This window comes from Methylobacterium sp. ap11, assembly GCF_900110515.1.
Lineage (GTDB): Bacteria > Pseudomonadota > Alphaproteobacteria > Rhizobiales > Beijerinckiaceae > Methylobacterium > Methylobacterium ajmalii.
In genome coordinates, this window is sequence record NZ_FOEB01000035.1 from 1 (window position 1) to 46,028 (window position 46,028).

Genomic DNA, 46,028 nt, shown 5'->3' on the forward strand with positions numbered 1-46,028 from the left:
GAAACTGACCCAGTCGCCGACTGAAACCTGACCCAGGCCGTAGGCTGGGCTCCTTCTGCGGGAGGAGGCCCGGATGGTGGGTGAGGAGGCAGCGTTGGAGATCCGGGTGTTGCATCGGCACGGGAAGGGCATCCGCGAGATTGCCCGCGCGACGGGTCTGTCGCGCAACACGGTGAGGCGCTACCTGCGCGACGAGGCGGCGGCGCGCTACAAGGGGCGGCCACCCCGACCGGGCAAGCTCGACCCGTTCAAGGGGTACGTGGTGGAGCGCCTCGCGGCTGCGGCGCCGGAGCGGATCCCGGCCAGCGTGCTGCTCGGCGAGCTGCGCGAGCGGGGCTATGCGGGCGGCTACACGATGCTCAAGGAGTTCGTCGCCGGCCTGGCGCCGGCGCCCGCCCCGCAGCCGGTGGTGCGCTTCGAGACGGCGCCGGGCGAGCAGATGCAGGTCGACTGGGCGGTGATGCGGCGCGGCGCCGACCGGCTCTCGGTGTTCGTGGCGACCATGGGCTGGAGCCGGGCGACCTACCTCGAGTTCGTCACCGACGAGCGCCTCGAGACGCTGATCGCCGCTCACGAGAATGCCTTCCTGGCCTTCGGGGGCGTGCCGCGCGAGGTGCTCTACGACAACATGCGCACCGTGGTGGTGGAGAGGAACGCCTACGGCCGCGGGCGTCATCGCTTCCAGGCTGGCTTCCTGGACTTCGCCCGCCATTGCGGCTTCCGGCCCCGGCTGTGCCAGCCTGGGCGCGCGCAGACGAAGGGCAAGGTCGAGCGCTTCATCCGCTACCTGCGCGGCAGCTTCTACGTGCCGCTGGCCAGCCGGCTCGGCCAGGAGGGGCTGGTGCTCGACCGGGAGGCGGCCAACCTGGCGGCAGGTCGCTGGCTGCGCACGGTCGCCAACCAGCGGGTCCATGCCACGACCGGCGCGGTGCCGGCCGAGCGCCTGGAGGTGGAGCGGACGCAGTTGCAGCCGGTGCCGCCGCCCTACGGCGGACGCTCGGTGCGCCAGATCCAGGCCCCGGCGGTGCCGGCTCCCGCCCACCTGGTGGTCGGGCTGCAGCACCCGCTGGCGCTCTACGACGGGCTCTCGGGCCTGATGACGGGAGAGCCGGCATGAGCGACCTGCAGCATGCCCGCCTCGCCGAACTCTGCGCCGAGTTGCGCCTGCAGGCGGTGCCCGCGGCCTACGGCGCGCTCGCGCAGGCGGCGTCCGAGCGCGACACGCCCTATGCGGTCTTCCTGGAGGAGGTGCTGCGGGCCGAGCGCGAGGCCCGACGCACCCGGGCACGGGAGATGTTCGCCCGGGTGGCAGGCTTCCCGGCGGTGAAGACGCTGGAGGGCTACGACTTCGGCTTCGCCACCGGAGCGCCGCGGGCGCAGATCCAGGAACTGGCCAGCCTGGCCTTCGTGGAGCGGGCGCAGAACGTGGTGTTCCTGGGTCCGTCCGGCGTGGGCAAGACGCATCTGGCGATCGCGCTCGGCTACCTCGCGACGCAGCGTGGGATGAAGGTGCGCTTCACCAGTGCGGCGGACCTGGTTCTGACGCTGGAGACGGCACAGCGCCAGGGGCGCCTGAAGGAGGCGATGCACCGGGCGGTGAACCTCTACCGCCTGCTGATCGTCGACGAGATCGGCTACCTGCCGTTCGCGCGCGATCAGGCGAACCTGTTCTTCCAGGTGGCGGCCAAGCGCTATGAGCGGGGCGCGATGATCCTGACCTCGAACCTGTCGTTCGGGGCGTGGGACCAGGCGTTTGCCGGCGACGCGGTGCTGACGGCGGCGATGCTGGACCGGGTGCTGCACCACGCCAGCGTGGTGACGATCACGGGCGAGAGCTACCGGCTGAAGGACAAGCGGCGCGCCGGGCTGGTTGCGCGGCCAGTGCGGGAACCAACGGTTCCTGCGTGAGGGGTGGGTCAGATTACGATCGGCGACAAAGCCAAAGGTGGGTCAGACTTCAATCGGCGTTGACAGTTTGGTCATATTCTGCTCGATGGCATGCCACAGCCATGGCTCAAGCGTTACGCATCCCGCGGATACATCTATCGCGATGCGACGGTGCGCCGGCTCTTCGTTGATCAGGAGCCTTTCACCTGGTCCTCTGCATTGAAGTGGCATTCTGATGATCCGACGGCCGTGCGGATCATGCACGAGGCGGCCGATCATGGAGCCCGCGAGGGCCTGACGATCCCGCTCCTCACGCTCGACGCCAATCTTGCGGCGTGCAGCCTGTCTGGTCACCGCCTTGAAGTACCGCCCGACAAGATCGGCACGGTGCAGCTCATCACCACCTACGCGGCCGCGCGCCTGCTGCTGCTGCGCGGGACCGAGGCGGCTGAGGTGCATCTGACCGATCGGGAGCGCGAAGTCCTGCAATGGGCGGCCGATGGCAAGACGGCGTGGGAAACGGGTGAAATCCTCGGGATCTCGTCCAAGGGGGTCGAACATCACTTGGGTGTGGCGCGCAAGAAGCTACGCGCCATCAACACAGTTCAGGCTGTCGCCAATGCGCTGCGCCAAGGTCTCATTCACTAGGAAATTCCCTAGTACAAAAGGGGGCCGCAAGCCCAATAATCCTGGAGCAATCTGGGGAAATGCAATGATTCACGTTGTCGATGCTTCGAACATTTCAGAATATGCGAGCGAAATCGAGGCGGTTTGGCGCTTGCGTCATCAAGTGTTTGTCGAGGAAATGGGCTGGCGTGATCTTGATAGGCCTGACGGGCGAGAGATCGATCAATTCGATACGCCCGCTACCGTTCATCTCTTGGCGATCGATAACGGCCAAGTGATCGGGTATAGCCGGCTGGTCCCGACCCTGGGGCCGCACCTGATGTCCGAGGTGTTCCCCTACGCCTGCGAGGGCGAGGTGCCGCGCGGTCCACAAATTTGGGAGTGGACCCGGCAGGCTGTCGCAACGTCGCATCGCGCTCGAGGCACATCCCGCCTCGTCACGGTAAGACTTCTCGCCGGCATCGTGGAATGGGGCATGGCTCACGGCGTCACGAGCGTCACCACGCTCATGCCGATGTCCTACTTGGGGCCGTTCCTCGACGCGCATTTCCGAGTCGTCCCGCTCGGGTTGCCGCTGGAGATCGATGGCAAGCGCACCCTCGCGGGCCAGGCGCATTTCGATGCACGCACCCTGCGTCGGCTCGGCGAGATGAGGGGTGACACGACCCCGGTGCTCGTGAACCGCTCGGCCGCCGCTCGTGTTGCGTGAACTCGGCGATGACCACGTCGAATCACCCCGTCCCTGAGGCTGAGGACGTTGCGACCATCCTGCCGGCCATCGTTCAAGCCCTAGAGAAAGTCGCGGACGCGCTCGACGTGATCGTGGATGTGGCGTGCCGAGCTGCGATCCTGCCCGAGGAGACCGCCGACCTGCTGAACGACGTCGGCCAGACCTTGATCGCGCAATCACGCACCATCATGCACGAAGCGCACGAGCGAGCTCGGGGAGAAGCGGGGTGCGCCCGTCGCCCACCGCCTGGCGGCACCATCGATAGCACGGACGAAGCAAGCTGAGGGGAATCAGCGCCGGACGCGGGCATCTGTCAGCATATCCGGGGTGACGTCCTTCTCGAAGCACAACGGCGTAGCGCCACGGGGTCGATTGTAGGCGCTACGCCGGCCGCACGACCGGCCGGCCCGGTCGTGCTGGTAGGGGCAGGCACACGGCCCGTCATAGCCAGCGATCGACTCGGCGATGAGGCGCTTCGCGATCTCCGCGTCGGACGGGCCAGCCGGCGCCCTACGTGGTCGCTCCGACGCAGGTCGGGGCGGCTGCAGTATCCTGGGATCGAACGGGTTCTGGACTGAGGGTTGCCCGGCTGGCTGCGCCATAACCTGCCCAACACATCGTCCCAGGCCAAACAGGAGAACGGCATAAAATATCGCGGAGACTACAACCGCGATTGTAGCGCCGATGCGAATTTCTCCCTCGCTGGGCAAGGGGTACTTCCACGCGCGAGGTTCGAGCGCATGTCGAGCAGATGAAACCCGCAATCGCTTATCAGCCTCGCTCCGGTCAGTCACGCCGACCCCCTAGGGTTGTACTTCCACGTCGGCTGTTGTCTCAGGCCCCTCGCCCTGCATCAAGGGACGAGCAGAGCCGGATCGGCTACGATCTCCGCCATGTGCAACCTCTACAGCTCCGCCCGCTCCCAGGACGAGATCCGGCGCACCTTTGCGGTTGACCGCGACGAGGCCGGTAACCTGCCGCCGATGCCCGGCATCTTCCCCGACCAGATGGCGCCCGTCATCCACAGCGCCGACGGCGCCCGGGTGCTGACGATGATGCGCTGGGGCTTCCCGCCGCCCCCGAAGGTCGGCACGCAGCCAGTCACCAACGTGCGCAACGTCGCTTCGCCCTACTGGCGTCCCTGGTTGAAGCCGGCGCACCGCTGCCTGGTGCCGGTCACCTCGTTCAGCGAGTACGCCGACACCAAGCCGCGCAAGACGCCGGTGTGGTTCGCCCTCGACGAAAGCCGGCCGCTGTTCGCTTTCGCAGGGATCTGGCGGCCCTGGACCGGCGTGCGCGGGCCGAAGCGGGACGAACCGGTCGAGGAAGAGCACCGGCTGTTCTCGTTCTTGACGACGGAGGCGAACGGTGTCGTCGGCCCCGTGCACCCGAAGGCGATGCCGGTGCTGCTCACGTGTGCGGAGGAGTGGCGTATCTGGCTCGAGGCACCGGCCGAGGACGCGCTGCAGCTCCAGCGGCCGCTCCGAGACGAGATGATGGCCGAGGTGGCACGGGGCGAGCGCCAGGACGGGCAGGTCTGATCAATCCACCGTGCGCCAATTGCCCCCGCGATCCCGAAGGTCGAGCACGGTGCGCCGCTTGAGCCCTGATGCGCTGTGTGCCGTCCATCGATGCGAGGGCGGGAGGACCGGGCCCGCGCCTGTTCGGCCCTTGCGCCCTCACCCCTGATCCGGCTCTGGTGCCTGCTGCGCCTCGAGGATGCGGTTGCGCTCGCGCCGCACCATCGCCAGGAACGACCGCGCCGCCCGTGACAGGGGGCGTTGCGTCGGGTGCAGGACCGCGATCTCGAACGGGATCGCGGGGCGGAACGGGACCTGTACCAGTGACCGACTGTCGAAGGCCGCGGCCGTGAACGGGTCGAGAAGACCGATCCCGAGGCCACGCCCGATGAGGGTTGCGACCAGCGCCGCGTATTGCGCTTCCAGGACTGGGCTGCAGCTCAGGCCGGCTCGGGCGAAGGCCTGGTCGAGGCGCTGGCGGGACAGGCTCGTCTGCGGCAGCGCGATGAGCGGCTCGCCGATCAGGTCCTGCGGCGTCACCTCAGCATGGCGCGCCAGTGGATGATCGCACGGTACGGCGAGCATGAGGGGCGCCCGGCAGAAAGTCTCGACGGCGACGCCTCCGCGCGCCAGCGGCAACTCTGCAAAGCCGAGATCGATCGTCTGTGCGGCCGCGAGTTCCTCGATGCGCGCGGAGGTCTGGACCGCGAGGGTGATGTTCGTGCGAGAATGCTGGGCGCGGTAGGCTTCAAGCACGGCGGGCATCAGGCCGAAGGCCAGGGCCGGCAGGGTGGCGAGGCAGAGCTTGCCGGTGTCGGCGGCTCGGATATCGGCCGCGAGCTCCCGGATCCGGTCGACGGAGCTGAACGTGCGCTCGACGGCCTCGAACAGCAGGATCGCCTCGGGCGTGGGAGTGAGGCGGTTCCGCACGCGCGCGAAGAGCGGGATGTCGATGGCGTGCTCGAAGGCATCGATGAGGCGCGAGATAGCGGGCTGCGAGAGCCCTACGAGCTCGGCGGCGCCCTTGGTCGTGCCGGCCTGCATCATCGCCCGAAAGGCTTCCAGCTGGCGAATGTTCATGGACTGACGAGCCGGAAGGTCTGGGTGATACGGACGATCCGCGACGAGTAGGCTCGAAGGGGACCATAATCCGTGGATTGATCGTCCTGCAAGGGCTCGCTAGCCCTCATGAACGGGCGGACTCTCGTGGGGCGGAATGTGCGGCGTTTGCGGGTGGCCCTCGGGTTGACCCAGGAGGCACTGGCTGTTGATGCAGGCCTCGACCGCAGTTACGTCGGCCGCATCGAACGGGCGACAGAAAACCCGACGGTCGATGTTCTCGATCAGCTGGCAACCGCCCTCAAGGTCGAAAGCTGCGAGCTGCTGCGGCGACCCGAGGACGGAGAGCCGCCCCCTGCAAAGATGAAGGCAGGTCGGCGTCCCAAAGTCGTCTGATGGGACCGAGTCCGACTCCTCCAGACTGGCCTTGGCGAACGCTCGGGATCACCCGATACCGCAGCGGTGCCTTGATCCGCTCCGTCTCGATGCTCATGCCGTCTGCCGGACAGGCAGGCTGCCTGCTTCGATGACCCCGCTCTCCACGAGCGCGAGGCTGTCGTCGTGGACGAGGTCGCCGACCAGGAATGCGAGGAAGCGCTGGAGATCGCCGAACAGGTCGCTCCGCCCGCCGTAGTAGGCGCAGATGGCAGGTTCCTCGCGGCCGGGCGCCCAGATCAGGTACGTGGCTTCGTTCGTGCCGTGGTTAATGCCGAACAGAGCGACTTGCGCCCCGCTGAGCTCTGCCCTGAATGCGCTCGACGCGGTCCTCGCGTGGAAGTCCCGGCTCGCGCGCGTCCGGATGATGGCGGCGTCGATGTCCTCGAGGGCCAGCCAGTTCTGGTCGAGCGCCGCCTTTCGCCACGTACCGGCGAACGCGTAGCGTTCCTTCAGCATCGGGCTCAGACGTGCCGCGCCCGCAAGGGTCGAGATCTCATCGGCCGGATCGGACGGGTCGCTCCGCGATTGCTGGATGCCGTCCTCCTGGTTGAGGCGCCAGAGCCGCCGTAGGAGATCGCTAACGCTGTCCATGGGGTTCCTCGCTGCGAGGCTGGGGCCCGCTGCCACACCGCGGTCGACGCCGCGAGGGGAGGGAGGGGGCGCACGATCGATGTCCGCGAGGAGGAGAACCAGCTTGGAAGGCTTCCTCCGCGCGGCGTGACGGCGGTACCGGAAAGAGGCTCGACGGCCGGCATCCGCGGCCGGTCGGTTCCGGGCGTCGGCGGTCTCATGACCGATACCCGCCTATCCGGAGCCTGCGCCATGCTCGACCGAGGTTTTTTGGCGTCGCGCTCTTCGGGCTGACTGAATCGGCGGTCGGTTCCGGCACCTGGGGCGAACGAGGTCTGGAGACCCCGGGGGATGGACGGGCTGCGGCGCCCAAACACAATCCATCCGGGCGTCCATCGCGGCGGCGCGCCACCGATGCCGGTCATGCCCGGCAGCAAGCTGCGAGCGAAAGCCCGCTTCCTCCCCCGGGTGTCGAGCGGCCGGCGTCACAGTCCGGGGCCAGGCCGCGCGGCGACCGCGCCCTCCAGGACGCTCCGCCCGTTCCAGGGTCGTGGTGCGACTGATCGAGCGATGCATGGATCGCTTCCCCGACAGGCCCGTGTCCGCGGTGCGCCCCCGCAAACGAGCCTCGACCACCCATAGTCGGGGAGTTGGAAAACCGAGCACACCCGGTCCCTACGACCTTTAGCACCGGGGCGCCTGGACATACGTCGCAGGCTCCCCGACCGCATGGTCAAGGAATCCGGTGCCCAAGCCGGCGGGCACCAAGCCGATGTGCTAGGGGTTTCCACGCCCCAGGGTGGCGCGTACCACCCCGCCGTCATCATAGGCGTTCCGCTCCCGCAGATCCACCACCCTGCAGGAGTCTCGTCGAAAATCTGACGCTGGGTTCGGCGAGCGATCGACGCCGTTCCCGGCGCGCGAAAGCGGCTAGTGGAGACCTATCCGATGTCGGCTCAAGGGATCGCTGTGTCGAAGCAGGGAGCGGCCTGCCCATTATGGATCGGCTGAGGCTTCACTTGCGCCAGCCTTCAGGACCTCATTGCATTCTTCGACATGATCCCTGCGCCGGCCGCGGTCTCGGACGGTCCCCTGGTCATCGGCCTCCTCGAGGGTCAATTCGGATTGAACCATGAGGCCAGGATCGCGACAACAAGCCCGGACATCGAGACCCAGGCAGAACGGCGGGGCAAGACGACGATTGCGATCCTTTCACGCTGCGGCATGGATGGGTTAGGTCGAATGTACGCTCAACAGGATCAAGGGCTGCGACGTGATTTTGCGCTGGCTCGCCCGTTTTCATGCTGCCCGCGTCGCCCGGTGCGATCTGGTCGAGCGTGATGCCGGAAATCTCGTCACGCGGTTCGGGAGTTCGGCGTACTTCGTGGCCCGGGACCGTGCCAGGGCTGCGCGCGACGGCAGGACGTTCGACGGGAACAGGCCGAGAGGTCATTGGGCAAAGGTGAAGCGACGCATCGCCGCCATGTCGGGCCGCGCAGGCGGCCTCGACACCGCCACGCGCTGGATTGAGCCGGGCGAGGACGCGCAGCCTCCCCGGTAGGATGACCCCAATGGGCGCTTGCTCGCGTTTCCCCGGAAAGGGCGAGGCCCTACGAGCAGAGATGCTCACCTAGCGGCATCTCTGCATGAGCGAGTGACGCAGGTCGATACCCGAACGTCCGGGCAATCGGGCGTCCCTCGGCCGCCATGAGCAAACCCGTGTCCCGTGCCTAACGCAGGGTCGGGGATTCGCCGGGCTTCAGGTGGGGTTCGCCTCCGTCCGGACCGCTGAGGGCAACATGATCGTTGAGGCGTCCGAGGTGTTCGAAGACATGCTCGAATGCGTTTGTGACCGCCTGCTCGAAGGAGCCATCGCCTCTCCCGGCTGCGTCCCTGAGGGCACTGAGCAAGGCGCGATGCTTTTCGGTATCCTCGGACATGACATCCTCCCGGCCAGCGTGAGTACCACTTCGGAAAGCCAATCTCCCATGACCGACCTCGGTTCCTGTGCCGCACCGATCACGAATGCTCGAAGGCGCCGTAGCGAGATCAGGATCGACCCGCGATGATCCGTCGCCTCCGCCCATCCCGGTCCGTCCTGCTTCCGAAGGCCCGTTGCGTCGCCCGCACGACCCTCATGGGGCGGGACCGCAACCGGTCCTCGGGCGTGCTTCACCACTCGGGGCCTTCCGACGTGGTGACGGTCTGGCCCGCCGTCTGATCCAGGGATCGCTGCCGATGTCGAATCGCGCCCTGTTGGCCTTCCGCGCTGTCGCCGAGCTTGGCGTTGCGCTGCTGGCGGCCTGCAATCGATTGCGTCTTCCGGGTATGCCGAACCCCTTCGTGGTCGGCGTCCACGAACCCATGCGCGAGGAGCTGTCGCTAAAGAGCCCGGTCGTCAGCGGGACGATCCCGCCGGGCCTCGACGGCCTCTACCTCAAGATGGGGGCCAATCCCGTCCGTCAGACGACGCGGGGCCACGACTGGTTCCTCGGCGACGGCATGGTCCACGGCCTCGCGATCGAAGCGGGCCGGGCATTGTGGTACCGCAACCGGTGGATCGGCTCGCGCAAGGCGGCCGCTGCGCTCGGACGGCCGGCCGCACCCGGGCCGCGGCGGGGTGGCAACGATACTGTCAACACCAACGTCGTCGGGATTGGCGGCCGGGTCTTCGCGGTCGTCGAGGCTGGCAGCTTCCCCGTCGAGCTTTCGCGGAGCCTCGAGGAACAGCGCTACAATCCGTTCGACGGGACGCTCGCCGGATCTTTCACCGGGCATCCGCACCTCGATCCGCTGACCGGCGAGACCCACGCGATCGCTTATGACGGCCGGGTCTGGGACAGCGTGCGCCACGTCGTCCTCTCGCCAACCGGGCGGGTCGTGCGGGACGTGCCCGTTGCGGTCGAGCACGGGCCCTGCATCCACGACTGCGCGATCACGGCGCGCTTTGCGATCGTGCTCGACCTGCCGGTCACGTTCTCCTTCAAGGCATTGCTCGCCGGCTACCGCTTCCCGTTCCGCTGGAACCCCGGCCATGGGGCCCGGGTGGGCCTCCTTCCGCGGCAGGGCGGGGAAAGCGACATCCTGTGGTGCGAGGTCGAGCCCTGCTTCGTGTTCCACGTGGCCAACGCCCACGACGACGCCGACGGGCGGGTGATCCTCGACGTCGTCGCCTACGACACGGTGTTCAGCGCGGCCGCGGGCGGGTTCGACGGCCCGGGCAAGCTCGAGCGCTGGACGATCGATCCCGCGACGAGGCGGGTCGCACGGCGGGTGCTCGACGCGACCCCACAGGAATTCCCCCGCATCGACGAGCGGCGTTTCGGGCAGCGCCACCGCATCCTCTACACGGTCGGCGTGCCCGCCGACGGCAACACGCAGCTTGCCGGGGCAACGCAGCTCTACAGGCACGATCTCGAGACGGGCGAGCGCCGGGTGCACGAGTTCGGGCAAGACCGGATCCCAGGGGAGTTCATCTTCGTGCCGGTACGTCCCGGGGCCGGCGAGGATGAAGGCTGGCTCGTCGGGTTCGTCATCGACACCGCGCGCGACACGACGGACTTCGCCATCCTCGACGCACGCTCGTTCGAGGCGCCGCCCGTCGCTACGATTCATCTCGGCCACCGCATCCCGCCTGGCTTCCACGGCAACTGGTTTCCGGCATCGGCGCAGGGGGAGCGCGCCGACGACGCCGCTCTCGGGATCGGTGCCGACCCGGGGTCGTGACGCGCAAGGCCGGCGCCACAGCGATCGGCTACGAAGCGGCCTCTCGTCGGGGTCGATCGTCGTTTCCTCAGGCGATGAGGGTCCGGCCGATCACCGCCGTCATCGGGTCGCCTGGGCCTCCCTCCCGCCTGAGGGCGTAGGCGTCGATGCGGGAAAAGCCCGCCCGCTCGAGATAGAAGCCGACGAGCTGAGCCTGTCGTGCGGCGTCGAGACCATGCCAGATCGCGACGGCCTTGGTGGGAAAGCAGCGGTTCGAGAAGGAGATCACCACCGGAGCGCCGGGGCGCAGCACGCGGGCGACCTCGGAGAGCACGGCGACGGGCCGCTGCAGGTACTGCACCGAGACGCAGATCAGCACGGCGTCGATGCTCGCCGTTTCGAGCGGCAGGTGCGCCTCGGCGTTGAGATCCTGCACGAAGCGCCGGGTCAGGCGTGGGTTGGCCGCGAGTTCCGCGGCGTTCAGCCCGTGACCGACGACGCTGGCGTAGGTGACCTCATCCGGCAGGTGACTGATCCAGCTCGACATCAGGTCGAGGATGTCACCGCCCGTCGGGACAACCTCCCTGTACAAATCGGTGACGGCAGCGATCGCCCCAGCGTCGATATGAGCCACGAAGCGAGGTTGGCTGTAGAACAGCGGATCGGGATTGCGGTCCAACTTCCCGAATGCGTTCGGCGGCAAGTCCGGCAGTTCGTGGTCAAGCGGATCCTGGGCCATCGTCGGACATGCCTCCGGACCGAGCGGCTCGCCGACCGGAATGGCCTGAGCATGAACCGTGGGTCCGCTGGTGAGTCTGGGGAGGGTCCGGCGAACTCCCAGAGCGGGCGTTCAAGTTGCCGCACGCTCGTGATGACGCGGATGCGGGGTCGGATGCATGACGGGTGTAGCCTGCCAGGTATCCGGGGCATGCGGCCAGGGACGCCGTGGCCGACGGAGGTCGCCTCGCCGATCGCTGGATCGTCGTCGAGACGGCCCGGACGCAATCAAGGTCGACACGGATTTCCATGGGCGGTGACGTCCGAGGCGACCGCGGCCGTCACCGTCTCCTCCACGGTCAGGGAGAACCGATAGGCGCGCTCCCGGATCGCCTCCGGGAGGCCGATCGCTCTGCTCCAGGGCTTTTTAAGCTTGCATTGCGCCGTCGAAAAGCCGGTATCGACCTCGTCGGGCCATGCTCTATTGCTTGATCTGGCAATCGCCGTCCTTCATCGAGCGGAACGCTTGATCGCCGGCAATGGTGGTCACGAGTTTGTAGTAGTCGTAGGGCCGCTTGCTTTCCGAGGGAGGCTTGACCTCGTACAGGTACATGTCGTGTACCGCACGTCCGTCCGGGCGGATCGTCACGGTGCCGAAGAGCGGGTCGTCGATTGGGGCCTTGCGCATCGTCCCGACGACCCGGTCGCCCTCGACCGTGCCGGCGTCGCGCACCGCGCGGAGATAGGCGAGCGTCGCCGAGTACACCCCCGCATGGTCCTCCGTCGGCCGACGGCCGTTCATGAGGGCACCGAACCGCTCGCCGAACGCACGTGTGCGCTCGTCACGGTCCCAGTAGAAGGCGGAGACGAGTTGCAGGCCCTGCGCGGTCGCGAGACCCAGGGAATGGGTGTCGGAGAGCTGGATGAAGAGCGCGGCGACCTTCATCTTCGGCGTCAGCCCGAACTCGCCGGCCTGCTTGATGGCGTTGATCATGTCGGCTCCGGTGTTGGCCAGGGCCAGGACCTGTGCGCCCGCGCTCTGAGCGGTGAGCAGCGCCGAGGAGAAGTCGCCGGTGCCGAGGGGAAGCCGCGACCCGCCGGTCGAACGGCCGCCTGCCCCGACAAGCGCCCGCGTGGCATCACGCTCCAGGGCGTGGCCGAGGGCGTAATCGACGGTGAGAAAATACCATTGCTGCGCGCCGCGCTCGGCCAGCGCGCGCGCCGTGGCGGAACCCTGCGCCCAGGTGTCCGACACCCATTGCACGGTCGTAGGCGCGCAGAATTTCCCCGTCAGGTCGGAGGTCATCGCGCTCGAGGCGAGCGCGACGCGATTGCGCTCACGCATCAGGTTGGCGACCGCGAGGGCGACGCCGGAATTCGGCAGGTCGACGATCGCCGCGACGTTCTCCTGGTCGAGCCAGCGCCGGGCGATGCCAAGGCCGATATCGGGCTTGTTCTGGTGGTCGGCGGAGAGAAGCTCGACCTTCAAGCCACCGCTCTCCCGCGCGAAGTCCTCGAGCGCGAGACGGGCGGCGGCCACGGAGCCGGCGCCGACCTGGTCCGAGAAAGGACCGCTCATGTCGCTCAGGACCCCGATACGGACGGGCTGGTCGAGCGCCCGGCCCGGATCTGGCAGGCCGAGGCAGGCCAGGGCGAGGGCAACGACGAACCGGAACGTGCGACCAGGCTTCATCTCTCGTCATCCCCTGCCAGCTTCTACCAGATGATCGGTCGATCAGAAGATCTCGAAATACTCGCGCTGCTCCCATTCGGTGACTTCAGACTGGAAGCGCTCGATCTCCGCGTTCTTGATGTGCGTATAGTAGTCGATGAACGAGTCGCCGAGGGCGCCGCGAAAGAACGGATCCTCATGCAAGGCTTGAACCGCCTCCCGCAGCGACTTCGGCAGCAGCGGCGCCTCGGCCTCGTAGGGCGTATCGGCGCTCGGCCCGGGATCGAGCCCCCGGTCGGCGCCGTCGAGCCCGGCGAGGATCTGCGCCGCCATGTACAGGTAGGGGTTCGCCGCCGGCTCGCCGACCCGGTTCTCCAGCCGCGTGGCCGGATCGCCCGGGCCGCCGAGGACGCGGATCATCACGCCGCGGTTGTCGCAGCCCCAGACGGCGCGGTCGGGTGCGAGCGAGTAGGAGCGGTAGCGCTTGTAGCCGTTGATGGTCGGGGTCGTGAAGACGCTCGAGGCGCGTGCGTGTGTCAGCAGCCCGCCCAAGAACCCTGTGCCGAACGCCGAGAGCGGCCCCGGGCCGTCGGGGGGAACGAAGGCGTTGGCGCCGGTCCGTACGTTGCGCAACGACTGGTGCAGGTGCCAGCCCGACGAGACCACGTTCGGGATGCGCGGCCGGCACATGAAGGTGGCGTGGTATCCCTGCCGGCGGCAGATCTGCTTCACCGCGCTGCGAAACAGCACCATCAGGTCGGCGGGCGCCGCGCCGATCGTCGGCTGAAATGTGAACTCGCACTGACTCGGCCCGTACTCGACCTCGATCGAGCGCAGCGGCAGGCCGAGGGCGACGATATCCTTGCGCAGGATCTCCAGGACCGGCTCGACCTGGTCGTAGCGCTGCTCGGTCAGATACTGGTAGCCGTGCGAGATCAGGCTGACGTCCGGGGGCGTCCCGGGCTGCCCGGCGTCAGCAGGTGCCAGGCGGGCGTCGTCGAGCTTGAAGATGTGGAACTCGACCTCGAGCCCCGCGACGTAGTCGAGTGAGCGCTCGGACAGTGTTTCGAGGACGGAGCGGTAAAGGCCGCGCGTCGCGAAGGGGACGGGGCGGCCGTCGCGGAAATGGAGGTCGCAGAGCAGCCACCCGGTCCGCGGCGCCCAGGGCAGCGTTCGGAACGTCGTGGGGTCGGGCACCATGATGACGTCGGCCGCGCCCTCCATCTCCCGCATGCCGAACCCGCCGCCGGCGCTGAAGACCGGAAAGACGGTACGATGCGCGGTGTCCTTGGCGAGCATCGTCGTGGTGATCGCGCATCCGGCCTCGAGCGCCTTGACGGCCTCGGCGGCGACGAGCGTCTTGCCCCGCAGGATCCCGTGCTGATCGGGGAAGGACAGTCGCACGGTATCGATCCGGTCGGGATCGCAAAGCTCGCGCACCTCGCGGGCCGCATCGGCCTGCGCCGCATTCCACAATCCATGGTCCTGCACGAATGTCACGGCCGTCGTCCTCCGGCTCAGGCGGCGCTCGAGGCGCCGTTCTACTCGGCCGCGTCCCGGCGCGGCGCAGGGGGCGCGACCGGCGGGGCGACGTCCGGGGTCGCGTCGGAGGGGAGGCTCGGCATCCATGGGGCCCCGCGGCGGCGGCGCACGTCCACGTCCATCCAGTAGGTCTCCCAGCCCTTCGACGGGCCGATCCCGTCCATCGTCGCGGGCCCCTGGATGCTTCTCGCGTGCCGCGCGTCGAGCACCATCAGCGGGGCGTCGCCCGAGGCAGCCTTGTCGATCTGTTCGCGCAGGATGCGGCGGTAGAGGATGATGGCCTTGTCCGATTGCCCGAGATGCTCGCGCGTCCGGTCCTGGATCGGCCCCATCGACTCGACGGCCCACTGGTCGTGGACGTTGATGTCGAGTCCCATCCCCGTATAGGTCGAATGTGCCTGCTCGTGCGGGTCGAACCCGTAGTCGTTTGTCTTGTTCTTCCGCGAGCGATACTCGGGCAACTCGTAGAGTTCCAGGCGTTGCTCGCGCATCCTCTGCTTGTCGACCGGCGCGCCGTAGCTCGTGAAGATCGCATACCAGTAGCAATTCTCGTCGTCGACGGGAACATGCCATTGGGTGATCGTCATGTCCGCGGACATCGGAATGACGAAGGCATGCGGGAAGACCTGGTTCGTGACGCGCACATGGGTGCGCTCATCGTCGATTTCGCGGAGCGCGATCAGGCGCATGCCGTATTCCGTGCGCTCGACGTTGATGATCGGCCGGTCGTACTCGCGAAGAATCCTCGTCATCGGCAGGTCGCTGTCGGCCGAAGCGGCACGGAACTGCTTGCCGTAGGAGGCGGAGGTGTCCTCGTCCTCGAAGAAGCGGTGCAGGAACGACGCGTGCGCCGGATCGATCCCGACCTCGAGCGCCTGCAGCCAGTTGCACTCGAACAGGCCCTTGAATGCGAACGTATAGGCGTCGGGTGCCAGGAAGCAGTCGAGCTCGGGGAAGGCCGGCGGCTCGCCCTCGCCGAGATAGGCATACAGGATGCCGCTGTGCGCGATCACCGGGTAGGCACGCTGCCGGACGTTCTGGCAGAGCTTGCTGCCCGCCGGCTCGGCGGGCGTCTCGAGGCATCGCCCCTCGACGTCGAACAGCCAGCCATGGAAGGCGCAGCGCAAGCCCCCGGCCTCGCGTCGGCCGAAGGCGAGGTCGGCGCCGCGATGCGGGCAGTCGCGATCGAGGAGGCCGTAGCGCCCGGCCTCGTCCCGGAACAGCACGAAGTTCTTGCCGAGCAGGCGTACCGGCACCACGGGACGCTCGCCCTCCAACTCGTCCACCAGGGCGGCCGGCTGCCAGTAGCGGCGCATCAGTGCGCCGAGCGGCGTGCCCGGTCCGGTGCGGGTGATGTGGTCGTTCTGCTCACGGCTCATCATGGCGGCGGCCTCCGGCGAGCGTCTGCCCATCTCAGCTGGGCCTGTCGGTTTGTTCGTTGAACGAACATATGTTCGAATAGTATGCCAGTCTGGAGCCGTTGCAAGCTCGAACGGTGTGCAGGGTCCGCCCAACGCGACGGCGCGTACCCGGGAACACGGCCCTTGCCAGGCCACGCAGGGCCACGCACACGGGGCCCGGCCTATCGCTTCGGGTTGCCCACCAGAGACCGGTTCATGCCGCGCGTCAGACGTTCCGAGACAGACCAGCGCCTCGTCGACGAGCATGGACCGGACTTCTCCGAGGCGCTGGCGCGGGGGCTGCGCATCATCTCGGCCTTCGGTGCCGAGCGTCCCATGATGACGCTGGCCGACGTCGCCCGGGCGGTGGACCTCCCTCGGGCCACCGTGCGGCGGGCGCTCCATACCCTGGACCGCCTCGGCTACGTGCGGTCGGATGGGCGGCTGTTTCAGCTGACACCCAAGGTCTTGTCCCTTGCGACCGCCTACCTGGCGTCCAACAGCCTGTCGGCGACGCTGCAGCAGGCGGTCGAGCGGGTCGCAGGCCGGCTCAACGAGGCCTGCTCGGCGGCGATCCTGGACGGGGACGACATCGTGTTCATCGCCCGCGCAGGACCGACGCGCCTGCTCGGCGTGGGCGTCGACGTCGGCTACCGGATCCCGGCCTATTGCAGCTCGATGGGGCGGGTCCTACTCGGCGGTCTCGATGACGGGGACCTTGCCGCGTTCCTGGACCGCATCCAGCCCGAGCCGCTGACGCCGCAGACCCTCGTCGACCGAGCCGCGTTGGGGAACGCCATTCGCCGCGATCGCGAGCAGGGATACTCGCTCGTCGATCAGGAGGCCGAGGTCGGATACCGCTCTCTCGCGGTCCCGGTGAAACGCTACGACGGGCGGATCGTCTGCGCCCTGAATGCCGGGGCGAATGTCGACCGGGTCGCGGTAGACCGGATGCTGGAGACCTTCCTCCCCGTCCTGCGCGACATCGCGGCGATCCTCGAGCCGCAGATGGTGTGACACGGCACGTCGGTTTCGGACCTCGTCCGGACCATTCCCTATGGAGGGGCCGAGGACGCCACGCGCCCGGGCACAGCCGTCGAGGATACGGCGGCCAGGCAGCAGCGGCCCGGACGGTGGCGGTGGTGATCGGCTTTCCCGTGACGATCAAGGCGGCGGCCAGGAGGGGAGGGTGCTGAAGGCCGGCGACCCCTACGGCTCGATCCAGGTGCCCGGTGGCATCGAGCCGACCCGCCGGCTCCCGGAATTCTGCCGCGGCGGCGCAGTGATCCTGAGGTATCTTGAGGCCACCGCGACAGCGTCGGCGATGAACAGGCGGCTCCGGCGGTGACGGTCCTCGCCCAACGTTGCAAGCGCGCGCTCACCGACCGACATATCCGCATCGCTCGGAATCCGGCTTGACATCGTCGACGCAACGTTGGAGCCTGCTTTTGAGGCGCAGGGCAACGATGCCCATTTCCGCGCCACAAGGCCCTTTCCGTCCGGCAATGTAGCCCGCAGCGCTTCGCGCTGGCGGGCTTTTTGCGTTCCGTAGGCACCGATGACTGACAGACATCGCATCGGCATCCTGTTCTCCACCTCCGGGCCTTACGGCCTCGTCGGACGCGCCATGCGAAATGGTGCCGTCCTGGCGGTCGAGGAGGTGAATGCAGGAAACCTCGGGATCACCCTCGAGCCTGACGCCTTCGACCCGAAGGGCGAGATCGCCGGCTATGCCACTGGTGCCGAGCGCTTTCTGCGTGCCGGAATTCGCCATGTCGTCGGCTGCTATACCTCATCGAGTCGCAAGGAAATCATTCCAATATTCGAAAAAATAGATGGAATTCTTTGGTATCCATCGCATTACGAGGGTTTCGAAACCTCCGAGAACGTGATCTACACGGGCGCCTCCCCCAACCAGCACATCGTACCGCTGGTCCAGTATCTGCTCGCCCGCGGTGACAGGACCGCATTTTGCGTCGGCTCGAACTATATCTGGGCGTGGGAGAACAACCGCATCTTGCGCGAAACCCTAGCGCTCTCCGGCGGGCGGGTCGCGGCGGAGCGCTACTTCGCGGTCGGCGAGACCGAGTTCGGTCAAGTGATCGAAGCCATCGTCGCGGCGCGGCCGGATTTCGTGTTCAACACACTGATCGGTGTCTCGGCCTACCGCTTCTTTCAGGAGTTGCGCCGCGCCTGCCGCGGGCGCGGTCTCGATCAGGCTCGGGAGCTTCCGGTGGCGAGCTGCAGCCTCGCCGAGCCGGAGCTCGAAGCGATCGGTCCGGACGCCGTCGACGGCCATATCAGCTCGAGCGTCTATTTCTCTTCGATCGACACCCCGCGCAACCGCGCGTTCACGGACGCCTACGCCGTTCGGTTTCCCGACGGGCCAACGCCCTCGGCCGATACGGAAGCCGCCTACATCGCCGTCCACCTCCTCGCCAGGGCTCTGGCGCGGGCGGGCGTCGGCGAGATCGCGGCGGTTCGGCGAGCAGCCAGCGAGGTCGCCTTCGAGTCGCCCCAGGGAACGGTGCGCCTCGACGAGACGACGCTGCATGCAGCCCTGACGCCGCGCATCGGCCTCTCCACGTTGGGGGCGCGCTTCACGATCCTGGCGGAGGCTCCGGCCCCGGTCGCACCCGATCCCTATCTCGTACGGTCTGCCCCTCGCATCGTCCCGGTGCTCCGGCGCCCGAGCCTGCGCGTGGTGCCATCGTGACAGGGCCGCGTCTCATCCAGAATTTCAGCGGGATGCAGGCCCACCTGATCGTGGCGCCGACGACCGCGAGCGACGCGCTCGTCGCAACGCTGATGAAGCTCGGGCTGACCGTCGCTTCATACTTGCCGGCCGGCGAGGCCTGTCCGGTCGATTGGGCGGCACTCGAAATCGATCGTGCCCTGATGATCGTCGATGGCGATCTGCCGCTGCCCGGGATCGCGGCGAGCACCGTCTCGGACCTGCCGCCGGTCCCGGTGCTCGGTCTTGTCGGCGTCGAGGCGCCAAGCCGCCTCAAGGGCCTGCTCCAGTTCGGCGCGACCGGTCTTCTGCGCAAGCCGATCCACGGCGCGTCGGTCTACGCCGCCCTGTACCTGACGATCAACGAGCACCAGCGGCGCCGTGCGCTCGAGGAGCAGCTGGCGCGCCACGAAGAGCGCCGGCGCGGACGACGCCACGTCGTCAAGGCGATCCTGCGGGTGATGCAGGAACGCAGCCTCGACGACGAGGCCGCCTTCGAGACCCTCCGGCGGGACAGCATGCGCGCCCGCCTGACGCTCGAACACTATTGCGAGGCCCTGGTGCGGGCCCGCCCCGATGTGCCGGCGCCGGCCCGGCGCATCGCCCTCCCCGAGTGAACCGCAGCACGAGGACGCCCCCCATGACGAGACCCCGCCACGGATCCCGCCTGACCGCCTTCGCAGCCGCCCTGGTGCTCGCGGGCACCGCGGCCCAGGCCGCAGAGCCGATCAAGCTCGGCGTGCTCGAGGACCAGTCCGGCGACTTCGCACTCGCTACCATCGGCAAGGTCCACGGCATCCAGCTCGCCACCGACGAGATCAACGCCGCCGGCGGCATCGCCGGGCGCAAGCTGGAACTGGTGATCTACGATACCCAGTCCGACAACACCCGCTACCAGGAATTCATGCGCCGGGTGCTCCAGCGCGACAAGGTCGCCGCCGTCTTCGCCGGCTTCTCGTCCGCCTCACGCGAGGCCTACCGGCCGATCGTCGACCAGCTCGATGGCTTCGCCTTCTACAACAACCAGTACGAGGGCGGCGTCTGCGATGGCCACATGGTGGTGACCGGGGCCGTACCCGAGCAGCAATTCTCGACGCTGATCCCATGGATGATGGAGAAGTTCGGCAAGCGGGTCTACACCATCGCGGCCGACTACAATTTCGGTCAGATCTCGGCCGAGTGGGTGCGCAATATCGTTAAGGAGAACGGCGGCGAGATGGTCGGCGAGGAGTTCATCCCGCTCGGCGTGTCGCAATTCTCGCAGACGATCCAGAACATCCAGAAGGCCAAGCCCGACATCCTCATGACGCTGCTCGTCGGCACCGCCCAGGCCTCGTATTACGAGCAGGCCGCGGCCGCGAACCTGAAAGTGCCGATGGGTTCCTCGGTCAATGTCGGTCAGGGCTACGAGCACAAGCGCTTCAAGCCGCCGAGCCTCGCCAACATGTACGTGACCACCAACTACATCGAGGAGGTCGACACGCCCGAGAGCAAGGCGTTCCTGGCCAAGTGGAAGGCGAAGTTCCCGAACGAGCCTTACGTCAATCAGGAGGCCGAGAACTCCTATCACGCGGTCTACCTCTACAAGCAGATGGTGGAGCGGGCGAACGGTTCGACGAAGCGGGCCGACCTGCGCAAGGTCATCGCGACTGGCGACGTCTGCGTCGACGCCCCCGAGGGCAAGGTCTGCATCGATCCGAAGAGCCAGCACGTCTCGCACACGATCTATCTCGCCAAGGTCGACGAGAAGCACGCCATCTCGTTTCCCAAGACCTGGACCGACATCAAACCGTACTGGCTTGGCCAGGCGGGCTGCGACCTGACCAAGAAGGATCCGATGGCACAGTACACCCCGAGCAACCCGCCCAAGCCCTAAGTATCGCGCCTCGAGTATCGAGCCCTGATCCGCTCTCCGCCGGGGCACTCGCCCCGGTCCATTCACGAGACGGTGCGTAACCCCGCATGGCCCTCCTCGATTCAGCCTTCGCCTTACTCTACCAGCTCGGGGACGCCTTCGCGTTCCTGGTGCTCGCTGCCTGCGGCCTCGCGGTTGTGTTCGGCATGATGGGCGTCATCAACCTCGCCCACGGCGAGTTCATCATGTGCGGCGCGTACGTGACCGTGGCGACGACGCGCGCCGGGCTGCCGCTGCCGCTCGGGATCCTGGTAGGTAGCCTGGTCGCCGGCGCGATCGGCATGGCGCTCGAGCGCCTGGTGATCCGCCATCTCTACGGCCGGCCCCTCGACACGATCGTGGCAACCTGGGGCGTCAGCCTGGCGGCGACGCAAGGGACGCTGATCCTTCTCGGCTCCAGCATGCCGGGCGTCGGCACGCCTCTCGGGAGCTTCTCGCTAGGCAGCTACTCCTACTCGACCTACCGGGTCGTGCTGATGCTCGCGGCGCTCGGCGTGCTCGCCGGGCTCTACCTCGCCTTCAACGCCACACGCTTCGGCACGCTGGCGCGGGCGACGATCCAGGTGCCGCACATGGCCGAGGCGCTCGGCGTCGACACCCGCAAGGTCTACGCGCTGACCTTCGGGATCGGAGCGGCGCTCGCCGGCCTTACCGGCGGGCTGTACGCCCCGACCATGACGATCGTCCCGACCATGGGGACCACCTTCATCATGGAGGCCTTCGTCACCGTGGTGGTGGGCGGAGCCGACATCTTCCTCGGCACCGCGCCGGCCGCCCTCGTGCTCGGCGCGGCGCGGGCGGTACTGACCTCCTGGCAGGGCCAGCTCTACGGGCAGATCGGTCTCCTCGTCGCGGTGATCCTGATGATCCGGGTCCTGCCGCGGGGGATCTCCGGCCTGATCCTGCGTGAGCGGGCATGAGGGATTCCACGATGCGTCGTCTTCTGCGCCGGCTCGAAGGGCCCCAGACCCTCGGCCGCGGTCCCGCTTTCTGGGCTGCCTTCGCGATCGTGCTCGCCCTCGCGATCGCCTATCCGTCCTTCGCCGACGGCTACACGGTCGGCAACACCGCCTACTTCTTCTGTTGGGTCTTCATGGCGCTCGGCCTGTGCCTGATCTGGGGCTATGGCGGCGCGCTGAGCTTCGGCCAGACCGCGTTCTTCGGGCTTTCGGGCTACGCCTATGGTGTGCTGACCCTGAATGTCGGGGCGGCCTACGGCTTCACGATCGCCGCGGTGGTGATGGCGGTGGCGCTTGCGGCCGGATTTGCCGCGCTGCTCGGCTACTTCCTGTTCTTCGGCCGGATCGGCGGCGTGTTCTTAGGCATCATCACCCTGTCGGTGACGCTCGCCTTGGAGCGCTTCATGGCGCAGACCGCCGGACCCGACTGGCGCATCGGCGCGGCCCGCCTCAACGGCTACAACGGCATGAGCGGCATGCCGCCCCTGACCGTGCCGTGGTTCGACGGCGACATCGTGCTGTTTCCCGACGTGGCGCTCTATTACGGGCTGCTCGGCCTCTTGGTGGTCACCTATCTCGGCTTGCGCATCCTGGTGAATGCCCGGTTCGGCAACGTCCTGGTGGCGATCCGCGAGAACCCCGAGCGGGCCGAGATGCTGGGCTACGACGTGCGCCGTTACCAGCTCGGCGCCTTCGTGATCGGCTCAGCGCTCGCGGGCCTGTCGGGCACGCTCTATACGGCCTGGGGCCAATACATCACGCCCTCCAGCATGGGGCTCACCGCGGCGGCGCTGCCCGTCATCTGGGTCGCGGTCGGCGGACGGAGCGACGTGACCGCCACCCTCGTCGGCACGCTCGCGGTGCTCGGCGGGTTTCAGGCACTGACGATCTACGGCAGCCAGTACGCGCTGGTAGTGATGGGCCTGCTCCTCGTCGTGGTGGTGCTCGCCGCCCCCGAGGGCCTGGTCGTCGCCCTGATGCGCGGGATCGCCCGCCTCACCCGAAAGGCAGCGGCGCGATGACCGCCATTCTCGAGACGCGCGGCCTCGACAAGCATTTCGGCGGCCTGCACGTCACCAACGGCGTCGATTTCAGCGTGGGCGACGGCGAGGTCCATTGCCTGATCGGTCCGAACGGCGCCGGCAAGAGCACCTTCTTCCGCCTCTTGATCGGCGAGTACGCGCCGGAGCGTGGCCAGGTGCTCTACCGCGGCGAGGACATCACGGCCTTGAAGCCCTTCGAGCGGGTGCGCCGGGGCCTCAGCGTCAAGTTCCAGGTACCTGGCATCTTCCCCGGCCTGTCGGTCTCCCACAACCTGGAGATCGCGCTCCAGCACCACCTCGAGGGCGCCTCGCTCTCGGCCGAGATCCGGCGGCTGCTTGATTTCCTCAACCTCGAGGAGGCCGCGGGCGAGCGGGCAGGTACCCTCAGCCACGGCCAGAAGCAATGGCTGGAGATCGGCATGGCGATCAGCCTGAAACCCCGCCTGCTGCTCCTCGACGAGCCCACCGCCGGGATGTCGACGGCCGAGACCTTCGCCACCGGCGAGATGGTGCAGGCGCTCAACCGCGATGGTGTCGCGATCCTGGCGATCGAGCACGACATGGCCTTCGTCCGGCAGATCGCCCAGCGGGTCACCGTGCTGCATGTCGGGCGCATCTTCGCGCAAGGGTCCACCGACGAGATCGTGGCGAACGAGGCGGTCGCGGCGATCTATCTTGGCGAGACCGAGGCGCCCAGGAGGAAGCAGGATGCCTGATGCGCTCCTCTCGACCACGACCTTGCGCGCCGGCTACGGCGGCAAGCCGGTGTTGCAGGGCGTCGACCTCGCCATCCGAGCCGGCGAGATCGTGGCGGTGATCGGCCGCAACGGCGTCGGCAAGTCGACCCTGATGCGCAGCCTGATCGGCCTTCTGCCGGCCGCCGCTGGAGGCATCGCCTTCAAGGGCCAGGCGGTCGAGCGGCTCGCTGCGCACAAGCGCGCCCGCCTCGGGATCGGCTACGTGCCGCAGGGGCGCGATGTCTTCCCGCGCATGAGCGTGGCCGACAACCTGACGGTCGGCGCCTCGCTGCTTCCCCCCGGCACGCCCTTCGACATCGAGGCTGCCTATGGCCCATTCCCGATCCTGCGCGAGCGCCGGGCGCAGCGCGCCGGCACGCTTTCGGGCGGGCAGCAGCAGCAGCTCGCGATCGGCCGTGTCCTCGTCGGCAGCCCATCCCTGATCCTGCTCGACGAACCCTCCGAGGGCATTCAGCCCTCGGTGGTTCAGGAGATCGGCCGCACCCTCGTCGACCTCAATCGCCGCACCGGGGTGACGGTGGTGTTCGTGGAGCAGAACCTCGACCTGATCCGCGCCATGGCCCAGCGCAGCTACGTCATGGACAAGGGCCGGATCGTCGCGGAGCTGACGGCGCGGGACCTCGACGACCGCGACCTGGTGCGGCGGCACCTCGCCGTCTGAGTAAGCGAAAGGGAGAGACGACCATGCAGTGGCTCGACCAGTCGATCATGGCGAAGAAGGGCGTGGCCAAGGGCAAGCCCGGCGCCGAGCACACCATCACGGAGGCCGAGCAGGGCCGCTATCACTACGTCTACGGGCCCTTCGTCGACCCGGTGCTGACCGTCGATCCGGGCGCCGTCGTCACGGTGGAGACCCATGACGCCTTCGAGGGCAAGATCCGCCACGAGACCGACAGCCCGACCAAGATCCTGAACTTCCCCTACCTCAACCCGCAGAACGGCCCGATCTGGGTCAACGGCGCCGAGAAGGGCGATTGCCTGGCGGTCGCGATCAAGTCGATCCGTCCGCGCGGCCCCCAGCCGTGCGGCACGACGCTGATCATGCCCGAGTTCGGCGGCCTGGTCGCAACCGGCGACACCGCGCTCCTCAACCCGTCGCTGCCGGAGCGGGTGCGCAAGCTCGAGGTCACGGCGGAAGGCGGCGTGCGCTGGAACGACCGCATCACGCTGCCCTACCAGCCGTTCATCGGCACGATCGGCACCTCGCCGGAGATCGAGGCGATCTCCTCGCTCCAGCCCGACTATTACGGCGGCAACATGGACCTGCCCGATGTCGGCGTCGGCGCGGTGATCTACCTGCCGGTCAATACCAAGGGCGCGCTTCTCTACCTCGGCGACTGCCACGCGGCGCAAGGGGACGGCGAACTTTGCGGCGTCGCGGTCGAGCACCCGACCCACACGACGGTGCAGATTGACCTGATCAAGGGTTGGACCATCCGCTGGCCGCGCCTCGAGACGGAGGACTTCTTCATGACCATCGGCTCGTCGCGGCCGATGGAGGATGCCGCCCGCATCGCCTACCGCGAACTGGTGCGCTGGCTCGCAGCCGATTTCGGCTTCGAGGAAATCGACGCCTACATGCTGCTCACCCAATGCGGTCGGGTGCGGCTCGGCAACATGGTCGATCCGAAATACACGCTGGGCGCTTCGATCGCGAAGTCGATCGCACTCGCTTGAAATCTAAGGAGAGCGTCATGGATCTCGGCCTCAAGGGGCTCCGCGCCCTCGTCACCGGCGGCACCAAGGGGATCGGCGGTGCCATCGCCGATCTCCTGGCGGAGGAGGGGGCCGCCGTCGCGCTCTGCGCCCGCAATCCGGAGGAGGTCGCCGCCAAGGTCGCGGCGCTCCGCGCCAAGGGCGTCGCCGCGACCGGCCGCGCCGTCGACGTCGCCGATTCCGGGGCACTCAAGACTTGGATCGCAGAGGCTGCGGACGAACTCGGCGGGCTCGACATCCTGGTGCCGAACGTCAGCGCCCTCGCGGTCGGCGCCGACGAGGCGGCCTGGCGCGCAGGCTTCTCGGTCGACCTCATGGGCACGGTCGCGGCGGTCGAGGCCGCGATGCCCTTCCTCGAACGCTCGACGGCGGCGTCGATCGTCGTCATCTCGAGCGTGTCGGGCCGTGAGATCGACTTCGCGGCAGGGCCCTACGGGGCCTTCAAGGCGGCTCTGATCCACTACGCGCAGGGGCTCGCCTTCCGACTCGCCGGCAAGGCCATCCGCGCCAACACGGTGTCGCCGGGCAACACCTATTTCGAGGGCGGAGTGTGGCACCGGATCGAGGAGGGCAACCCGACCCTGTTCGCCGAGGCTCTGCGCCTCAATCCAACCGGCCGGATGGCCCACCCGGATGAGATCGCTCGTGCCGCCGTCTTTCTCGCGAGCCCGGCTGCGAGCTTCGTCACCGGCACCAACCTCGTCGTCGACGGTGCGCTGACCCGGGGTGTGCAGTTCTGAGTGCTCCCCCTGCTACCAAGAGGCAGGACTCCGTTCACAGCCCTTGCGCGTCCAAGTGCAGAGCGAAATCAGAGCTGGCTGTGTATCGAAGCAGAACTGGGGCCTCGGGCTGCATCGGTTGCGAATGTCCGGCACAGATTTGTAGTCTGCCTTAGAGATGGGATCCGATCGGTGCCGATCGGGACCCCACTCGGAACCCAATTTCGAAATCAGCATCGGTGCGTCGGCTCAATTTCGCCGATGAGGACCCATATCGGCGCCGGAACACCGTCGACTTGATCGATCGTCGCAGTACCCTCGTGGCCGCCGGCCGGCCGAATCGGAACGTCATGGTGGACAATCCGCTGGGCGAGATCCCGGCGCGTCCTCTCGAGGACGGCACGATCCTCGTCGACTCCGGCGCGCCGCCGCGGGCTACCGGACGGCAGAAGGCGGGGCCGGCATCGGTCGCCTCTCGCTTCCCCGCGTCGAGCGCGTTTGCAGATAAGCGATGAGATCCGCCCGGTCGAGCGGGTCGGAGATGCCGCGAAAGCGCATGCTCGTGCCGGGCACCATCGCCGCAGGGGCGGTGAGCCATGTGTCCAGCCGCTCCGGGGACCAGACGCCGCCCAGGGACCGCAAGGCCGCCGTGTAGCCGAACCGCTGGCTGGTTTCGCCGGGTGGCTGACCCACCACGCCGTAGAGGTTCGGGCCGTTGCGGTCGCCGGCGCCCGGGCCGGCCATGTGGCAGGCAGCGCACGTCCCGAACAGCCGGCCACCCCGCGCCGGATCCGCCACCTGCATGAGATCGGGAAAACTCGGAGAGCGCCCCAGCGACCGCCGGCGTTCCTCGCCATCATCCGAGCAGCCCGCGACCAGGAGCGCGAGGGCGGCGGCCAAGAGGTGCATCGCGATCCGGGCCCGAACATGGTGGGCAAACCGGGGCTCTGGTCCGGCGGAAGCCCGGAGGACGGACACGCACGCTGCGCGAAACATGTTCGGCAACCGTCGAGATCGCGCCGGGCGGTTGCGCCAACAGCGTCTCCAGTACGCCAAGGCCGGTGCAAACCCTCCGAATACCGGGCGGCCCCAAGCGAGATCCGGATCGCCCCGAGCGCTGGATCGACCACGAAGGCGTCGCTGGAGACGACCGGCAGCCAAGGCGTACTCGAGCCCCGAACACGCCGCATGTCCTGGGATCGGGCAGGGGCCGCCGGAAATGATGCCCCTGGGGTTGTGCTTGAGCGTCGAACCCCTGGAGAACCTCGCTGCCGCAGCCGTTCCGACATCGGCAGGTTCGGGTCCAAGGGCGATCAACGAGGACACGACGGTTTGCATGCGATCAGGACGAAGCCCTTGCGGCGATGTCGGACACTGCCATTGGGTCGGGATCCCGGCCGGAAACCGTCCTCCCGCTCGGCAGCGTATCACGCCTCCGACGTCACGCCCCGGCCAGGTGGCGGCCGGCGAGCCAGCCGAAGGTGAGGGCAGGTCCCAGCGTGATGCCGGGACCCGGATACGTCCCGCCCATGACCGAGTTCATGTCGTTGCCGGCGGCGTAGAGGCCGGGGATCGGTTCGCCGTTGCGGTCGAGCACGCGGGCGTTCTCGTCGGTCACGATCCCGCCGGCGGTGCCGATGTCGCCGGGATAGACCCGCACGGCGTAGAACGGCGCCGTCTCGACCGTACCGAGGCAGGGATTGCCGTCCTTGATCGTCGGGTCGCCGAGGTAGCGGTTGTAAGCGTCGCCGCCCTTGCCGAACGCCGCGTCCCGTCCCTCCCGTGCATCGCGATTGAACGCCGCGACGGTCTCGCCGAGGACGCCGCCGTCGAGGCCGAGCTGGCGCGCGAGATCGTCGAGGGTGCGGCCCTCGACCAGGTAGCCGGCCTTCACGAGCTTTCGGAACGGGCGCCCGCCGGGCAGCGCGAGACCAAGTCCCCAGCGCCGGAGAAAATCCGCGTCGCAGATCAGGAAGGCCGGGATGCTCGGCACGCTCCGGTGGCTCTCGTGCATGGCGAGGCCGAACTCGTGGTACGAGGTCGACTCGTTAACGAAGCGCCGGGCCGCGCCGTTGACTGCGATCAGGCCCGGTTTCGCCCGCTCCCAGACGAGGTGGGGGTAGCGCAGGACCGTGCCATCGGGCTTCTCAAGGAGCGAGACTGGCGCGTGGAAGACGTTCGCGGCGTTCTCGCTGCGCACGACGGCGCCGGCCGCCTCGCCGAGCCGCAGGCCGTCGCCGGTGTTGTCAGCCGGCGCCATCGACCACGGACCGACCGGATGCGGCAGCAGAGCGGCGCGGCGCTCCGGATCGTGCGGGAAGCCGCCGGTGGCGAGCACGACACCGCGCCGTGCGCGGATCGCGACCTCGCGCCCCTCACGTGCGACCACGAGGCCGACGACCCGTCCGCCTTCGACGAGGAGGCGCCGGGCGGGACTGTCGAGCCAGACCGGGACCTCACGGTCGAGGACGCTCTGGTAGAGCCGAGCCGCTAGCGCGTTGCCGAGGACGAGGCGGGTGCCGCGATGATGGCGCAGGCGGTCGGCGGCGTAGCGCGCGACGAGTCTCATCCCGTGCCTCCACGATGCGAGAGAGCGCGTCACGCCTAGGAGGTGGTAGACGTCGGTCATCGTCACCATCATACCGCCGAGCACCGTGAACTCGGGCAGCGGGTCGCGCAGGGTCCCGAAATGCCGGCCCAGGCGCCGGCCGTCGAAGGCCACCGGGTCCATTGCGCGTCCGCCGAGCGAGGCGCCCTCGGCGTCGGGGTAGTAGTCCGGCGAGTAGGCCCGCGCCGCGAGCCGCAGTTCGGTGTTCCGCTCGAGATAGTCGAGCATCCTCGGCCCGGCCTCGAGATAGGCGAGCTTCATCGCGTCGCTCGACCAGTTGCCGACGATGCGGTCGAGGTAGAGTTTCGCCCGCTCCACATTGTCGGGATGGCCGGCTGCCGTGCCGCGATCGGTATTCGGGATCCAGACCGCCCCGCCCGAGACGGCGGTCGACCCGCCGACCTTGTCGGATTTCTCGACGATGATTGCCGCGAGCCCCTCGATCGAGGCAGTGAGCGCGGCGCTCATGCCGCCGGCACCGGCGCCGACGCAGATCACGTCCGTCTCGAGATCGAAGGTCGCCGGGGGGGCGTCGGCTGCCGGCCCGCTCACAGCGCGTCGCCCCGGCGCGAGTAGTTGGTGACGCTCCAGCCGCCATCGACCGCCAGCACGTGGCCGCTGATATAGGCGGCGTCCTCCGAGCACAGGAAGTGGATCGCGTTCGCGACGTCCTCCGGCCGGCCGAGCCGCGGGAAGGGGATCGGGTCGATGTTGAGGGCCTGGAAGCGCGCATCCGTGTCGATGCGCTCGCGCGTGAGCGCGGTCTCGATCACCCCGGGTGCGACGGCGTTCACACGGATTCCCTTCGGGCCGTAATCGGCCGCCATCTGGTGGGTCAGCCCGACGACCGCGGCCTTGGTGGCGGCGTAGGGCGCGACCCGCGGATGGCCGAACAGCCCGAACACCGAGGCGAGGTTGACGATCACCCCCCGGCCCGGCGTCAGGTGCGGCAGAGCCTCGCGCGAAAAGCGGAACAGCGCGCGCAGATTGATGTCGACGTAGCGGTCCCACTCCGCATCGCTCGTCTGGTCCGCCGCCTTGGCGTTGCCGATGCCGGCGTTGTTCACGAGCCAGTCGAGACGGCCGAAGTGCCGAAGCGCTGCCGCGATGGCGGCGCTCGGTGCGTCGTCGGCGGTGACATCCTCAACGAGGAGCGCGACAGCCTCGGCGTCGCCCGCCAGGCGGCGGGTCTCCTTTAGTCCCGCCTCGTTGAGATCGACGGCGAGCACTCGCGCACCGGCACGCACGAAGCGCAGGGTGGTGGCGCGACCGATGCCTGAGCCGGCACCGGTGACGAGGGCGACGAAGGGTTCGGTCATGGCGCGGGCTCCCGGGACGATCAGACGGCCGTTCCGCCGAGCGACTTGCCGCCGTCGACGAACAGGACCTGGCCGGTGATGAAGTCGGTGCGGGGCGAGACCAGGAAGGACACGGCATTGGCCACGTCCTCGGGTCGGCCGGCCCGGCCGGTCGGTTGCAGGGCGAGCTGCGCGGCGATCCGCTCGGGCGTCATCTGCTGCAGGAGCGGTGTCTCGATGAGGCCGGGCGCCACGGCGTTGACCAGGATCCCGCGCCGGATGACCTCCATGGCGAGCGCCCGGGTCAGGCTGACGACGGCGCCCTTCGAGGCGACGTAGTCGACTTGGTTGAGCGCTCCAAGATAGGCCCGCGAGGCGATGTTGACGATCCGGGCGCCGGGTTCCATCCGGGCGAGGGCAGCCTTCGCGAGGAGGAACGGCGCGATGGCGTTGACCTCGTAGGCGCGGCGGAAATCCTCGGACGTCGTCGCCGCGATGGGCTTGTCGCGGAAGAAGCCCGCATTGTTGACGAGCGCCCGCAGCGGCGGGAGGTCGTCGACGAGGGCCGTCACCGCCGCCTCGTCGGTGACGTCGAGCTGGCGCGCCTCGGCCCCGAGGTCCCGCGCGCGCAGCGCGTCGGCCACCGCTTCGGCGCGTGCGGCGTCGAGGTCGGCCACGACGACATGAAAGCCATCCTCGGCGAGGCGCTCGGCGATCGCCCGTCCGATGCCGCTGCCGGCCCCGCTGACCAGGGCGTAGGATCTTTCGCTCATGGAGGGTCTCCTTGCGGAAGGCTGTTCCGGCTGCTCAGGTGCCGAGATAGGCCGCGCGCAGGCTGTCGTCGGCGGCGAGAGTGGCCGAGGGGCCTTGCGCTGCCACCTCGCCGTTCTCCAGGATGTAGGCATAATCCGAGACGGCGAGCGCCACGGCGGCGTTCTGCTCGACGATCAGCAGGGTGAGCCGCTCGTCGCGGTGCAGTCGCACGATGATGTCGAAGATCTGCTGGACCAGCAGCGGCGACAGGCCGAGCGACGGCTCATCAAGGAGCAGGAGCTTGGGGCGCGCCATCAGGGCGCGGGCGATCAGCAGCATCTGCTGCTCGCCGCCTGACATTGTGCCGGCCATCTGCCGGAAGCGCGTGGCGAGGATTGGAAAATACCCGGTCATCACCTCGATGTCGCGGGCGATGCCGGCCTTGTCGCGCCGGCCGTGAGCCCCGATGACCAAGTTCTCGTAGACGGTCATGTCGCGGAAGATCTCGCGCCCCTCCGGCACCTGCGAGATCCCGGCGGCGACGATTGTGTCCGAGCCGAGACCGCGCAGGGACCGGCCGCCGAGGCGGACATCGCCGCGGGTCGGCGCGACGATGCCCGAGATGACGTTGAGCGTCGTGGTCTTGCCCGCCCCGTTGGCGCCGAGAAGCGCAACGACCCCACCCTCCGGCACCCGCAGGCTCATGCCCGACAGGGCCTCGATGCGGCCGTAACCGGCGGAGACGGCGTCGAGTTCGAGGAGATCAGCCATGCGCCGCCTCCCTGTGGTTGGACTCGCCCGGCTGCTTGGTGCCGAGGTAGGCCTCGATCACCCGAGGATCGCCGCGCACCGCCTCTGGCGTACCCTCGGCGATCTTCTCGCCAAAGCTCAGGACGGTGATCCGATCGGAGATCGACATGACGAGCTGCATCACGTGCTCCACCAGCAGGACGGTGATGCCGCGGTCCTGGTTCAGCCCGGTCAGGATCGCGTCCAGGCGCTCGATCTCGCGCGAACGCAGGCCTGCGGCCGGCTCGTCGAGGAGCAGCAGCGTCGGCGACAGGGCCAGCGCCCTGGCGACCTCGAGGAGCTTCTGGCGCCCGAAGTCGAGACCGTTCGCTTTCGTGTCCCGGCAATCCCTCAGGCCCGTGCCCTCCAGGATCTCCTCCGCCCAGGCCCGGGTCCTGGGCGAGCCCGGCCGGAGACGGTCGACCAGCCGGGTCTCGTGGCGCGAATAGGCACCGAGCATCACGTTCTCGAGCACGGTCAGCTCATTGAAGAGTTCGAGGTTCTGAAAGGTGCGGGCGATGCCGAGCCCCGCCATGGCGTGGGCGGGCAGCCCGGTGACGTCGCGCCCGTCGAAGCGGATGCGCCCCTCCGTCGGCCGGTAGATTCGTGAGACGCAGTTGAACACGGTCGACTTGCCGGCGCCGTTCGGGCCGATCAAGGCGTGGATCGTCCCGCGCGCCACGCTCATCGACAGGCCATTCACCGCCGTGAGGCCGCCGAAGCGCATCGTGACGGCGTCGAGGGTGAGGAGATCGTCCATCGCGCGCCTCACCGCCGGCCGACGAGCGTGAAGACGCCGCGCGGCGCGTACATCATCACGAGGATCAGGATGCCGCCATAGATCATCTCCTGGTAGGACGGTACTTGGCGCAACAGTTCAGAGACCAGCCCGAACGCGACTGCGCCGCCGAGCGCCCCCGTCACCGAGCCGACGCCCCCAACCACGATCATCGTCAGGACCAGGATGGTGGTCTGGAAGCCGAGGCTGTCAGGGTGGATGAACGTCGAGAAGGTGGTGAACAGGCCGCCCGCCGCCCCGGCCAGGAAGGCGGAGAGGGTGAAGGCGAGGAGCTTGGTGCGCCGCACGTCGATGCCGACCGCCGCAGCCGCCACCTCGGATTCCCGCACCGCCCGGAAAGCGCGGCCCAGGCCCGAGGCGTGCAGGCCGGCGACGAGCACCACGATCACCAGTGTCACCCCGGCGACGAGTGGGAAGGCGGCCTTGTCGGTCAGGATCGGATGACCGAACACCTCGGCCGGCGGGATGGCGAGACCGTTCGGCCCGCCCGTCACCGGTGTCCAGTTAAGGAACACCCACTGCATCGCCTCGCCGAAAGCGAAGGTCGATAGCGCCAGGTAGATGTCCCGCATGCGCAAGGATAGGACCCCGATCGCGAGTCCGCACAGGGCAGCCAGCAGGCCGCCGGCCGGCAGCGCGAGCCAGAACGGCAGGCCCAGCACCTTCGCGCTCAGGGCCGCCGTGTAGATCCCGATGCCGTAGAAGGCTGCGTGCGCGAGCGAGAACTGGCCGGCTTCGCCGATGACGATGTGCAGGCCGAGGGACAGGACCACGAAGACCAGGAGCAGGTTGCCGATATAGACGACATAGCCCGTGGCGAGCGCCGGCAGCGCGAAGCTGAGCCCGATCAGAAGGACCGCGACGGCGGTCAGGGTGCGCGCGCTCATACCTTCCTCACGCGGAGTCGGCCGCCGAACAGGCCCTGCGGCTTGAAGATCAGGACCATCATGATGATGACGAACGGGGCGACGGTGATCGCCCGGGTCGAGACGAAGAGGCCGACGAGGTTCTCTGCGATGCCGATGATGAAGCCGCCGACCACCGCCCCCGGCAGACTGGCGAAGCCGCCGACGATCGCCGCCGCGAAGGCGAGGGTAACGACGCCCCCCATCTCGGCGGTCATCAGGAGCTTCGGCGCGATCAGGATCGCGGCGATCGCCGAGATGCCGCCGGCGAAGATCCAGACCAGCCGCTCGGTGCGGCCGAGATGGATGCCGACGAGCTGAGCGGCGCGGCGGTTCATGCCGACGGCTCGCATCGCCCGCCCGGTGCGGGTCAGGTTGAAGATCGCGAAGAACGCCGCCATCACCGTGAGCGCGGCGCCGAGGATCGCGAGGTCGAGGTAGCTCAACGAGGCCTGGCCCAGCGTGACCGAGCCCTCGGGCACCACGGAGGGAAACGAGCGCGGGGTGTCGCCGAAGCCGGTGGCGCGCACGAAGCCCTTGAGCACGTAGGACAGCCCGAGGGTCGCGATGACGAGGTTGACCGAGACGCCCCGAGCCGCGGCGACCCGGCGGAGCACGATCCGCTGGAACAGCCCGGCCGCAGCCGCGATCGCGACGACCATCGCGGGGGCCGCGACCCAGATCGGCAACCCGACAAGGGCGATCAGGAAGAACGCCAGATAGGCCGCAGCCATGTAGAATTCGCCCTCGGCGAAGTTCGCCACATCGGTCGTGCGGAACACGATCACCAGAGCGAGCGCCAGCAGGGCGTAGACCGAACCGGTCACGAGGCCGGAGGCGATGCCCTGCTGGAGGAACAGGAAGACGATCTCGGAATCCATGGCCTTCAGCAGCGTGACGGGGAGGTGGCGGCCTGTCCTGCGCTGGCGGTCTCGCCATCGTCCCGCGTCGGTCCGGGCTCCGCCCTCGCGGCCCCGGAACGACGAGGAACGATCGAAACACCGCGCCGAGGATCAGACAGGATCGGAGCAATCACTGGCCTTGATAGGTCCAGCGACTGGCGAAGCTGCCTGGTACGGCGGTCAGCCCCTCGCCGTCGAACTTGAAGTAGGTCGACGACTTCTGGGCGGCGTGCTCGGCCTTCGTCAGCACGATCGGTCCAGCCATCACGCCGCTGTCGAAGTCGGTGCGGTCGAGGGCTTCGATCACCTTGGCGCGGGTCGGGTTCGGCCCGGAGGCCTGCAGCGCCCGCACCACGGTCATCGCCGAGGGGATGCCGTAGGGCATGTAGACCTGCGGGTGGTCGGGCTTGCCCGCAAGATCGGGGTAGTTCGCCTTGTAGAGATCGTAGATCCAGGCGAGCTTCTCCGAGCCGGGCTTTGCCGCCAACACCTCCTCGATGTAGACGTTGCGGAACGCCTCCTTCGAGCCGACATTCTCGGACAGCTGCTTGAGGTTGGCGATCGCGTTCACCGCGATGACGATCGGCTTGTTGAAACCGAGCTCTTGCGCCTTCTTGAGGATGAGCTGGGCCGGACGGGCATAGGTGGCAATCACCAGGACGTCGGCGCCCGAGGCGCGCATCTTCAGGACCGGGGCCGTGACGTCGGTGATCGCCGGGCTCACCGCCTCCGGGACGAGCGCGACGCCGTTGTCCTTGGCCTGGAAACGGGCACCCTCCAGATTCCAGGCGCCGTAAGCGTCGTCGTGATTGATGTAGGCGATCTTCTTCGCCTTCAGCTCCTTGCTGGCGAACTCGATCACCGAGCCGCCCATGGCGCGCTGCGAGATCGAGAAGGCACCATAGATGTTCGGCTGCGGCGGGTAGAGCGCGCCGTCGCCGGAGGCATTGAGCATCACCCACGGCACCCCGGAGCGCACGACATAGTCCTTGGCGGCGACGACCGGCGCGGAGCACGACCCGCCGTTCAAAAGGAACACGCCGTCTTGCTCGACCAGCTTCTTGACCGCCGCGACCACGTCGTTGGGGTTGCAGCGGTCGTCCTCCAGGACGATCTCGATCTTGCGACCGTGGATCCCGCCTTCCTTGTTGATCTTGTCGTAGTACATCCGGGCGGCGTTCATCACGTCGAATCCGTAGGCCATCGAAGCGCCGGAGAGCGGGCCGAACATTCCGATCCTGATCGCCGTCGGCGTGAGCCCGGGCTCGTCCGCCCGGGCCGGGGCCGCAAGGCCCGCGAGTGCCGCCACGGCGAGCGCAATCCGGCAAAGGCCGTGCATGGACATCGCTTCCTCCCGGTGTGTTGTATGGTTATGTCGTTGTTCGTCTTGCTTGACGGATCTTATTGCCAGCTGCGGACCTACTGCATCCGATAGCCGCCGTTTACGTCGAGCGTAATCCCGGTGAGATAAGCCGAGGCCGGAGAGGCCAGGAAGGCGACGGCTTCGGCGACGTCGCGGGGCTGGCCGAGGCGGCCGAGCGGGACGTTGACTGTGGAGGCCGGCGTCGTGCCGGCGCCGCCGGCGGCGAGCCGCATCATGTCGGTGTCGATCAGGCCCGGGGCGACCGCGTTGGCGGTGATGCCGAGCGGCGCGCCCTCGCGGGCGATCGCTTTCGTGAGCCCAAGGACCGCCGCCTTGGCGGCGATGTAGGCGGCGCTGGCGTTGTAGCCGCCGAGCTGGGCTGCCACCGAGGAGACGGTGACGACGCGCCCATGCGGCACCGGATGCTCCTGACGCCGCCGCAGGAAGGCGCGGGCGGACAGGAAGGTCCCGGTGGCGTTGACGCCCAGCATGTCCTGCCAGTTGGCGAGCGAGGTCTCGGCGATCAAGGGCCGGCGGCCCTCGTGTAGGAGAAGCCTCCCGGCGTTGCAGACCAGCACCGCGACCGGGCCGAGTTCGCGCTCGACCGCCTCGAACAAGGTCTCGACCGCGCCCTCGTCTGCCACGTCCACCGCGTAGCCGGCATGCCCCGATCCGGGTAGCTCGGCCACGCTACGGTGGGCCGAGGCCGCATCGATATCCGCGGCGGCAATTGTCAGGCCGGCCTCCGCGAGGACGCGGCACACCTCCTGCCCTATACCGCGGCCTCCTCCCGTCACGAGCGCGATGCGGTTCACGACCGTTTCCTCTGCCGTTCTTGTTGGGCGCCACCTTGGATACATGAAATTGCCGTGTCAAGGCGTTAAACCGCTTTATCGGGTGTCTGCTCCGGTCTATGTATCCATGATGCGAACGCGATCTCAGGACGTGACGGAGACCCTGCGCGGCTGGATCCTTGACGGGACCCTTCCGGCGGGCGAGCGGCTGGAAGAGGTGCCCCTGGCCGAGCGCCTGGGCGTCTCGCGCACGCCCCTGCGGGGGGCTCTGACCCTGCTGGCGACCGAGCGCCTGCTCGATTACCAGCCCAAGCGCGGCTACGTCGTGCGGCGGTTCGGGGCCGAGGACGTGTTCGCCGCCTATGAGGTCCGTGCCTCGATCGAGGGGCTGGCCTGCCGCTTGGCCGCGGCGAACGGCGTTCCGGACGCCGTCGCCGAAATCCTGCGCGCGTGCCTGGAGGAGGGCGACCGCATCCTCGCGGGCAGTGCGCTGACGCCCGGCGACCTGCAGCCCTACCAGGCGATGAACGAGCGCTTCCACGACGCGATCATCTCGCTCTCGCGCAATCCCTGGGTCGAGCGCTTCGTGCGCCAGACCCATTCGATCCCGTTCGTGTCCGGCCGGGTGATCCTCTGGCACGATTACGGTGTGATCCGGCGCTCGCACGACGATCATCACCGGATCTTGGCGGCGCTCCTTGCCCGCGACCCGGCCCGGGCCGAAGATCTCATGCGCGAGCACGTCTACTTTGCCGGCCTGTTCCTGCGCGACAACTTCGATCGCGTTCAACCCAAGACCGGCGAAGGCCTGGCATGACTTGAGACATCGGAGAGACGTCCCTTATGAAGATTTACTACTCCCCCGCCTCGCCCTACGTCCGGAAGGTCATGGTGGTTGCCCACGAGCTCGGTCTTGCCGACCGGATCGAGCGTTTGCCGAGCGCCGCGGGTCCGGTCCAGCGTGATGCGACGATCCGGCGGTACAACCCGATCGGGCAGGTCCCGACCTTCTTCACCGACGACGCCACTGTCCTGTACGACAGCCGGGTGATCTGCGAATACCTCGACGATCTCGGCGGTGGCCACTTCTTCGGGACCGGCACTGAGCGCTGGCGCAACCTGATCGACGCGGCCCTGGGCGACGGCCTGCTCGGCGCTGCCCTGCTCGCCCGCTACGAAGCGGTGCTCCGGCCCGAGAGCCTGCGCTGGGCTGACTGGAGCCGCGGGCAGATCGAGAAGGTGACGGACGCGGTCGATCACATGGAGGGGATGAACCTCGGCGCGCGTCTCGACATCGGCACGGTCACCTTCGGTTGCGGCCTCGGCTACCTGGATTTCCGCTTCCCCGAGCTGGATTGGCGCACCGGTCGCCCGCGTTTAGCGTCATGGTACGCCGACTTCGCGCAACGACCCTCGATGATGGCGACCGCGCCGACGGGCTGAAAGCGTCGGCACATGACCGCTCAGCCGTCCTTCGACGACGCGGGTGGTCGGACCAGCCTTTCGGTTCGACCCCCGGGCTGCGGCATGGCCCATGGCGGGGATGCGCGATCGCTGGTGCCGGATGATCGTGACCTTGCCCCCTGTCCTGCCCTCATTCTGAAGCTAGGGTCCGTCGATGAGGAGACGGACGATGAAGAAGAGCCGGTTCAGCGAAGAGCAGATCATCGGCATCCTGAAGGAGCAGCAGGCTGGGCTGCCGGTGGCTGAGATCTGCCGCCGGCACGGCATCAGCGACATGACGTTGTACACGTGGCGCTCGCGCTTCGGCGGCATGGAGGTCTCGGACGCGCGCCGCCTGAAGGCGCTCGACGAGGAGAACCGCAAGCTCAAGAAACTCCTGGCCGAGGCGATGCTCGACGTGGCCACGCTGCGTGAGGCACTGGGAAAAAACTTCTGACGCCCGGCGCACGGAGAACAGCCGTGAGCTGGGTCATCGAGGAGAAGGGCTACTCGCAGCGTCGCGCCTGCGGGCTGATCGGCCTGGAGCCGAAGACGTACCGCTACGCCTCGACCCGTGGTGACGATGCGGCCGTGCGGGTACGCCTGCGCGGCCTGGCCGGCGAGCGCCGTCGCTTCGGCTACCGGCGCCTGCTCATCCTGTTGCGGCGGGAGGGCGTCACGTTGAACCACAAGAAGCTGTTCCGCCTCTATCGGGAGGAGCGGCTGTCGGTGCGCAGGCGGGGTGGGCGCAAACGAGCCCTTGGCACGCGGGCACCGGCCGCCGTGCCCCAGGAGCCCAACCAGCGCTGGAGCCTCGACTTCGTCTCCGACACGCTCAACGACGGGCGGCGCTTCCGCATCCTCGTCGTGGTCGACGACTGCACGCGGGAGTGTCTCGCGCTGGTGGTCGACACGTCGCTGTCCGGCCAGCGCGTCGCGCGCGAACTCGACCGGATCATCGCGGGCCGGGGCAAGCCGCTGATGATCGTCTCGGACAACGGCACCGAGTTGACCTCGCATGCCATCTTGCGCTGGCAGGAAGAGCGTGCGGTCGAATAGCATTACATCGCGCCCGGCAAGCCGCAGCAGAACGGCTTCGTTGAAAGCTTGAACGGGCGCTTGCGCGACGAGTGCCTGAACGAGCATCTGTTCCGGAGCCTGCCGGCGGCCCGGACCATCATCGAGGCGTGGCGGGTCGACTACAACACCTGCCGCCCGCACACGAGCCTCGGCGGGCTCACCCCGAACGCGTTTGCAACCCGGTCCAAACAGGACCAGAACCAGAACGGACTCTGGTTATGAACGGGGGCAAACAGGGGGCAAGGTCAATCGGCACGAAGGTATCGGCCATCAGGCTGTGGCCCAAGCGGTCGCAGCGCGCGAGTGCCTCGTCGGGGGGCTGCTCCCGGAAGTTTCGCCTTCGGGCCCGTCACCAGAGACGACAAGGGCGGTGCGGTACCCAGTGCCGAGGCCTCGTTCGGCCGGTGCCGACGTCGAGCTGCTCGGGCGAGCCGCGGCATTGCCCGTCTGGTTGACCTGGCGCCGTCGATCGTGCGCATTGTCCCTACCAGGGAGCGGTCGAGGCTGCTGGTTTCGAGGTCACCGCGTGTCGGCCGGATGCAGGCAGGGGGTTTGAAGTGCGAGAGCTTCGTACCGGCCTTGCCGGATTTCCTGTCGTCGAAATTCCTCACGCGGCCGGGGCGGGTGAACAATCCTGTCGCAGGACCAGTGTTCGGTTGAGGATAGAGATATGCACCTTGATGAAAATGTCGTCATAAAAGTATATTAATTTATCATTATAGATTTGACAATATTTTACAAGCATAATGGATATATCTACGGTAGAAATATCGAATAAACACAAATTCTGATCATAATACCGATCGCTCACAGTTGAAAGTGGTGGGTTGCCCTCTCAATACAGGTGTGCCGGGCGCGCGCCGATGGGCTGGCTTCCAAGCAGGCCAGTCGGCGTGCGGAGGACGTTGCCAACGGCAAGCACGGGATCGACGGCTCGACTGAGATCCTGAAGCTGCTGGCGGTGTTCGATCAACCTCACGATCACCCCGCAAATCCCTCGTACCCCGCCTTGCTTCCAGATCGGCAACATTGCAAACCGGGTGCACCGGCTCTTATTCAGCGTCCGGCTGCCGCGAAGGATGCGCTGCTTGAAAGGCGGGATGCGCCTCGCCGAGCGCGACCGCCCGCACGATCCTCGGGAACGCATCTAGCGGAACCGCAAAGCGCCGGGCGGCGTAGACCTGTGGGACCAGGTACACGTCGGCAAGTCCGGGCTCACGTCCAAAGCAGAAGCGGTCGTCGCCGATCAGCGCCTCGATCGCCGCAAAGCCCTCGGAGATCCAGCGCCTGATCCAGACCGCCGCCTCGTCCTCGGAGCGACCGAGGTCTCTGCGCAAGTGATTGAGCGGCCCGACATTGTGAAGCGGATGGATGTCGCAGCCGATGATCGCCGCCACGGTCCGTACCCGGGCCCGCGCAACCGGATCCGCCGGCAGGAGCGGCGGGTCCGGGTAGACCTCTTCCAGGTACTCGATGATCGCCGGGGACTGGATCAGCACGCTGCCATCGGCGAGGACGAGGCTCGGCACGCGTCCCTGCGGGTTGATCCGCCGGTAAGCCTCGCCGCGTTGCTCGCCGCCGTTGCGCACGAGATGGATCGGCACCTGGTCGGGCGTCAGGCCCTTCAACGCCAGCGCGATGCGCAGGCGATAGGACGAGGTCGAACGCCAGTAGCTGTAAAGCCTCATGCGACCGCTCCGAGGATGACGGCCCGACACTCGCCGAACCCGATCGTCGCGAAGCCCTCACGCACGCCGCGAGCCCGCAGGATGATCTCATCGCCATCCTCCAGGAACCGGCGCTCCTCCCCCGAGGCGAGCCGGATCGGCTCCTTGCCGCCCAGCGTCGCCTCGACGAGGCTGCCGCAGGCGTCGCGGCCTGGCCCGGAGATCGTCCCGGTGCCGAGAAAGTCGCCCGGCTGGAGGTTGCAGCCACCGCTGGCGTGATGGGCCACCATCTGTGCCATGGTCCAGTACATGTGCCGTGTATTCGAACTCGACACCCGGTGTGGGGCGAGGCCGGCCGCGCGCAGGCCCGGCGTCACCAGGAACACGTCGAGAGTGATGTCGAAGGCGCCACAGCGCTGGTCGGCGTCGTCAAGGAGGTAAGGCAGAGGTGTTGGATCACCCGCAGGCCGAGCCGCCTGCGGCACGCGGAACGGGGCTAGCGCCTCCGGGGTGACGATCCATGGCGAGATCGTCGAGGCGAAGTTCTTGGCGAGGAAGGGGCCGAGGGGCTGGTATTCCCAAGCCTGGATATCGCGGGCCGACCAGTCGTTGAGCAGGCAGTATCCCGCGATATGATCCTGCGCCTCTCCGATCGGTATCGGCGTGCCGAGATCGTTGCCGGGCCCGATCCAGACTCCGAGCTCAAGCTCAAGGTCGAGCCGACGCGACGGTCCGAAGGACGGCTCTGCCGCGTCTGGCGCCCTGGACTGTCCGCGCGGCCGGCGCACTGGAATGCCTGACGGCCGGATCGAGGAGGCGCGACCGTGATAGCCGATCGGCACGTGCTTGTAGTTCGGCAGAAGTGGGTTGTCCGGCCGGAACTGTTTGCCGATGTTTTCGGCATGGTGGATGCCAACGTAGAAGTCGGTGTAGTCACCAATTTGCGCTGGAAGATGTAGCGTGCACAAGGCCGCCTCGTGTAGGAGCGGAGCAATCCTGTCGCGGTCGGTACAGCCCTCGGTGAGCAGTTCGGAGAGGGCCTCGCGGAGGGCGCGGCGCGGCGCGGGCCCAAGGGCGAGCATCGCGTTGAGGCATGTGCCTGCCGCGGCCTCGGCCGCTATCCCAGCCTCGCCCGAGAGCAGGTTCGCGGAGAGCAAAGCCGGCAGATCCAGGATGCTATCGCCGATCGCGACGCCGGCCCGCGGCGTGCCTTGCGCCGGCGAGAAGATGCCGAGCGGCAAGTTCTGGATAGGGAAGTCCACATGGCAGGCGGTACCAGGAACCCAGGACCGCAAGGCAGGATCGTGGGTATGGTCAAGGGCATCCAGAGGCTCGTGGCCGTGGGTCATCGTCGTCGCTCTCACAGCAGGAGGTCCGTGCCCCGGGTTTCGCGGGTCGTCGCCATCGCCCAGATCCCGGGCACGACCATCGCCGCCGCATAGATCCCGACCGCCAACGGCGTATGGAAGACCTCCAGCAGCCATGTGCCGATGACCGGGGCCAGCGCTCCGCCGAGCACGGCCGCGGCGGAGTAGGCTGTGGACATGGCCGTGTAACGAACGCGAGCCGGGAACAATTCAGTGAAGTAGGCTGACATCCCGCCCACAATCACACCGTGGCAGGAGAGCGTGAGGAGCGTCGCTGCGGTGAGTTCTGCGGCGGACGCACCCTTGCCGAGCGTGAAGAGGTAGAAGGCAGCCATCACGCCAGTGACGAGACCCACCAGCGTCACGGGCCGACGCCCGAACCGGTCGGCCGCAGCACCGGCAGCCAGGATGGCGGCTACTTCGAGGAGAGATCCCCAGAATAAAGCATTCAAGGCATCCGATCGCGATGCTGCCAGATATATTGTGGAAAGAACAATGAAGAACGATGAAAAAAGATAAAACAGGGCGCTTTCGGCCGCCTTTACGAAAAAGACGCGAACCATATCCGACGGATGCCGGGTGAGGGCCTCGCGCAAGGGGGCGCGTGGAACATCATGCTGGTTCTTCTGCACTTCGATGAAGGCCGGCGACTCCTCGACACGGCGGCGTACCCAAAACCCGAACAGGATCAGAACCGCCGAGGCGAGGAACGGCAGGCGCCAAGCCCAGTCCGCGAAAGCAGCCTGACCGAAAGTCCCGAGCGCTGCGCCGATCGCGGCCGTTGCGAGTACGTTGCCGGCTGGCCCGCCGACCATTGGGAAGCCCGTCCAGAGGCCGCGCTGTCGGGCCGGGAGGCTCTCGGCGACGATGACGAGGGCGCCGGTTGATTCACCGCCGACTGCGAAACCCTGAAGAAGGCGTAACGCTACGAGGAGAATGGGTGCGAGCGCACCCACCTGGGCATAGGTGGGAAGCAAGCCCATGGCCACGGTCGAACCGCCCATGAGCAGGAGACTCGCGACAAGGCTGCGCTTGCGGCCGATCCGATCGCCAAGAGCCCCGAAAAACCAACCACCCAGCGGCCGCGCGACAAATCCCACCGCCTGGGTCGCCAGGGCTGCAAGCAGACCTGCCAGTGGATCTGACACTGGGAAGAATGCAGTGTTGAACACCAGAGCGGCGCAAACGGCGAAGATCGCGAAATCGTACCATTCAACAATCGTCCCGATACTGCTGGCAATCAGGAGGCGCACGCGCGCTGCCTGACTGGATCGCACACTTGGTGCGCCTGCAGGGTGAAAATTCATGGATACTCCTCCCAGATTTCGAGTTTGATCAAGCGTTGGCCGCATGATTCTTGGCCGCAACGATGCGTATTTAGTAGGTAGATATCCTGGGTAAATACTATAAATTAAGATCTTTGTGATGGCATCGCATCACGCAGGATCTACGTCGACAATCCGATTTATCTGCGCGCTGGCAATCGGGTCGAAGTGCTTTTCCAGCTTGCGGCCGTAGGCGCCGTACTCCGCCTGGAGCGCCGGGGTCTCGGCGGCGAAGCGGCTGACCTTCTGGGGAAACCGCGTCTCGAACATGAAGGCCAGCGTGCCCTCAAGCTTGTGGGGCTTCAACTCGACGGTCGAGGCCTTCTCGAAGGCGTCGACGTCCGGCCCGTGCGGCAGGAGCGTGTTGTGCAGCGAGGCGCCGCCCGGACGGAAGCCGCCGCCGGTCTTGGCGTCGTAGACGCCGTAGACCAGCCCCATGAACTCGCTCATCACGTTGAGGTGGTACCAGGGCGGCCGGAAGGTGTTTTCCGCCACCAGCCAGCGGTCGGAGAAGATCACGAAATCGATGTTGGCCGTGCCGGGCGTCTCGGAGGGCGAGGTCAGCACCGTGAAGATCGACGGGTCGGCGTGGTCGAACAGGATCGGGCCAACCGGCGCGAACTTGCGCAGGTCGTACTTGTAGGGCGCGTAGTTGCCGTGCCAGGCGACCACGTCGAGGGGCGAGTGCGCGATCTCCGCCGCCCAGAGCCGGCCGCCCCACTTCACCAGCATCGTGCCGGGGGCGTCGCGGTCCTCGTAGGCCGCGACCGGCGTCAGGAAGTCGCGCTGGTTGGCCAGGCAGTTGGCGCCGATCGGGCCGCGCTCCGGCAGCGTGAAGGCGCCGCCGTAATTCTCGCACAGGTAGCCCCGGGCCGGGCCGTCGAGCAGCTCCACGGCGATCTTCACGCCGCGGGGGATCACCGCGATCTCGCCGGGGCCGGCCTCGATCACCCCGAACTCGGTGCGGACGCGCAAGCCGCCCTCCTGCGGCACCACCAGCATCTCGCCGTCGGCGTTATAGAAGTACTCGTCCCGCATCGACCGGGTGGCGAGGTAGAGGTGCGCGCCCATGCCGGCCTGCGCCCCCGCATCGCCGGCGAGCGTCATGGTGCGGATGCCCTCGACGAAGGACAGCGGCTCGGCCGGGATCGGCACCGGATCCCAGCGCAGCGGCGCCGGCGGCAGGTCGACGGTCTCGCCCGGGGCGGTGAGCCAGAGCCGGGCATCGACCGGCCGGAACGCGCCCCAATGGGCGACCGTCGGGCGGATGCGGTAGAGCCAGGAGCGCTCGTTGGCGGTGCGCGGCGCGGTGAAGGGCGAGCCGGAGAGCTGCTCGGCGTAGAGGCCGTAGGGGCATTTTTGGGGCGAGTTGCGGCCGACCGGCAGGGCGCCGGGCAGCGCCTCGGTCTCGAAGCCGTTGCCGAAGCCCGACATGTAGCCTGGATTGATCCCGACTTGGTGCTTGACCCCGCTCCCTAGTGACGCTTGCACGTTCATGGGGTTGCCTCCCTGCACGCCCGCATATAGTTTCATTCGAAACCAACTAAGGACGTGATAGTTTCTCATGAAACCATTGTCAACCGTGACGGAGGATATGGACGCGCAGGCGGTGACCCCTATGCCGAGTCCCGCGCTGCGATTGGCGACGTTCCTGCCTTACCGGCTCAACGTCCTCGCGACGGTCATCAGCGAAGGCTTGGCTCAGCTCTACGCAGAGCGCTTCTCCCTAGACATCCCAAGCTGGCGGGTCCTTGCAACGGTTGGAGAGTTCAAGACAATCACTGCCAAGTCGATCGGGCAGCACGCGCATATGGGAAAGGTGAAGGTCAGTCGTGCGGTGACGGATCTTGAGGCGCGAGGATGGATAGAGCGAAAGCAGAATCCGAATGATATGCGGGAAGCTTTCCTTGCGTTGACGTTGGAAGGCCAACGTAACTATCGTGAGATCGTGCCGCTCGCGCATGGCTACGATGCTCGGCTGCGAACGGGTCTTGACGACCAGGAGAAAGAAATACTCGATGTTGTGATTGAAAAGATGCTTATTAACGCTAAGACCCGCGAGGTCGAACAATGATTTATAACGATACAGCGATTTCAGCACAAAAATTCGTCTTCGCATGGGCGCGATACAAACTTTAGTTGAAAAAATATCGATTAATGTATGCAAGCATGAATATAAACTCAATGTGATAAGCAAACGATTGTAAATGATGTATGTTTTTCCAAAATTCGGACTTCTGAGCTTGATCTGGTTATGTTGACGCCTTTGATCACGTCTTAGTATCGGCTCGCGGCACGTCGGCCGCGCCGGTCCTGTTCGCCAACGCGATACCGCTTGACCTCAACCCTCTGATCGATCAAATTGAGCAGCCCGCTCCGCGAGCTCACCGCCGACGCGTCGCCAAGCACACGAGCTCCGACTTGAGCTAGGAGACGGCGAACTCGCAGGCCTTGTCGACCCGGCAGTCCCTGGCCGTGTTCCTCGCTGTTGCTGGCGAGCCAGGCTAGCCAGGGCATCCTTCAGAGCTGCTGCGCTGATGGAAGCGGATGCCAGGAGCGAAGCCGTCTGGGGCTTCGCTGCTGAGTAGGCTGCGGTCGTACCGAGAGGTCGAGGGGTCCCTGGCAGACGCCCCCGCAGGCAGTTCGCTCCCGCGCTCCGCGTGGGGGAGAGCCCCCATCGCTGATGCGCTGGGAGCGGCATACAGCGCGTTCGATGAGCATCCTGCTGCGCAGACGCTAGTGTCCCGCGTCTGAAGTTCGTGGCAAAGTGTGGGTCTGTTGGGGGGCGCCGATGGCCTACCGTGTACCCACATCTCTTGACCTGAGCGCCGAGGAACGCGCTGAGCTTGAGAGTTGGGCCCGCCGCCGCAAGACAGCCCAGGGGCTCGCCCTGCGTGCCCGCATCGTGCTTTTAGCCTCCGACGGACGAAGCAATACGGCCATCGCGGCGGAACTGAGCACCGGCAAGCACACGGTCGGCAAGTGGCGCGAACGGTTTGCCCGCGAACGCACGGATGGCCTGCTGGATGAACCTCGCTCGGGAGCCCCGCGCCGGATCGGCGACGAGCAGGTCGCCGCGTTGATCGACCGCACGCTCGGCGAGCGGCCCCAGGGGGCCACGCACTGGAGCCAGCGCAGCATGGCCAAGGCCAGCGGGGTGTCGGGCGCGACGGTCGGGCGAGTCTGGCGGGCGTTCGGCCTGCAGCCGCACCGGTCCGAGACCT

The 46,028-nt window shown here is 67.5% G+C and carries 44 protein-coding genes and 1 pseudogene; 24 read left to right on the forward strand and 21 right to left on the reverse strand.

Annotation, left to right across the window (positions count from 1 at the left end; all coding sequences use genetic code 11):
• Positions 1-73 precede the first annotated feature (73 nt).
• From istA to BMX97_RS29815, 6 genes are all read left to right on the forward strand, one after another.
• Positions 74-1,117, forward strand: coding sequence for an IS21 family transposase (gene istA / locus BMX97_RS29785; RefSeq protein WP_091754759.1), 1,044 nt, complete (start codon positions 74-76; stop codon positions 1,115-1,117).
• A complete protein-coding gene (gene istB, locus BMX97_RS29790; protein ID WP_091754760.1) occupies positions 1,114-1,908 on the forward strand; it encodes an IS21-like element helper ATPase IstB in 795 nt (264 codons plus the stop codon). The genes istA and istB overlap by 4 nt, the downstream gene beginning before the upstream one ends.
• Positions 1,909-1,998: 90 nt before the next feature.
• Entirely contained in the window at positions 1,999-2,535 is a 537-nt protein-coding gene (locus tag BMX97_RS29795) for a helix-turn-helix transcriptional regulator (protein WP_091754761.1), read from the forward strand.
• 64 nt (positions 2,536-2,599) lie between these two features.
• Positions 2,600-3,223 carry an acyl-homoserine-lactone synthase gene (locus tag BMX97_RS29800; protein WP_091754762.1) on the forward strand — a complete coding sequence of 208 codons (624 nt, stop codon included), beginning with the start codon at positions 2,600-2,602 and terminating at the stop codon, positions 3,221-3,223.
• Between the two features lie 8 nt (positions 3,224-3,231).
• Positions 3,232-3,528 carry a hypothetical protein gene (locus tag BMX97_RS29805; protein ID WP_091754763.1) on the forward strand — a complete coding sequence of 99 codons (297 nt, stop codon included), beginning with the start codon at positions 3,232-3,234 and terminating at the stop codon, positions 3,526-3,528.
• Between the two features lie 609 nt (positions 3,529-4,137).
• Complete coding sequence (locus tag BMX97_RS29815; RefSeq protein WP_091754764.1) at positions 4,138-4,785, forward strand: SOS response-associated peptidase; 648 nt, start codon at positions 4,138-4,140, stop codon at positions 4,783-4,785.
• Between the two features lie 138 nt (positions 4,786-4,923).
• Here BMX97_RS29815 and BMX97_RS29820 read toward each other — a convergent pair whose 3' ends face one another.
• Entirely contained in the window at positions 4,924-5,844 is a 921-nt protein-coding gene (locus tag BMX97_RS29820; protein ID WP_091754765.1) for a LysR substrate-binding domain-containing protein, read from the reverse strand.
• Between the two features lie 108 nt (positions 5,845-5,952).
• On the opposite strand from BMX97_RS29820, the gene BMX97_RS29825 reads away from it, so the two are divergent.
• On the forward strand, positions 5,953-6,219 hold the full coding sequence (locus BMX97_RS29825; RefSeq protein ID WP_082743006.1) for a helix-turn-helix domain-containing protein: 267 nt from the start codon (positions 5,953-5,955) through the stop codon (positions 6,217-6,219).
• A gap of 93 nt (positions 6,220-6,312) precedes the next feature.
• Here the strand turns inward: BMX97_RS29825 and BMX97_RS29830 are convergent, their stop codons facing one another.
• Entirely contained in the window at positions 6,313-6,852 is a 540-nt protein-coding gene (locus BMX97_RS29830) for a hypothetical protein (RefSeq protein ID WP_091754766.1), read from the reverse strand.
• Between the two features lie 1,709 nt (positions 6,853-8,561).
• Positions 8,562-8,771, reverse strand: a complete 210-nt coding sequence (locus BMX97_RS34015) for a hypothetical protein (RefSeq protein WP_091754767.1) — start codon at positions 8,769-8,771, stop codon at positions 8,562-8,564.
• 298 nt (positions 8,772-9,069) lie between these two features.
• Between BMX97_RS34015 and BMX97_RS29840 the strand changes: the two genes are divergently transcribed.
• Positions 9,070-10,557 (forward strand): 8'-apo-carotenoid 13,14-cleaving dioxygenase, encoded by a 1,488-nt coding sequence (locus tag BMX97_RS29840; RefSeq protein WP_091754768.1) that lies wholly within the window; start codon positions 9,070-9,072, stop codon positions 10,555-10,557.
• Positions 10,558-10,624: 67 nt separating this feature from the next.
• Here the strand turns inward: BMX97_RS29840 and BMX97_RS29845 are convergent, their stop codons facing one another.
• The 4 genes from BMX97_RS29845 to BMX97_RS29860 all read right to left on the reverse strand — a co-directional run bounded on the left by BMX97_RS29845 (position 10,625) and on the right by BMX97_RS29860 (position 15,849).
• Positions 10,625-11,275, reverse strand: coding sequence for a methyltransferase domain-containing protein (locus tag BMX97_RS29845; RefSeq protein WP_091754769.1), 651 nt, complete (start codon positions 11,273-11,275; stop codon positions 10,625-10,627).
• 459 nt (positions 11,276-11,734) lie between these two features.
• Positions 11,735-12,946, reverse strand: a complete 1,212-nt coding sequence (locus BMX97_RS29850) for an ABC transporter substrate-binding protein (protein ID WP_091754770.1) — start codon at positions 12,944-12,946, stop codon at positions 11,735-11,737.
• Positions 12,947-12,988: 42 nt separating this feature from the next.
• Positions 12,989-14,425 carry a glutamine synthetase family protein gene (locus tag BMX97_RS29855; protein ID WP_091754771.1) on the reverse strand — a complete coding sequence of 479 codons (1,437 nt, stop codon included), beginning with the start codon at positions 14,423-14,425 and terminating at the stop codon, positions 12,989-12,991.
• A 41-nt stretch (positions 14,426-14,466) separates the two neighbouring features.
• Positions 14,467-15,849 carry an aromatic ring-hydroxylating dioxygenase subunit alpha gene (locus BMX97_RS29860; RefSeq protein WP_091754793.1) on the reverse strand — a complete coding sequence of 461 codons (1,383 nt, stop codon included), beginning with the start codon at positions 15,847-15,849 and terminating at the stop codon, positions 14,467-14,469.
• A 234-nt stretch (positions 15,850-16,083) separates the two neighbouring features.
• Here BMX97_RS29860 and BMX97_RS29865 point away from each other — a divergent pair, with 234 nt between their 5' ends.
• From BMX97_RS29865 to BMX97_RS29910, 11 genes are all read left to right on the forward strand, one after another.
• A complete protein-coding gene (locus BMX97_RS29865) occupies positions 16,084-16,884 on the forward strand; it encodes an IclR family transcriptional regulator domain-containing protein (RefSeq protein ID WP_060850978.1) in 801 nt (266 codons plus the stop codon).
• Positions 16,885-17,056: 172 nt separating this feature from the next.
• Complete coding sequence (locus tag BMX97_RS33240) at positions 17,057-17,215, forward strand: hypothetical protein (protein ID WP_177202401.1); 159 nt, start codon at positions 17,057-17,059, stop codon at positions 17,213-17,215.
• A 210-nt stretch (positions 17,216-17,425) separates the two neighbouring features.
• Positions 17,426-18,583, forward strand: coding sequence for a transporter substrate-binding domain-containing protein (locus BMX97_RS29870; RefSeq protein WP_091754772.1), 1,158 nt, complete (start codon positions 17,426-17,428; stop codon positions 18,581-18,583).
• Between the two features lie 32 nt (positions 18,584-18,615).
• Positions 18,616-19,218, forward strand: a complete 603-nt coding sequence (locus tag BMX97_RS29875) for an ANTAR domain-containing response regulator (protein WP_048427758.1) — start codon at positions 18,616-18,618, stop codon at positions 19,216-19,218.
• 23 nt (positions 19,219-19,241) lie between these two features.
• Positions 19,242-20,477: an urea ABC transporter substrate-binding protein gene (locus BMX97_RS29880; protein ID WP_091754773.1), complete on the forward strand. Its 1,236-nt coding sequence runs from the start codon at positions 19,242-19,244 to the stop codon at positions 20,475-20,477.
• Positions 20,478-20,563: 86 nt separating this feature from the next.
• Positions 20,564-21,436 (forward strand): ABC transporter permease subunit, encoded by an 873-nt coding sequence (locus BMX97_RS29885; protein WP_091754774.1) that lies wholly within the window; start codon positions 20,564-20,566, stop codon positions 21,434-21,436.
• Between the two features lie 11 nt (positions 21,437-21,447).
• Positions 21,448-22,497, forward strand: a complete 1,050-nt coding sequence (locus tag BMX97_RS29890) for a branched-chain amino acid ABC transporter permease (RefSeq protein ID WP_091754775.1) — start codon at positions 21,448-21,450, stop codon at positions 22,495-22,497.
• Positions 22,494-23,234, forward strand: a complete 741-nt coding sequence (locus BMX97_RS29895) for an ABC transporter ATP-binding protein (RefSeq protein ID WP_091754776.1) — start codon at positions 22,494-22,496, stop codon at positions 23,232-23,234. Before BMX97_RS29890 ends, BMX97_RS29895 begins: the two co-directional genes overlap by 4 nt.
• Positions 23,227-23,937 (forward strand): ABC transporter ATP-binding protein, encoded by a 711-nt coding sequence (locus BMX97_RS29900; RefSeq protein WP_048427753.1) that lies wholly within the window; start codon positions 23,227-23,229, stop codon positions 23,935-23,937. Before BMX97_RS29895 ends, BMX97_RS29900 begins: the two co-directional genes overlap by 8 nt.
• 23 nt (positions 23,938-23,960) lie before the next feature.
• Entirely contained in the window at positions 23,961-24,953 is a 993-nt protein-coding gene (locus tag BMX97_RS29905) for an acetamidase/formamidase family protein (RefSeq protein ID WP_091754777.1), read from the forward strand.
• Between the two features lie 17 nt (positions 24,954-24,970).
• Positions 24,971-25,732: an SDR family NAD(P)-dependent oxidoreductase gene (locus BMX97_RS29910; RefSeq protein WP_091754778.1), complete on the forward strand. Its 762-nt coding sequence runs from the start codon at positions 24,971-24,973 to the stop codon at positions 25,730-25,732.
• A gap of 414 nt (positions 25,733-26,146) precedes the next feature.
• Here BMX97_RS29910 and BMX97_RS29915 read toward each other — a convergent pair whose 3' ends face one another.
• From BMX97_RS29915 to BMX97_RS29960, 10 genes are all read right to left on the reverse strand, one after another.
• Positions 26,147-26,620 carry a c-type cytochrome gene (locus BMX97_RS29915; protein ID WP_091754779.1) on the reverse strand — a complete coding sequence of 158 codons (474 nt, stop codon included), beginning with the start codon at positions 26,618-26,620 and terminating at the stop codon, positions 26,147-26,149.
• Between the two features lie 532 nt (positions 26,621-27,152).
• Positions 27,153-28,871: an FAD-binding protein gene (locus tag BMX97_RS29920; RefSeq protein ID WP_244538715.1), complete on the reverse strand. Its 1,719-nt coding sequence runs from the start codon at positions 28,869-28,871 to the stop codon at positions 27,153-27,155.
• Positions 28,868-29,638, reverse strand: coding sequence for an SDR family NAD(P)-dependent oxidoreductase (locus tag BMX97_RS29925; protein WP_091754780.1), 771 nt, complete (start codon positions 29,636-29,638; stop codon positions 28,868-28,870). Before BMX97_RS29925 ends, BMX97_RS29920 begins: the two co-directional genes overlap by 4 nt.
• Positions 29,639-29,658: 20 nt before the next feature.
• The gene (locus tag BMX97_RS29930) at positions 29,659-30,390 is read right to left on the reverse strand and encodes an SDR family NAD(P)-dependent oxidoreductase (RefSeq protein ID WP_091754781.1); all 732 of its coding nucleotides are present in this window, start codon (positions 30,388-30,390) and stop codon (positions 29,659-29,661) included.
• Between the two features lie 34 nt (positions 30,391-30,424).
• Complete coding sequence (locus tag BMX97_RS29935; RefSeq protein ID WP_091754782.1) at positions 30,425-31,141, reverse strand: ABC transporter ATP-binding protein; 717 nt, start codon at positions 31,139-31,141, stop codon at positions 30,425-30,427.
• Positions 31,134-31,919 carry an ABC transporter ATP-binding protein gene (locus BMX97_RS29940; RefSeq protein ID WP_091754783.1) on the reverse strand — a complete coding sequence of 262 codons (786 nt, stop codon included), beginning with the start codon at positions 31,917-31,919 and terminating at the stop codon, positions 31,134-31,136. Before BMX97_RS29940 ends, BMX97_RS29935 begins: the two co-directional genes overlap by 8 nt.
• 8 nt (positions 31,920-31,927) lie before the next feature.
• Positions 31,928-32,845, reverse strand: coding sequence for a branched-chain amino acid ABC transporter permease (locus BMX97_RS29945; protein ID WP_091754784.1), 918 nt, complete (start codon positions 32,843-32,845; stop codon positions 31,928-31,930).
• Positions 32,842-33,744 (reverse strand): branched-chain amino acid ABC transporter permease, encoded by a 903-nt coding sequence (locus tag BMX97_RS29950; RefSeq protein WP_091754785.1) that lies wholly within the window; start codon positions 33,742-33,744, stop codon positions 32,842-32,844. The genes BMX97_RS29945 and BMX97_RS29950 overlap by 4 nt, the downstream gene beginning before the upstream one ends.
• Positions 33,745-33,895: 151 nt before the next feature.
• A complete protein-coding gene (locus BMX97_RS29955; RefSeq protein ID WP_210187692.1) occupies positions 33,896-35,110 on the reverse strand; it encodes an ABC transporter substrate-binding protein in 1,215 nt (404 codons plus the stop codon).
• 74 nt (positions 35,111-35,184) lie between these two features.
• Positions 35,185-35,943, reverse strand: a complete 759-nt coding sequence (locus tag BMX97_RS29960; RefSeq protein WP_210187693.1) for an SDR family NAD(P)-dependent oxidoreductase — start codon at positions 35,941-35,943, stop codon at positions 35,185-35,187.
• A gap of 130 nt (positions 35,944-36,073) precedes the next feature.
• Here BMX97_RS29960 and BMX97_RS29965 point away from each other — a divergent pair, with 130 nt between their 5' ends.
• The 3 genes and pseudogenes from BMX97_RS29965 (at position 36,074) to BMX97_RS29975 (ending at position 38,667) form a co-directional block, all read left to right on the forward strand.
• A complete protein-coding gene (locus BMX97_RS29965) occupies positions 36,074-36,739 on the forward strand; it encodes a GntR family transcriptional regulator (RefSeq protein ID WP_210187694.1) in 666 nt (221 codons plus the stop codon).
• A 26-nt stretch (positions 36,740-36,765) separates the two neighbouring features.
• Entirely contained in the window at positions 36,766-37,365 is a 600-nt protein-coding gene (locus tag BMX97_RS29970) for a glutathione S-transferase (protein WP_091754788.1), read from the forward strand.
• A 190-nt stretch (positions 37,366-37,555) separates the two neighbouring features.
• Positions 37,556-38,667: pseudogene (locus BMX97_RS29975) on the forward strand (IS3 family transposase).
• An 830-nt stretch (positions 38,668-39,497) separates the two neighbouring features.
• Here the strand turns inward: BMX97_RS29975 and maiA are convergent.
• The 4 genes from maiA to hmgA form a co-directional block, all read right to left on the reverse strand.
• Complete coding sequence (gene maiA, locus BMX97_RS29980; protein ID WP_091754789.1) at positions 39,498-40,133, reverse strand: maleylacetoacetate isomerase; 636 nt, start codon at positions 40,131-40,133, stop codon at positions 39,498-39,500.
• The gene (gene fahA / locus BMX97_RS29985; protein WP_177202402.1) at positions 40,130-41,461 is read right to left on the reverse strand and encodes a fumarylacetoacetase; all 1,332 of its coding nucleotides are present in this window, start codon (positions 41,459-41,461) and stop codon (positions 40,130-40,132) included. Before fahA ends, maiA begins: the two co-directional genes overlap by 4 nt.
• A gap of 11 nt (positions 41,462-41,472) precedes the next feature.
• Positions 41,473-42,786 carry an MFS transporter gene (locus tag BMX97_RS29990; protein WP_091754790.1) on the reverse strand — a complete coding sequence of 438 codons (1,314 nt, stop codon included), beginning with the start codon at positions 42,784-42,786 and terminating at the stop codon, positions 41,473-41,475.
• A gap of 129 nt (positions 42,787-42,915) precedes the next feature.
• A complete protein-coding gene (gene hmgA, locus BMX97_RS29995; protein WP_091754791.1) occupies positions 42,916-44,301 on the reverse strand; it encodes a homogentisate 1,2-dioxygenase in 1,386 nt (461 codons plus the stop codon).
• Positions 44,302-44,398: 97 nt separating this feature from the next.
• On the opposite strand from hmgA, the gene BMX97_RS30000 reads away from it, so the two are divergent.
• Entirely contained in the window at positions 44,399-44,878 is a 480-nt protein-coding gene (locus BMX97_RS30000; protein WP_244538716.1) for a MarR family winged helix-turn-helix transcriptional regulator, read from the forward strand.
• A gap of 717 nt (positions 44,879-45,595) precedes the next feature.
• The coding region (locus tag BMX97_RS30005; protein WP_143074745.1) for a helix-turn-helix domain-containing protein at positions 45,596-46,028 on the forward strand (433 nt) is incomplete at its 3' end.

What these genes read in the sequence shown, in the direction of transcription:
- istA (WP_091754759.1), top strand. Translation starts at nt 74, where the DNA reads ATGGTGGGTGAGGAGGCAGCGTTGGAGATCCGGGTGTTGCATCGGCAC.
- istB (WP_091754760.1), top strand. Translation starts at nt 1,114, where the DNA reads ATGAGCGACCTGCAGCATGCCCGCCTCGCCGAACTCTGCGCCGAGTTG.
- BMX97_RS29795 (WP_091754761.1), top strand. Translation starts at nt 1,999, where the DNA reads ATGCCACAGCCATGGCTCAAGCGTTACGCATCCCGCGGATACATCTAT.
- BMX97_RS29800 (WP_091754762.1), top strand. Translation starts at nt 2,600, where the DNA reads ATGATTCACGTTGTCGATGCTTCGAACATTTCAGAATATGCGAGCGAA.
- BMX97_RS29805 (WP_091754763.1), top strand. Translation starts at nt 3,232, where the DNA reads ATGACCACGTCGAATCACCCCGTCCCTGAGGCTGAGGACGTTGCGACC.
- BMX97_RS29815 (WP_091754764.1), top strand. Translation starts at nt 4,138, where the DNA reads ATGTGCAACCTCTACAGCTCCGCCCGCTCCCAGGACGAGATCCGGCGC.
- BMX97_RS29820 (WP_091754765.1), bottom strand. Translation starts at nt 5,844, where the DNA reads ATGAACATTCGCCAGCTGGAAGCCTTTCGGGCGATGATGCAGGCCGGC.
- BMX97_RS29825 (WP_082743006.1), top strand. Translation starts at nt 5,953, where the DNA reads ATGAACGGGCGGACTCTCGTGGGGCGGAATGTGCGGCGTTTGCGGGTG.
- BMX97_RS29830 (WP_091754766.1), bottom strand. Translation starts at nt 6,852, where the DNA reads ATGGACAGCGTTAGCGATCTCCTACGGCGGCTCTGGCGCCTCAACCAG.
- BMX97_RS34015 (WP_091754767.1), bottom strand. Translation starts at nt 8,771, where the DNA reads ATGTCCGAGGATACCGAAAAGCATCGCGCCTTGCTCAGTGCCCTCAGG.
- BMX97_RS29840 (WP_091754768.1), top strand. Translation starts at nt 9,070, where the DNA reads ATGTCGAATCGCGCCCTGTTGGCCTTCCGCGCTGTCGCCGAGCTTGGC.
- BMX97_RS29845 (WP_091754769.1), bottom strand. Translation starts at nt 11,275, where the DNA reads ATGGCCCAGGATCCGCTTGACCACGAACTGCCGGACTTGCCGCCGAAC.
- BMX97_RS29850 (WP_091754770.1), bottom strand. Translation starts at nt 12,946, where the DNA reads ATGAAGCCTGGTCGCACGTTCCGGTTCGTCGTTGCCCTCGCCCTGGCC.
- BMX97_RS29860 (WP_091754793.1), bottom strand. Translation starts at nt 15,849, where the DNA reads ATGATGAGCCGTGAGCAGAACGACCACATCACCCGCACCGGACCGGGC.
- BMX97_RS29865 (WP_060850978.1), top strand. Translation starts at nt 16,084, where the DNA reads ATGCCGCGCGTCAGACGTTCCGAGACAGACCAGCGCCTCGTCGACGAG.
- BMX97_RS29870 (WP_091754772.1), top strand. Translation starts at nt 17,426, where the DNA reads ATGACTGACAGACATCGCATCGGCATCCTGTTCTCCACCTCCGGGCCT.
- BMX97_RS29875 (WP_048427758.1), top strand. Translation starts at nt 18,616, where the DNA reads ATGCAGGCCCACCTGATCGTGGCGCCGACGACCGCGAGCGACGCGCTC.
- BMX97_RS29880 (WP_091754773.1), top strand. Translation starts at nt 19,242, where the DNA reads ATGACGAGACCCCGCCACGGATCCCGCCTGACCGCCTTCGCAGCCGCC.
- BMX97_RS29885 (WP_091754774.1), top strand. Translation starts at nt 20,564, where the DNA reads ATGGCCCTCCTCGATTCAGCCTTCGCCTTACTCTACCAGCTCGGGGAC.
- BMX97_RS29890 (WP_091754775.1), top strand. Translation starts at nt 21,448, where the DNA reads ATGCGTCGTCTTCTGCGCCGGCTCGAAGGGCCCCAGACCCTCGGCCGC.
- BMX97_RS29895 (WP_091754776.1), top strand. Translation starts at nt 22,494, where the DNA reads ATGACCGCCATTCTCGAGACGCGCGGCCTCGACAAGCATTTCGGCGGC.
- BMX97_RS29900 (WP_048427753.1), top strand. Translation starts at nt 23,227, where the DNA reads ATGCCTGATGCGCTCCTCTCGACCACGACCTTGCGCGCCGGCTACGGC.
- BMX97_RS29905 (WP_091754777.1), top strand. Translation starts at nt 23,961, where the DNA reads ATGCAGTGGCTCGACCAGTCGATCATGGCGAAGAAGGGCGTGGCCAAG.
- BMX97_RS29910 (WP_091754778.1), top strand. Translation starts at nt 24,971, where the DNA reads ATGGATCTCGGCCTCAAGGGGCTCCGCGCCCTCGTCACCGGCGGCACC.
- BMX97_RS29915 (WP_091754779.1), bottom strand. Translation starts at nt 26,620, where the DNA reads ATGCACCTCTTGGCCGCCGCCCTCGCGCTCCTGGTCGCGGGCTGCTCG.
- BMX97_RS29925 (WP_091754780.1), bottom strand. Translation starts at nt 29,638, where the DNA reads ATGACCGAACCCTTCGTCGCCCTCGTCACCGGTGCCGGCTCAGGCATC.
- BMX97_RS29930 (WP_091754781.1), bottom strand. Translation starts at nt 30,390, where the DNA reads ATGAGCGAAAGATCCTACGCCCTGGTCAGCGGGGCCGGCAGCGGCATC.
- BMX97_RS29935 (WP_091754782.1), bottom strand. Translation starts at nt 31,141, where the DNA reads ATGGCTGATCTCCTCGAACTCGACGCCGTCTCCGCCGGTTACGGCCGC.
- BMX97_RS29940 (WP_091754783.1), bottom strand. Translation starts at nt 31,919, where the DNA reads ATGGACGATCTCCTCACCCTCGACGCCGTCACGATGCGCTTCGGCGGC.
- BMX97_RS29945 (WP_091754784.1), bottom strand. Translation starts at nt 32,845, where the DNA reads ATGAGCGCGCGCACCCTGACCGCCGTCGCGGTCCTTCTGATCGGGCTC.
- BMX97_RS29950 (WP_091754785.1), bottom strand. Translation starts at nt 33,744, where the DNA reads ATGGATTCCGAGATCGTCTTCCTGTTCCTCCAGCAGGGCATCGCCTCC.
- BMX97_RS29955 (WP_210187692.1), bottom strand. Translation starts at nt 35,110, where the DNA reads ATGTCCATGCACGGCCTTTGCCGGATTGCGCTCGCCGTGGCGGCACTC.
- BMX97_RS29970 (WP_091754788.1), top strand. Translation starts at nt 36,766, where the DNA reads ATGAAGATTTACTACTCCCCCGCCTCGCCCTACGTCCGGAAGGTCATG.
- maiA (WP_091754789.1), bottom strand. Translation starts at nt 40,133, where the DNA reads ATGAGGCTTTACAGCTACTGGCGTTCGACCTCGTCCTATCGCCTGCGC.
- fahA (WP_177202402.1), bottom strand. Translation starts at nt 41,461, where the DNA reads ATGACCCACGGCCACGAGCCTCTGGATGCCCTTGACCATACCCACGAT.
- BMX97_RS29990 (WP_091754790.1), bottom strand. Translation starts at nt 42,786, where the DNA reads ATGAATTTTCACCCTGCAGGCGCACCAAGTGTGCGATCCAGTCAGGCA.
- hmgA (WP_091754791.1), bottom strand. Translation starts at nt 44,301, where the DNA reads ATGAACGTGCAAGCGTCACTAGGGAGCGGGGTCAAGCACCAAGTCGGG.
- BMX97_RS30000 (WP_244538716.1), top strand. Translation starts at nt 44,399, where the DNA reads ATGGACGCGCAGGCGGTGACCCCTATGCCGAGTCCCGCGCTGCGATTG.